Source organism: Paenibacillus naphthalenovorans (assembly GCF_001465255.1).
GTDB classification, from domain to species: Bacteria; Bacillota; Bacilli; order Paenibacillales; family NBRC-103111; genus Paenibacillus_G; species Paenibacillus_G naphthalenovorans.
In genome coordinates, this window is the sequence record NZ_CP013652.1 from 1,611,239 (window position 1) to 1,667,505 (window position 56,267).

The following is a 56,267-nucleotide window of genomic DNA, read 5'->3' on the forward strand; positions in this document are numbered from 1 at the left end:
TTGCAAACGACGCGCTCTATGGCGGTATCCATAACCCGGACATGGTTTGTATCACGCCTGTGTTCCACAACGGCAAGCTGATCGCTTGGACCGGAGCGGCGAGCCATATGACCGAGACCGGAGCGATTGAGCCGGGGGGAATGCCTGTATCCGCAACCTCGAGGTTCGAAGAAGGGCTTGGTCTCCCGCCTGTGAAGATCGGAGAGAATCACGAGCTTCGGGAGGACTGGATTGAAGTGTTCACGGCATACGGCATTCGCGCGCCGCAGATGATGGTGACAGATTTGAAGGCGCGGGCGACGTCTGCGGACCGGGTACGAACGCGCCTGATCGAGCTTGCGGACCGTGAAGGCACTGAATTCGTCGTTGGCCTGCTGCGAAAAATGCTTGAGGTGGCTAGGGAAGGCGCGACAAAACGTTTGGCATCCTGGCCGGACGGCAAATTCCGCTGCGTTACGTTCTCCGACGCGGTAGGGGTAAAGCACGGCTTAATTCGCAATGCGTCGCTGACGCTTGAGAAGAAAGGCGACAAACTGATCTACGATTTCACGGGGACGTCGCCGGAAAACTATTCAAGCTATCATGCTCATGTGCAGGCTGTTGTCGGTCACGTGGCCAACTACATTTATTCCTACGTGTTCTATGATTTGCCGATCTCGAGCGCCACGTTTGAGCCGATCGAGTTTCGCATTCCGAAAGGAACCATTCTGAATCCGGATCCGAAGGCGGCGACCTCCAATGCGGTCATGATCTGTACGGGCGTCATGTCCGCCAGCGCGAATGCGTTCGCCAAGATGATGTTCTGCACGCAGGATGCCGACAAGGTTGTAGCCTCGTCCTCTAATGCCGGCAACGCGATGGTGATCGCCGGCTTGTCACAATGGGGCTTGCCGTTCGCGGACATGATTGCCTACTCGATCAACACGGAGGGCCAGGGCGGTCGCCCCGCGCTCAAAGGGATGAATGCGTTCGGGTTCCCGTGGTGCCCTTTCGGCCGCGCTCCGAACGTAGAGCTCATGGAGAACGAATTCCCGCTGCTCATTCCGCTCTCGCAGCACTGGAAAGATTCTTGCGGCCATGGCAAAAACCGCGGTGGCGTCGGCACCGCTCAGATGTGGGTTGCGCACCAAGTCCCGCAAGTATTCTTTATGGCAATTGCCGACAACTCGAAGGTACAGACGCCGCAAGGTTTGTTCGGCGGGTATGCGCCTTGCACGGTACCGGGCATCGGCATCCGTAATGCGGATGTCGTGCAGAAGATGAAGGAAGGAACGAGTCATCGTCTGGAAGTGAAAGAAACACTGACGGAGCGTTGGATTGAAGGCAGCTGGGAGATTGAGTTCTTCGGCCGATCCGCTCGCCCCTATAACGAAGGCGACGTGATGGCATACGGCTTCTCCGCAGGCGGCGCCGGCTACGGAGATCCGCTTGAAGCCGATCCGGAATCGGTCGGAGAAGACGTCATCAACCAAATTATCACGAATGAAACAGCCGCCGAAATGTATAAGGTCATCTTTGATGAAAGGGCGCATAAGGTCGACGTGGAAGCGACCAACCGTCTCCGGAACGAGGAGAGAGCCGCTCGCCGAGGCCGCGGCAAACCGTACTCTGCATTCATTAAGGAATGGGAAAAGTTAAAGCCTGCGGAAGAAATCTTGCACTCTTTCGGCTCCTGGCCGGAAGGTCAATCGACCGACATGATGATGAGAATGTAAGAAGGAGGCACTTGACTCATGTCCTCTCCTAAAGAATTGTTGAATACCGTATTGACGGGCGGACGGGCGGGGCGGAAGCTCCTCGCCCCGCTCGTCTGCGCTGCGGCCGGCGAAATGGCGGGTCTCTCGCCCAGGGAATTTTTGAGCAATTCGACCAAGATGGCTAATACGCTGCGCGATTTGCAGCGGGCGCTGGGGCTGGACGTGGTCGTTGTGGAATCGGGATCGAACATCGAGTGGGAAGCGTTCGGGGCGCAACTGGATTGGTCGGTATATCCGCCTCGTCCGAACTCCTATCCGTTCAAGGGCGATCCCGCCCTCGCCTCTGGGGGGCGGATGCCTGTGCTGGTAGAGACGGTCAAGCGGTTGAAGCAGATGCTCGGGGACAAAGCGGCGGTGGCCGTGGCACTTCAAGGGCCGCGGCGGATTTCGGACGCCGGGGGTGTCGCGCTGGACAAGGCTGCAGATGCTGTGCTTCGCATGGCTCGCGTGGTGTGCGAAAGCGGCGCAGATTTGATTTGGCTGGTAGAGGCTGGCGAGCACCCTCCGCAGGATACCGACGAATACCTCGCTGTAACGGCGCCGATCTGGGGGACGATTCGATTTTATCAATCCATTCCCGCGCTGCATCTGGCCGGTTCCGCCGATCTTTGGCTCGACACGATGCTTGATGCGGACAGGGGCGTCATCCCTTGCATCGACCCGATCCGTTCTCCGAAGCTCTCGGATGCGCTGAAATCCGTGGGCACGTACGGGGCCATAGTAGGTAACGATCCGTTAACACCGGATAAGGCGGCTGCGCTGCGCGCATTTGCCCTGGAACCTGGTTGTCTGCTCTTTACAAGTGAATCGGATTGGTTCGGGCGAGTAACGGCACGTGAATTTCAAAGCCGCATCGACCAATGGAAAATGCTGATTAATCCATAATCAAGGAGGTGTGATCCGATGGATCGGATCTATTGGGCCCCAGATCTGGAAACAAGCGTACCGGGTTCGCTTCATTCACTGGAGGAGAGCAGATTGCGCCAGCAGCTTTCTTGGGTGTTGAAACATTCGCCGATGTACCAAGAGAAGTTCAAGGGAATCGATGCAGAAACGTTCAAGCTTTCCGATCTTGCTAAGCTTCCCGTTACGACGAAACAAGAGGTTCGAATGAGTCAGGAATTGTATCCTCCGCTTGGCGGTCATGCGTGCGTCGACTGGAAACAAATCGGACGCATTCACGCGAGCTCGGGCACTACAGGGAAGCCTACGCTTGTTGGAGCGTCGGCGCGAGACCGGGAGATGTGGCGGGATCTGGTCGCCCGCTGCATGTGGGCGATGGGCTGCCGGCCCGAGCACCGGGCTTGGGTGCCGTTGACGTTCGGTTGGTGGATCGCAGGCTTAAGCTTTTATGAAGGCTTGCAGCATCTCGGGGCGGCGGTGCTTCCGAGCGGAAACAACGAACCGGCGCGAACGCTGAGCGTGCTGCAAATCACAGGCGCCGACTTCGCGATCTCCACCCCTTCGTTTATTACTTATTTGGCTCGGCTTGCCCAAGATGAGCTCGGCCTGGATCCTCGATCCATAGGGCTCAAGAACATTGGTTTGGGCGGGGAGCCGGGTGCCGGCTTGCCCGACGTCCGACGCCAAATTCAAGAAACGTGGGGCGCGAAAGTATACGACTGCATGGGAACGGCAGACTTTTGTACTGTCATTTGGAGCGAATGTGAATGCCAAGACGGCATGCATTTCTTCGGTCAAGGCTATATCATTCCGGAGCTGCTCGATCCGCTCACTGGAGAGGTGATCGAGGCGAAAAAGGGTGTAGTCGGTGAACTGCTGTATACAGCCATTCATCGTGAGTGTACTCCGTTGATCCGGTTTAAGATTGGAGATCTTGTGGAAGTGGTGGGCGACGGAACGTGTGATTGCGGTAGAACAGGCATACGGATTAGCTGCGTAGGCCGGGCGGACGACATGCTGATTGTACAAGGTGTAAATGTATATCCGTCCGCGGTAGCGGATGTCGTTTCTTCCTTCAGGCCGAGGACCACTGGGGAAATACGGATATTTGCGGACGGAGCAGGCCCGAACGTACAGCCTCCTGTACGAATTCAGGTAGAGTACGAACCCGATGCGGGAGAATTGGAAGCATTAAAACTCGACATAGAGCTCGCGATCCGCCAGAAGCTAGTGTTCCGAGCCCATATCGAATGGGTGGAAAAAGGTGCATTGGCTGCGCAGGGCGGGATGAAACGGAAGCTTGTCGAGCGCCCAAAAGTTTCTTCGCAATAACAGCTTCGCAAGTGATTAAGAAGGTCGCGACACCGAACGATCTCGTTGGTTCGGCCTTCTTCCTCACAAGCGACGATGCAGTTTTTATTACTGGACAAAATTATGCTGTTGATGGCGGAGTGGCGAAATACGCGAAACGCATTCCCTGCGTACTGCAGGGGAAATTCCATATCGGAGGAGGAAAGGCATGGTGAACCGCGAGGTGTATTTGATAGACGGGGCGCGCACCGCCTTCGGGGATTTTGGAGGCTCCTTTAAGGATGTCTCTGCTATAGAACTTGCAGTGGAAAGCGCTAAGAAAGCGATGGAAAGGGCGAATGTGGCTCCTGAAGAGATCGACCAGGTCGTCCTCGGGAACGTCATTCAATCGAGTACGGATGCGATTTATATGGGCCGGCACGCTGGATTAAAATCGGGCGTGCCCAAGCACGTGCCGGGCCTGACAGTCAATCGCCTATGCGGCTCGGGCTTGCAGGCGATCGTGAATGCGGCGCAATCGATCATGCTTGGTGAATCCGACTTGGCATTAGCCGGCGGAGCGGAAAATATGAGTCAGGTGCCGCATGTTGTTCGAGGCGCCCGGTGGGGCATTCCGCTGGGGAAATCAACGATGGAGGATTATCTGTGGGAGGCGCTTTACGATCCTTATGGCGATTGCACGATGGCGATGACAGCAGAAAATCTTGCCGTCAAATATGGATTCACCAGAGAAGAAGTTGACGCCTTTGCCCTCCGCAGTCAGGAGAGAGCGTTAACGGCCATCGAGAAGGGTGTTTTTGCGGAGGAAATTGTACCGGTTATCATAAAATCTCGTAAAGGCGATACGGTGGTGAATCAGGATGAGCATCCACGGAAAACGACCATGGAGGCGCTGGCAAAGCTGCCTGCTCGTTTTACGAAGGACGGGGTCGTCACAGCCGGCAACGCAAGCGGTATCAACGATGGTGCAGCCATGACGGTCATCGCATCGGAGGACGGCATCAAAAGAAGCAACCTGAAACCCATCGCTCGATTAGTTTCATGGGGAATTGTCGGCGTAGAGCCGAAAATCATGGGCATTGGCCCGGTAGAAGCGATTCGGCAAGCACTTAAGCGTGCAGGCATGTCTATACAGTCTCTGGATCTGATCGAAATCAATGAAGCCTTTGCCGCTCAATACTTATCGTGCCAGAAGGAGCTTGACTTCGATCCGGAGCTCGGCAACGTGAACGGAGGGGCCATCGCGATAGGGCATCCGCTTGGGGCAAGCGGTGCGAGAATTACATTGTCACTTGTGTACGAGCTGCGGCGCAGAAACAAGAAATTTGGCGTATCATCCCTTTGTATTGGCGGGGGGCAAGGCATCGCGGCAATTTGGGAGCGAGTATGAGGCGGACCGTGTAGAGGAGGGCACGATAAATCCAGTAGAGAGAAACGTATGTTCTAACAAATCCTTGTCATCCGATGGATCAGCATGAAAGTGAGCTGCTCCTGTTATTATTCTTGCAAATGAATCGTGTTGGCTTGACATGATAAACTCGAAGCGATATTATATGTGAAAAATAAAAGCTGTAATCAAGGGCAAGAATTCTTAACGAGATCCGACCAGAGAGAGAGAGGTCATCGGCTGAAAGCCTCTTCGGTAATCCTAAGGATTTACCACCTTGTAGCTGCGATATGGAAATCAGGGTTAACATCCTTGAGAGTAAACTTCGCCGGGTATTCCCGTTATAGAAACGAATGAGGACTCGCTTCTTTGCGAGTCAAATTAGGGTGGAACCACGAGCGCACTCGTCCCTTTCGGACAAGTGCGCTTTTTTGCGTTCAAAATAAAGATCAAATGGATGACGGAGGGTTTCTAATGGCAATAAAAGTGACACTACCCGATGGAGCGATTCGGGAATACGAACGCGGCACAACTATTGAGCAAGTGGCGGAGTCCATCAGTGCAAGATTGAAGAAAGAAGCCGTGGCAGGAAAAATCAATGGCAAGCTGGTCGATGTAAACCTCCGATTGAAGAGGATGGGAAATCATTACACTTGACAGCAAGGATGGGCTGGAGGTCTATCGTCACAGTACGGCGCATTTTGATGGCGCAAGCCATGAAGCGCATATACGGGGTTAAGGCCGTCTAGCTCGGAATAGGCCCCGTTATCGCTGACGGGTTTTACTACGACATCGACATTGAGAAGCCGCTCACGAACGACGACCTTGATGCGATCGAAAAAGAGAAGGAGAAGATTGTGCAGGAGGACCTGCCGATCACCCGTCGTGTGATTCGTCGCGAAGAAGCCGTAAACATGTTCGAAGCACTTGAAGAGCCGCTAAAGCTGGAGCTTATTCGCGATTTACCCGAGGATGCAGTGATTACCATATATATGCAGGGAGAGTTTTCAGACCTTTGTCGCGGACCGCATCTGCCCTCCACCGGCCGGATCAAAGCATTCAAACTGATGAATGTTGCCGGAGCTTATGGGCGCGGTGACTCAAAGAATAAAATGCTTCAGCGTATTTACGGGACTTCATTCTCGAAAAAGGGGCAGCTCGATGAGCATATGAAACCTCTTGAAGAAGCCAAAAAGCGCGATCACCGGAAGCTGGGCAAAGCGCTCGGATTGTTTATGTTATCCGAAGAAGCGCCGGGTATGCCATTCTACTTGTCAAAAGGGATGGTCATCCGGACGGAGCTTGAAAACTTCCTGCGCAATATGCAGCAAAAACGGGATTATGAAGAAGTACGCACACCGTTTATCATGAAACAAAGGCTGTAGGAGAAGTCAGGCCACTGGGATCATTACCGTGAAAATATGTACTTTACCGAGGTTGACGAAACAAAATTCGCGCTCAAACCGATGAATTGTCCGGGGCACACTGGATTTTCAGATGCCGGAGAAATTTGACCTGTCGTACATCGGCGAAGACAACAGGAAATACCGGCCAGTCGTGATTCATCGTGCCGTATATGGTTCCATTGACCGGTTCATTGGCATTTTAACGGAACACTACAGCGGCGCATTTCCGCTTTGGCTTGCGCCGGTTCAGGTGAAGCTGCTGCCGGTGTCGGCTCCATTCCTCGACTATGCTTTTCAAGTGAAGGCAGCGCTCCGGAACGCTGGTATACGGGTCGAGGTCGACGGGAGTAACGAAAAATTGGGCTACAAAATCCGCGAGGCTCAGTTGGAGAAAATTCCTTATATGCTGATACTCGGTGAAAACGAGGCAACCTCCGGCACAGCAGCCGTCAGAAAACGCGGGGAAGGGGATCTCGGGACAAAAAGCGTGCAAGAAATCGCTGAGCAGATCTGCAAAGAAATTCGTGAAAAAAAGTGACGGCTGGCGTGCTTTTTCACACGAAAATAGGATGAGTAGGGAACAAGGTTATTAAAAATATAAGCGAATGGAAAGAATTGTTGGAAGCCTACATCATTTCTTCACAAGTCAGTGGTAAAGTAATCAAAGAAACGTGTTTGGAGGATGGTCATGAAAACGATTTTGGTGGTGGATGACGAGGAGAAAATTCGCGATGTCATGGTGTCCTATCTTAACAAGGAAGGGTTTAAAACATTAGAAGCGGCAACCGGAAAAGAGGCGTTGTATACTCTGCAAAACCTGCCGGTCGATCTCGTCATACTCGATCTCATGCTGCCGGATATGGAGGGGGAGCTTGTATGCCAAACCATACGTCAAAACCATTCCGTTCCAATTCTCATGCTTACCGCCAAAGTGTCGGAAAACAATCGAATCAAAGGCTTGTCCATTGGCGCCGATGATTATGTGACCAAGCCTTTCGATCCGCGCGAGGTCGTGGCCAGGGTCCGGGCGATCCTGCGCCGAACGGATGACCGTCATTTGCTTGCTGACCGCATAGCCTTCAACAATGGCCATTTGGTGATCGATTCGCTGAAACGAATCGTCCTTCGCAATGGAGAACCAGTGAATTTAACGCCGAACGAATACTCGCTGCTCCTTGCTTTGGCCAAATATCCGCAGCGGCATTTTTCACGTGAGGAATTGGCAGATAAAGTGCTCGGTTATGAATTCGAAGGCGATATTCGGACCATTGACCAGCATGTTAAAAATATACGCCACAAAATCGAGCCGGATCCGAAAAACCCCCGATATATCGTTACAGTTTATGGTTACGGTTATCGCTTTTCAGGTGGTGCCCGATGAATAAGCGCTTGCACACCCGTCTGGCGATGCTGATCATTGCAATAGCGACGGGCATTTTATTGATTTCGACGGTCAGCATTATTTGGGGAACCCATTATCATATTTCCATGTATCAGGCACAGGTTGCAGGCGCGCATCATGATTTTCCGCAGCTGGGTTATCACTTGGAACAGGCGCTCATTCAATCGATCTTGTGGACGTTTGCCGGTTCCATCGTCCTTTCGGTTCTGATCGGTTTTTATACAGCGAAACGTATTTCGGCCCCCCTTGTCGACATGAAACGGGTCGCGGAACGGATGTCGGACGGCCAGCTGGACGCCAGGGTGAAACTCGACGGCAAGGACGAGCTTGCGGAATTGGGCAGTTCGCTAAACAAACTGGCCGAGCAATTGCACAAACAAGAGCAACTTCGGGTCACCATGACCGAAGACATCGCGCATGAACTTCGAACGCCGCTCGCCACTTTAAAAAGCCATATGCGGGCGTTTGAAGACGGCGTTTGGGAACCGACTCCGGAACGCATCCATTCCTGCTACGAGGAGATTGAACGGTTGACGGACATGGTAGCAGAACTGGAAGACCTGACCCATATGGAATCTCAGGCATTTCATTTGGAACGAAAAGAAGAGCCTCTGGTTTCCATGATTGCCAAAGGGGTGGACTTGGTTTCCGCCGCTTATCTTGAAAAAAAGATTAAGCTTTCGTTTAGCTGCAGTCCGGACATCCGGATTGTTGCGGACCGCAAACGCATGATTCAGGTGTTGGTCAATCTGCTTGGCAATGCCCTCAAATACACTCCGGAGAGCGGGGAAGTGCGAATTGAAGCTGTAGAGGAGGAACAACACGTACTTATTGCCGTTCAGGATTCGGGCAGCGGTATTGCGCGGGAGGATTTGCCGTATATTTTCGAGCGGTTTTACCGGGGGGACAAGTCGCGAAACCGGAAAACCGGCGGCAGCGGTTTGGGGTTAACCATCGTAAAGAAGCTGGTTAACGCTCACGGGGGACAGATTTGGGCGGAAAGCAGTCAGGGGACCACGTTTTATATCCGAATTCCTAAAGTAAGCCGTTCTTTTTAACCGGCAAATCATCATTCTTCACAAGATCTTCAAAAGCGGTGGTTATTCTTATTGCAGCGGATTGGTTTGGACATTAGCGGGCACAATCTCGCAAAATGAAAAACCATAAAGACAGGAAGGTGGAGTGTAATGAACAAAACAATGAAAGTCGGAATTGTTTCCGTGGTTACGGCCTTGGCCTTAACGGGATGCTTCCATGCTACGGATTCTTCCCCGCAGCACGAGGGGCATAACATGGGGAATGTGGAGCAGCAGGCCGGTTCCGGACAAAGTCAACCGGTCTTGGCGGTTAACATGCCGTGGGTGGGATCGAAAAACACGACACGCATCAATACGAGTGATCCCGCGGAGGCGGCCGTACTGGTTTCGCAAACGTTGTGGATGGCTACCGGCGACGAGAACAGACCGGGCGGTGTCGTGCTCGCGAATCCGGACGATTGGCAAACGGCGCTTGTCAGTGCGAATCTGATTCATCATCCGAATAACGGCCCAGTGCTTTTCGTGGATAAAGACGGGATTCCCGAAGTCACCTTGAATGAGTTGAAGCGGTTAAAGCCTGCAGGTGTGCCCATGAACAACGGTATCCAGGTCATTCTGGTCGGCGATCTCGATCCAAAGGTAGAAGAACAGGTGAAGGAGCTTGGGCTGAAAACGGACAAGATTGCAGGCGGAAATCATGCGGCGGTGGCCAAAGCGGTTGATGCCTATTATGCGCATGTCACTAAAGAGAATCCTCCTTCAGTGATCGTGGGTTCGATGGATAGCCAGGAATATACCATGCCTGCTGTAAACTGGATCGCCCATATGCCGGAACCGCTGCTTTATGTCACAAAAGACGAAATTCCGCAGGAAACCGTCGATGCTTTAAAGACGCGGGGAGGAAAAGCAAACATCTATATCCTTGGACCGGAATCGGTGGTATCGGCCAGTGTGGAAACCCAATTGGGGCAATTCGGAAGTGTCGTCCGGATCGCCGGGAAAGATCCTTACGAAAATGCCGTTGCCTTCGCGAAATACAAAGATCCCGTTACGGATTTTGGGTGGGGAATAACAACACCGGGACACAACTTCTCTTTCGTGAGCAAGGATTCCCCGGCTTTGGCCCTGGCTGCCGCACCGTTCTCCCATTTGGGCAAACATGCGCCGATGCTTTGGACGGATAAGGACAGCATGCCGGAGGCCGTCATGTCCTATGTCATGTCGATTCAGCCGAAGTATAAGAGGACTCCTGCGGAAGGACCTTACAATCATGCCTGGTTAACAGGGGGCGAAGACGTGCTGAGCGCCGCGGCACAAGGGGAAATAGATGCCATGCTGGAGATCGTCTCCGAATCCGGAGCAGGCCATGGAGGACATGGCAGCGGCAATGCCAATGCGGGAACGCAGCCTGATACGGGTGGAGAAAACGGACACAATATGAGCAGCATGCCTGGAATGAAGCATTGAATAAAAGCAGCTTGAAACGGCGAAAATACGCAATCGATAAGAAAACATAAACGCCTTTTACATGCTATGAATGAAAAAAGCGCCTCCTGTATGCTGGGTCTCGGAATGATGCACATTCACTGCCCTAATTAAAGGAGGACGCTCTACATGAAGTATAAGCAATCCAAAAAGCAGAATCAACGCATTCTACAAATTACCGAATCGACCCTTGTGGTCAGAGCCGACATTGCCAAGAAAACGCATGTCGCCCGAGCTGTCGATTACCGCGGAATCGAGCTCGGAGTCTTAGCGAAATCCAATGCGGAGTTTGTGAACAGAACGAACGTATTGTTGCCGAATTAGGCAAGGAAATCGCAACCCCCGATGAAGCAAGAAAGATTTTGAAATTAACCAAGACACCCCAACTTGGAGAAGTTTTCAAGTGACCAAACCCGAAAACAACCAAGGGAGGAAGTCACTTTGTATATTCTCCAAGTATGTCTGTGTTCCTTCGAAGAACTATTAAAAATACAACCCAAGGAGCGATTGCCCATCTTATTCAGCGTATGCCAAGGAATTGAGGAGCCGTTCACCCCGAGGCGCTGACGGATACTGCAGACAAGGTATTCTACGAGCACTCTTGGCTGCGCCACTTGAAGGAATCGATACCTTTACGGGATTGCATCATCATTTGGATACGGATCACCGGTTTCGTTATCAGTGTGGTCTTCCTCTGGATCGGGAAGCTCCCTCCATATCCACATTAAGCCGAGTTTTCGCAGAACTGACGAAGAAGGGCTTGGCAAAACAGCTTTTTGAGGATTTGGTCACACGCTGTCAACAGGAAGACATCCTGGATGGCAGTAACGTCGCCATTGACAAGCGCCGCTCTCCGTGCTTACGAGAAAAAGCAACCCAAACGCAAAAGCGCGCAAACGGGCAATTGCAAACTGGGGCGCAAAATTTGATTCCTTCGGTAAAATTAGAATAATAAAGGACTGCCCGTTATTCAACTAACGAAAGTCCGCATGTTAAATAAAGGAGTGGAACCCCGAGGCCGATCAGGGTTATTTTTATGCCCGGGAATGGGCGGGAAGGAGTGACTGATCTGGGACTGCGATGTTTATATTAAGTGGATTCGAGGGAAGGCTTCATATTTTTCAGTACCTTGTCGGCGTTCACGACGTCGGCGTATCTCGCATTTAAGTCCAATAGGGTGATGTTCTGGATTGTCTGATTGCGGTCACCTACCGCCTCCTTTGGAATGACCACCTTGTATCCCCTCTGCAGCGCTTCGACAGCCGTCGCCCGGATGCTTCCGCTTGTCGTCGCACCCGCGAGAATCAATGTATCGATTTGACGCCCCTTCAAAAAATCTTCCATCGGAGATACTGCAGGCGGACCACTCTATTTAAAAAGAGATGGAACTGTTTGGGCAAGTGGTCAAAATTTAGGCGGGCAATTAGGAATAGGATCTTATGAAGATAGCAACGTACCTGTTAAGTTAAAGGTCTACATAAAATAATAAAGATCGCGGCACACGGTACAGGTTTCCGCTCTATGGCGCTTCGAGAAGACGGGACTTTATTTTCTTGGGGCAGAGGCTATACGGGAGATGGAACGCAATGGTATAGGACAGAACCAGTTTGGATTAAAAGTAATGAGAATGAAGATTTTGTAGACAACTTAATTAGCGTTAAAATTGATGAAAAGGTACTCGAGTTCGAACAACTACCTATATTGGTTGATGGAACAACCTTGGTTCCGATGCGCAAAATTTTTGAATCTTTGGGTGCCGAAATAGAATGGCATGCCGAAACTTCTACAGTAACTGCACATAAAGGGCAAACCACCATACAATTAACGATAGATAGTGATTCTGCAATCATTAATGGTGAATTAACAAAGTTAGATGCTCCACCAATAATAAAAAATGGCGTGACCCTTGTGCCAGTTCGCTTTATCAGTGAATCACTAGGGACAAAAGTTGAGTGGAAGGAAACTACAAAGACGGTGCAAATTACAAGCAACTAAATCATGGGCTTTTATTTTATCGGAACAAATTCTTGTTACAATTCAACGTCAAGAATCTGTTCCGATTCCTGATTTAGGCCAAGAATGTAGTCCGCTGAAGTTCAGTTAATGGTAAGGGGGATTTAAACTCATTGCTGATTCGGTAGGGGGTAAATGATAAACTTCTTTACAATCTTTTTAAAATATAATCAATTGATTATATAATTGAATTATTATATATTTATTTTATCATTCATTTGATGTTGACTGTGAGGTGGCTATAACGGTTGAAGTCTTAAAAGACCAATAGATTTATAGTGATTTATTGGAGGTTCTCTATGGAACAAATAAATGAAATGTCGGAAAGCTTTAAAATGCTCGGAGACAAAACACGGTTAACGATCATGGCTTTATTGAAAGAGCGGACGCTTTGTGTATGCGACATCGTTGATTTGTTGGAAACGTCTCAACCGAATGCAAGCCAGCATTTGCGCAAACTAAAATCAGCCGGGCTTGTCAACGAAACACGTAAAGGCCAATGGGTTTATTACTCATTAAATATTGATGATAAACCATATATTCAGACAATTTTAGAATATATCCCGTCATTAAAACTAAAGATCGATCAGAAGAAAAACGACTGTTGCGAATAAGTGGGGGACACATGGCGATCATCGCATTTCTCATTTTTTTATTTACCTTGACGTTGGTCATCTGGCAGCCGCGGGGACTGAATATCGGCTGGTCGGCGAGTGCCGGAGCTATTCTCGCTTTATTGTTCGGGGTGGTCAGCTTTACGGACGTGGGCACCGTAACCGGTATCGTATGGAATGCAACATTGGCCTTTGTGGCTATCATTTTAATCTCGCTGATTCTTGATGAAATTGGTTTTTTCGAGTGGGCAGCCTTACATATGGCACGGCTAGCACGCGGAAACGGACTCCTCATGTTTGTTTTTATCATTCTGTTGGGATCGGCGGTCGCTGCCTTGTTTGCCAATGACGGTGCAGCCCTGATTATCACGCCGATTGTGCTTGCAATGGTTCGGGCATTGAAATTTGATGAAAGGATGATTTTGCCGTTTATTATGGCCAGCGGTTTTATTGCCGATACAGCATCTTTGCCGCTTGTCGTCAGTAACTTAGTCAATATCGTATCCGCGGATTATTTCAACATCGGTTTTGCCGAATACGCCAGCCGTATGATCGTTCCGAATTTCTTTTCTATCATCGCAAGCCTCGTTGCGCTCTATCTGTATTTCCATAAAAGCATCCCGGTAAACTATAATCTGACCTCATTGAGAAGACCGGAGAAAGCCATTAAAGATCCGCGGCTATTTAAACTATCTTGGGTCATTTTAGCCGCACTGCTCGTCGCTTATTTCGTCAGCGAATTTTTCTCGCTCCCTGTATCCTTGATTGCAGGCATCGCTGCGATTGCGTTTTTGTTTGCTGCGAGAAAAAGCCCTGCAATCCATACATGGAAACTGGTGAAGAATGCTCCTTGGGCAGTTGTGGTCTTCTCCGTCGGTATGTATGTAGTCGTATATGGCCTTCGAAATGCCGGACTTACCGATGCGCTCGGCAGTGTCATTCAAACGGTCTCAGACCAAGGACTTTTTGCGGCTACCGTAGGTACGGGCTTTATTGCCGCAATCCTGTCCTCCATTATGAACAACATGCCAACAGTCATGATTAACGCGCTGGCGATCCAGGGCACTCAAACCGGCGGATTTATTCGTGAGGCGCTCATCTATGCGAATGTGATCGGTTCGGATTTAGGTCCGAAAATCACACCGATCGGCTCATTGGCTACGCTGCTTTGGCTGCATGTGCTTTCTACGAAAAACGTAAAAATTAGTTGGGGTTATTATTTTAAAATCGGCATTCTGCTAACAGTACCTACATTGTTCATTACGCTTACCGGTCTTTATATATGGCTGTATGTTCTGCAGCATCTGCAGATGAATGCATGAATAGTTCAATTTAAAAGGGAGATTGTTCCATCATGGAGAAAAAACCGTTAGTTTACTTTTTGTGTACCGGCAATTCCTGCAGAAGCCAGATGGCGGATGGCTTTTTAAAAGCATTAGGTGGTGATAAATACGAAGTAAAAAGCGCAGGGCTTGAAGCGCATGGGGTAAATCCTCGGGCAGTACAAGTAATGAAGGAAGCCGGTGTGGATATTAGTCACAATACCTCGGACGTGATCGATCCCGATATTTTGAATCGGGCCGACTATGTCATTACCTTGTGCGGCCACGCCGATGAGCATTGCCCCGTAATCTCCAACAAGAACGTTACAAAATGGCACTGGGGGTTTGATGATCCGGCAAAAGCTGTTGGAACGGAAGATGAAATAATGAGCCAATTCCGTACTGTTCGCGATTCCATTAAAAGCCGGATTGAGCGGTTCGTCAAAGAAGGGGAATGAGCCGAATTCGAATGGAGGATATGGAGGTGGAAGGGGAACTTGATACGATAATCATTGGAGGCGGATAGGCGGCAAAGCTATATTGTTTCCGCCGTTACATAACCTGAGCGGATCGTGCAGGGAATCGGGCGAATGAGGGAATGAAGCCCAACATTTTACGGTAGAGGATAGAGACAAAAGTAAAAGCTGATTTCCGCATAGGAGATCAGCTTTTCTCTTTGCCCATAAGTCTTACTTGGAGAGTATTGAATCAAGATGCTTTCTTATTGCTTCCTGATCCCCGGAAACAAGCTCTTCTCGCTCTTGATCCATTTTCAACTTATCCAAAGCTTTATGGAGAATCGTTGTTTCTATGTCCTTAGGGACAACGACAACCCCGTCCACATCCCCGACAATGATATCACCGGGTTGGATCGAAACTCCGCCGCAAGAGATAGGTACGTTAATTTCCCCTCCTCCCGCTATGCCGCTCGCAGCAACCGTGGTCCCTTTGCAAAAGACCGGATAATTCAGTTCCCTGATCCCATGAATATCGCGGATGACTCCGTCAACAACGAAACCTTTTATTCCTAAGGTTTGTGCCATGCCCACGACAAAGTCGCCGGCCACTGCACGGTACGTATCTCCTTTAGCATCGATGACAAGAATATCATCGGGTTTAGCCTCGGATATTGCCCGAAGTACAGCGTGATTGTCTCCAACAGGCATTTTAACTGTAAAAGCTCTGCCCGCAACTCTATACTGCTCCTTTAAAGGTTTAATGCCGGGATCCAGGTTATTCATTCCTTGCAAAGCATCGGATATACAAGTGGTCGGAATTTCTTGAAACAAGCTCACAATATCCTTCATGTATGTTCCTCCGTTCTTAACATGAGTAGCTGCCTATTAACATTTAATCATAGAAGTATAATGAATTAAAAATACTAATTTTGCATGGTTAGACATAACCAACTTGCATATCTGATTTTCGTTCAGCTATATATAGTATGTTATTTATAGATTGGAAGAGGGGCTAAGACATTGGAGGAACAAGATTGGCTCATATTGCGGGTGCTTTACAAGCATAAAAATATCACAAGAACCGCTGAGGAATTATTCATTTCTCAACCTTCCATCACGAAACGCTAAGGATGCGGAGATCAATAAAGTAGACATCACAGACAAAGAGGGAAACCGCATCATAAGACAAACCTGGATGTTTTACTATAATGAAGCGCTGGAAATGAATACTGTCGAAAGCGTTTGTTCATTTCGTTAAAGAAACCGATTTGCAAGAGTAAAGAAAGAAGTCAAATGAGACAATTGCAGTCTGTCTTGTTTGGTTCTTTTTTTATTTTTAGATATTCCCAATGGGTATCGCCGGTCATAAGGAATTGATATTTTCTTTTAGTTCTGGGTCCGGCCTATAATAATCTCAAGTTCGTTACAACAGGATAGGAGAGGGGGAGACCATGAGAACACCTCAAGATATCTTCAACAAGTTCATTATTACCGGCTTCAAACTTTGGAGGAAGCTGGTATAGGCTAAGTATCCAGACTTCCGTACTCGATTAAAATTTTATTGGAGTCAGTATTGCGTCAGTATGACGGAAAAACGATCACGCAGGAGCACATTGAGAATTTAGCGAAATGGGGCACAAAGGATGCGAAAGAAAATGTAGAAGTACCTTTTAAGCCGGCTCGTATGGTCCTTCAGGATTATACCGTCGTTCCTGTTGTCGTGGACTTGGCTTCTTTACGAACCGCCATGGCGAACATGGGCGGAGACCCGAAGCAGATTAATCCGGAGATTCCGGTTGATTTGGTGATTGACCACGCTGAGCAGGTGGATAAGTTTGGGACGCCAGATGCATTAAAGTATAATGTAACGTTATAAATTCATTAAATTTCTAAGTTTAATTCAAAACCGCGATAGACAACAGGCTTGCTGATTATGCCCGGAGTCGATTGCTCGGAGACATCAAGCCGCGGCAGCTTGTTAAAGTAACGGCAGCGGACGAGGATGGAACGCAAAAAACGTTTGAAGCAGCGGTAAGATTCGATAGTGAAGTCGAGATTGATTACTATCGCCACGGTGGAGTGTTGCAGATGGTGCTGCGAAATAAACTGGCGTTGAGTCAAAAAGAAGAGAGGCAAAGATAAAGGAAATGGAGGTACAACGGTCATGAGTAAATGGGGAAGACAAATCAAAATACCGGCAATATATATGCGTGGCGGAACAAGCAAGGGGGTGTTTTTCGTACCGGATGATTTACCGGCCGATCCAACTGAGCGTGATGGAGTATTATTACGTATTATAGGTAGTCCGGATCCGTATGGTCAGCAGATTGATGGTATGGGCGGGGCTACATCGAGTACGAGCAAGGTCGTCATTATCAGTAAAAGTAATCGGCCGGGATGTGATGTAGATTATTTATTCGGACAGGTTGCCATCGGACAACCGTTGGTGGACTGGAGCGGGAACTGTGGAAATCTTACTGCGGCTGTAGGGCCTTTTGCCATACATAGAGGCCTGGTAGACACTCCGCGGGATGGAGTGGCTGCAATAAATATCTGGCAAGCAAATATCGGCAAGAAGATTATTGCTCATGTCCCGATGAAGGATGGAGAGGTGCAAGAGTTGGGTGATTTCGAGCTGGATGGTGTCACTTTCCCCGCAGCGGAAATTAAATTGGAATTTCTAGATCCGGGTGCGGGCGATGGGGATGAGGAGGGAGGAGCCATGTTCCCTACAGGAAATCCAATAGATGTACTTCCGGTACCAGGTGTGGGAGAGGTGGAGGTCACCTTAATGAATGCCGGAAACCCTGCTATCTTTGTCTCGGCATCATCCTTGGGATTAACGGGAACGGAGCTGCAGCAGGATATCAACGGTAATGCGGAGCTTCTTGCCCGCTTTGAAGCGATTCGGGCTCATGGAGCTGTGGCCATGGGTCTGGCCGATAACGTCGAATATGTCATGACGAAGCGTCAGCACACGCCGAAAATCGCATTTTTCGGAGAACCGGCGAGCTACACGGCGTCCGACGGAAAAGAAGTGCGAGCGGAGGGGATTGATATTTTGGCACGCATTCTTTCCATGGGTAAACTTCATCATGCCATGACCGGTACGGGTGCTGTTGCGATCGCCGCTGCAGCTGCAATTCCGGGAACGATTGTCAGTAAGATTTTAGGTGACACCAAGTCAGCACTTTGTTTTGGTCACCCCTCCGGTACCTTAACGGCAGGTGCTGATGCCGCACAAGAGGAAACAGGCTGGATCGTGAAAAAAGTGGTCATGAGCCGCAGTGCTCGAAGACTCATGGAGGGATCCGTGCTGATCCCTTCTAAATAGTAAAATTGCTGGGACGATGAACGATAAGCGAAGGATACCGAATATTTGCTGGCAGCCTTCGCTTGCTTCCTTGGTTATTTGGAGCCGGTCTTCCTATCGGTTAGCGACAGGAATCCAGCCTGAGAGGATGGCTCCTCCCTCCGGGTGGTTGCTTGCAGCAAGCTCGCCTCCATGCCGGCGGATGATTCGCTGGGATATGGTCAGCCCCAATCCGGCTCCTCCCGTCGCACGATTTCTCGATTGCTCTCCCCGATAAAGAGGCTCAAAGATACGTTTGAGCTCATCCTGCGCAAAGCCCGGCCCTGAATCTTGGATCGTGAACGCTGCCCGATCTCCCTGCTGGCGGCACTGAACGAGAATGCGGCCATGAGCAGGCGTGTGCCGCACGGCATTATCCAATAAATTGCTCAACGCGCGCTCCATTAAGTGCGAATCTGCTCGAATCAAACAATCATCCGGCGCATAATGGGCGACGATCGAGATGTGCTTCTTCTGCGCTTGCGGCTCCAGGCTGTCAATCGATTTCTGAACAATTTCGTTAAAACCTGCTGTGTTCTTGCTTAACTCCGTTTCCAGGTACTCCAACTTCGTAAAGGTGAAAAGATCCTCGACCAACCGGTCCAATTGCGCCGATTTCTCCTTGCAAACATCCACATACTTTGCGATTTGTTCCGGTGTTTGCGCAATGCCTTGCTCAACCCCGTCCAAATAACCGCGCAAGGCAAATAACGGTGTCCGCAAGTCATGTGCGACAGCAGCGATAACGAATCTCCGTTCCTCCTCCAGCTCCGCTTGCTTCCGGTGCGAGCTTAGCAGACCGTTCACCATGACTTCGAATCCCTCTCGAACCTCGGCAATCTCTCTGATGGTCGATGGGGGCAGCTGAACGTCCCAATCGCCTTCGGCAATTTGCCGAGCTGCCTGGCTCATTTTCTCAAGGGGCATAAGAAGGAGCCTTCGCATGCGAATGCCTACAATAAAGAAAGCGAGCAGAAGCCCTGCAAACGCAGCCACAATGGGAACCGCATAGGAATCCGGCCGGCCCGCTCCAATATGCAGCGATTGGGTCGTGATGAAGTGAGCTGCCACAAAGAAAACCCATGGCAGCAGCAGAAGGAGCACCAAACTGAACAAGGCATAGGTACGAATACGAAGCTTCCTCATGTTATACGCCCCTCGAAGCGATAACCAACGCCCCATACGTTGGTTAAATATTGCGGCTGATCCGGATCCAGCTCGATCTTCTCGCGAAGACGACTCAGATGGACGCGAATCGTATGCTTATCGCCGATGCCATCCCAGAATTTCGCGAGCAATTGATCATAGGTAAACACCTGTCTCGGTTGCTCCGCAAACAATCGCAGCAGCTCATATTCCTTCGGCGTGAGCGAGACTCTCCTTCTATCGACGAACACTTCTCTAGTAGACAAATCGAGCTTAAGACGGCCATAATCCAACACCTTGGCCGCACTTGCTTGCTGGTTGCCGGCGCGTCGCAGAACAGCCTTTACGCGGGCAACGATTTCGCCGGGTGAAGCGGTTTTGACGATATAGTCATCGCCGCCAAGTGTCAACCCGCGAATCTTGTCTACATCATCGCTGCGGGCACTCAAGAACAGGATCGGAACAGGGCTTTCCGTCCGAACGCGCCGGCAGAAATCAAATCCGTTTTGTCCCGGCATCATAACGTCCAGGATGATGCAATGAACCGTGTTCTGTTGAAACGCTGTCCATGCTTGCGCCGCGTCATTAGCCATTACGACCTGAAAATGATCATTCTCCAAAAAGTCTCTCAATAGTTCAACGATGCTCCGGTCATCGTCCACGACCAAGATCGTAGGTCTTTCATTCATATCGATCCCGCCTTCATTCCGAGGATTGACCCTTACCGAATATATATATAAGTGTATCATCTCTTCCGCCAAAAAAACGAGTTCCGCGCATATTGTGACGGTTTGTTTATGGTTTTGTTACCTTTTTGGCGCTACGTTTGAGAGATTCTTTTGGTATCCTACCTATCAGTGGAGTGAATAAAAGGAGGTTATATGGATGTTGACTGTACAAATCGTGCTGTTCGATGGCTTCGATCTTCTGGATGCTATTGCACCTTACGAAGTATTTTGCGCGGCCGGAATGGTTGCCGATCATGCGTTGTGTGTGGAATTCGTCACTGCGGAAGGGCCAAGGCTCGTCCCAAGTGGCGTAAACGGGTTAAAAATTGAAGCGGGCGGCAGGCTGAGCCCATACCGAAAGGGCATCATTCTCGTGCCTGGCGCGTCCGGTGAGATAGAAGGAGACAGCCCAAATTCCATTCCTGCCATTTTGGCCCGTGCCGTGAACACGGAACTGACCGGAATACTTAAGCAGGCACTCGGGCATCCGGATATCGTAGTGGCTACCGTATGCGGGGGTTCCTTGGTGCTGGCCATGGGAGGACTGCTGGAAGGAAGGCCGGCGGTAACGAATTACTTGGGAATGGATGTGCTTGGGGCGACCGGTGCCATACCTGTTCCGGCTCGCGTAGTCGATGACGGCAACCTTGTTACCGGGGGCGGTGTAACCTCGGGGCTGGATATCGCGCTCCATCTCGTTGAGCGGGAGCTGGGGCCTCGGATTGCACATGCAGTAGAGCAATTGTTCGAATTTGAACGGAGAGGAACGGTCTGGCGTAACATCGGTATCCCCCCGCGTAAGGGATCGGCGGTCCGTGACCCAAACGCCGCGAGCCTTCAAGGCACATCGGTGAATGACATTATGACCGGTTTCGCCAAAGCCGATGTATTGCCGGCCTCCAAATTAACAGGGAAGCGAATATAAGGGGTAAAAGCATGAACAGACGCCAAACCTTCTACAAGCTGATCGCGTGCGTTAGTATGATTTACATCCTTTATGTCTTGGTCAACAATTTCGTTGTCGATCCAGGTGCCGAGACGTTTTTAAGTCATAAAGCAGGTCTTGAGTATGAGCTTAAACCTCGGATCTGGCTAATGGTCATGTATATTCATGCAGGTTTCGCCTGTATTGCGATGGGCTCGGGTCTCATCAATTGTTCAAGGCGCAGCTATGAGAAGCACCGTGGTTTTCATCGCGTGAACGGCTGCGTCTATGTTTCGTCCGTGCTTATTGCCGTGCTGACATCCGGATACATGGCGCCCTATGCCACGGGAGGAAAAATAAGCAGTATAGGCTTTAATGTTCTCAATATTCTCTGGCTGGTCATAACGGCAACTGCTCTTGTCCACATCTTTAAAAAACGGATTCTTCAGCATCGTCGGTGGATGATTCGAAGCTATGCCTTTTGCTATACGAATATGCTGATCCATCTGCTCACCTTTGTGTTTCACCAGATCATCGGCTTCGCTTACGTGACCAGCTACACGATTGGATTATACGGCTCGATGGTGCTGCTGATGATTGCTCCGGAAGTGCTTTTTCGAGTGAAAAAACCTAAGTGCGCATAGGCCTGCTCGATTCAAAAATTCAAAAATGAAAATGGGGGCGGTCAGCCTGTGGATTTTGGTTATATCGAAACGGTTGCCGCTTTATATGTGTTCAACGGACTTGCCGCCATGCTGATCGTAGGCGGTCAAAACATTATCCATTCGCTCAAGACAGAGGTTTTCCCTACCCGAATGCGTTCGACCTTCGTCGGTTGGGGGCTTGGCGTCGGCCGCATCGGTTCTATTCTCGGACCGCAATAGGCGGTTATTTATTGGCTTTGAACTTTGAATTCAAAACCTACTTCATTTTGTTCAGTATCCCATTGATTTTAGTTTTCCTGATCATACTTACGTTTCCCAAGCACGTGGAGGAATCAGAAGGGGACAAGCAGGAATATCTCCCCAATACAGCGGAACAAATTCATTCAAGCATCTAAGAGTCATGCCGTCAAAAAGGCAGCCTAACCCAATTTTGAGAACGTGTCTTTTTAAAATTGGCAGGTGCAGGTTGAGAGGAATGATCTGCTTAAGCTGGTCCCGCTTGTCCTTTTGACTCACGTACCAGGCCTCCATGTGTTGGCAGATCATAATGCCATAATCTTTACATAATAATTATTATGTAAAGATTGAATGCGAATGTACCACAACATCGTAGAGCGATGTCGATCGGATTCCAACATTAGACTAAGAGAATAAATATTAGACTGGCAAAGTGTATTAGGCTAACGGGCAGAAGAGCTCAATAGTAAATGGGTATAATTTGGAGTATACTATACAGTGGAAAAGTATATCTACCGGCGGACTTGAAAGGAACATTTCAGCATGGAACTATACGAAGAATCAAGAAAATTCATTATCACTTGCTATGAGGAACTCGGAAAGGGGATAGACGAAACTCACGAAAGAATATCGGAAATATGGAACATGATCAAACAGGATGGAACCTATGAGCATTCATTTGAGGAATTGGAACACGGGGCTAGAATGGCTTGGAGAAATAGCAATCGATGTATAGGACGATTATTTTGGCAGTCACTCAAAGTGTTTGACGAAAGAAGTCGACAAACCGCTGAGGAAGTTGTGACTGCTCTTTATCGCCATATTGAATATGCAACGAACGTAGGAAAAATCAGGCCAACCATCACAGTGTTCGACCCTAAGATTCGGATCTGGAATCACCAACTCATTCGCTACGCCGGTTATGAAACAGATCAAGGTATCGTGGGCGATCCACATTCAGTGCGTTTTACACGTATTTGTGAGGAGTTAGGATGGCGAGGTAAACGAACGGCATTTGATGTGTTACCATTAGTTATTCAAGTAAATGGGGAAAAGCCTGTATGGTTCCCTATTCCTGACGACTTAGTAATGGAAGTCGATATTCGTCATCCGGATTTACCTCAATTCATTGAATTAGGACTCAAGTGGTACGCTGTTCCAATGATTTCAGACATGGCATTAGAAATAGGCGGCATTACCTATTCAGCAGCACCGTTCAATGGTTGGTATATGGAAACAGAGATCGGTGCACGTAATTTCGCCGATACTCAGCGGTACAACATGTTACCCAAGGTGGCTCATTTAATGGGGCTTAATACCAAAACGGACACATCCTTGTGGAAGGACAGGGCACTGATCGAGTTAAACATCGCTGTGTTGCACTCTTTCAATGAACAAGGTGTCACCATTGTCGATCACCACACTGCAGCGAAACAATTTCAACTTTTTGAGCAGATCGAATCTGACGAAGGACGAAATCTTACTGGGGATTGGTCATGGCTAATACCTCCGGTTTCACCGGCAACGACACACATTTTCCACAGTCATTACGATGATACAATCACTAAACCCAATTTCTTTCGGCAATCCACCCTTTTTTGACAAGCAATTAGACATTCATCCTTTATTATCAGACAATTTATTTTATAGACAAAATCTACTAATTATAGATAATGGGTGAAGGATACTATTGAGCACACTAAAAGGATCAATATTCAGATCGAACATAGATTGGTTGGATTTGTCTCAGGCATTCCATTCAATATTCCATTTTTTGTAGAATTAGAATTATATATAAAACTAAGGAAAGAAGTCATTGTCATTATCTTGTTAATGCCAAGTGCAGTAAGAAATAATAGAGGGGGTGGTATAAATTAGGGAGAGCAGAAGAAAGTCAGTTCGAGTTCCGGTAAATATGTGAAGAACATGAAAATATCTTACCCAAAAAAAGCTGGCCAAATTGGTCGGCTTTTTTTGTTTAAATATAGTGGATCGGATCATCGAAACTTATTTTTTAATGTACGAAAAATCACATCAAATTGTGTAACAAGATATATGAAAGCATGCCATACAAGGGGGCCTAATCGATTTATAGACATATGTACAAAATACGAGTTTTGTGAAAATGTATAACTGACAATATCGACATTCCAAATAATATCTCTGATCAATTGTCAAGTACAACTAAATACGAACTTCCATAACATTTTCCTCATACTGACTCGATTAATGTCTTAAAGGACATCATTTTTCTTCTGTAATAAATGACATGTCTGACAATCCTGACCGGCTCTCCAGCGAACCGGAACACTGGCAATATTAGATCGAATATTAGATTCTTGCTCTTCCTTTTCATCCGATGCTTTAATCAAGAAAATGGAAAATAGATTTCGCTTGTATTTGCTTGGCAATTCATATCTCATTTATAGCGGTTTCTTTTTTGTTTTAGAAAATGATTTGATTTGGTAAGTCGGAATAAAGCAAATTTGAAGGCAGCCCAATAAAAGCAAGATATGCCGGGGGCTATCCGCTGATAGAGCGAATAACCCCAGCACGCTTTTGAACCGCCGGCATGCGGATTTTATTGTAAGTGAAATTACGGCGCATCGGCTTCCTACCTGGTTTTGAACAAGCGTTGAAAAAATCCGGGCTTGCCCCGGCCGGTTCGTTTTGGTGCCTCAACGGCAACCGCCACTTCAAACTGGGAACGAAGATGTTCCGTGAGATGCCGGTCGCGCATTTTTAAGGAGTCCTCAATATACCGCTGCTGCTGTTCCATCACTTTCGATTGCTCGTCCAGCTTTTGAATCAGCATCTGAAGCAGCCCGTTTTGGTCCGTAACCTTTTCCGCAAGGTCCTCAACTTGTTTTTCGAAATTCGATTTGGCCTCCGGTGTTTTATCCATGTTTACGCTGCCCTCAAGCCATTCACGCACCTGGTTGTAGGTCCAGCCTTCGGTTTGAATTTTTTCTTTAATCGCCAGCAAATCGGAAATGTTCTTTTGCGTAAAACGACGGTGTCCGCGAGAGGTACGCTCCACTTGCAAATTAAATTCTTTTTGGTAAACACGGATTAGATCGTCCGACAGCTCCGTCATTTCAGCAACTTGTTTGGTACTGTAGAAGGCTTCAACAGAAATTTCGTTTTCAGATTCCAGCATCGATTGCACAATACTCCCTCCCTATTAAAAACTCGCAACACCTAATCCAGATTTCAACTCTACTTCTTTCATTGTAGATTCAAAGAGATGAATTTACAGTCGAAATCAGGGTGTCGGATATTCAAAAATAGTGAGGAAAAGCATTTTTGTTTTGTATTATATCCGTTGAATTTTGACGATTGTTGTTGGAGCGTTACCGATACGGTTTATACTGCCGTCCATCCTCCGTCGACCATGACCGTATGGCCTGTGACCAAATCAGATGCAGAACTGGCGAGATAAATGACCGTGCCCAGAAGATCCTCCGGTTTTCCGATCCTTTGAATAGGTTGACGCCGAAGGTAATCCTCTTTAAATGTCTCTTGTGCAAATAAAGACTCAGTTAACGGCGTTAATAAATATGTTGGACCGATAGCATTGACATTAATGCCGAATTCAGCCCATTCGGCTGCCAGGGTACGGGTCAAATTGATCACCCCTGCTTTGCTTGCGGTGTACGAGGACCGTTCGGCGGAACCGATCATCCCGTTAATGGATGCGATGTTGATGATCTTCCCGCTTCCTTGCCGGATCATGACTTTGCCCGCGGCTTGACAGCAAAAGAAAACGCCCTTCAGGTTGACGTCCATTACTCTGTCCCATTCTTCTTCTGTCACCTCTACAGCCTTTTTCCTGATGATCACTCCGGCATTATTCACAAGTACATCGATTCTCCCAAAATAATCACAGGCTTGCTCGATCATCTTCCCGATCCCGCCCACGTCCGTTACATCCAGTTCAACGACCAGGGCTCGCCTGCCCGCGCTGCGGATTTGCCTGGCAGTCTCATTGGCGGTTTCCAATCTCTCCGGAAGTTCAGTAATGACCAGATCAGCTCCGGCCTGGGCAAGTCCCAGAGCTATACTTCTGCCAATGCCGGAACCGCTTCCAGTAACGATGACCACTTTGTTGTCAAGGTTAAACATGGGAATGTCCTCCTGTCCAGCTAATGAATTTAGCAGTCTGAATATGGAACAAACAACAGGTGAAATATCTATATTGTCTACTAAAACCGCTTTCATGTCTAACAAAAAAAGCTGTCCTGAGAAAATAAAGTATTAGACATCCATGCCGCTGACGCGGCACCCGGTGGTTGTTGCACCAGCCCTTCAATCTAACATGCCGTAAGGAGTTTCTTGAATGGACGTCGTTTACAGCCATGTGTGCGGGCTTGACGTTCACAAAAAGAACATCGTCGCCTGCATCATCACACCGGAAGGCAAAGAAATCCGAACGTTTGAAACCATGACCGACGACCTGATCCTACTCGTCGATTGGGTCAGGATGACAAAAGCTTGATTGATTTATCCTCAGCCGGTCTTTATGGTCAATCGATTAAACTTAACATAAATAATATTATGTAAACAATGAGGCGGCCATCCTTGGCAAGCTGCTGTTCAAGCGGCTGTTAATTTATTTCCAGATGACTTTGGTATTCTTGCCAATGTATAATGAAATCGTTGTACTCATTCCCAACTTTATCACGCTCTTCCACCCGGTTTTCGCAGATTGAATGATGAAGGAGGCCTTTCTAATGAATAAAAGCTTCAAAATTTTGGCGTGTTCGACAATGGCTTTTGCCATGCTGACTTCCGCAGCCCTGGCCAATCCGGTAGAAAATAAGTCGGCCGTTGCCGTTGCTAACGCAAAAGTCTCTTATGCTTTCAATGATTTATCCAATATTGATCCGGTTTTGAAAGCAAAGATAGATTCGCTGCTGTCTAAAGGGATATTTGAAGGAGTTTCGGATGATACCTTCGGGATTCATCTAAACATGACTCGTGCCCAGTTTGCGAAAGTGGCTGCACTGGTCTTCGATTTGGATGTTGATTACAGCATCACTACCTCCAGCTTTGCGGATGTGAAAGCCGACGATCCGCAACATGGCTGGGCGATCCCGTACATAGAAGCCGCTAAGAAGGCCGGGCTGATCGATGGGATGACGGATACGGAATTTGCTCCGGGAAATGATGTGACGATAGGCCAGCTGGATAAGGTTTTCGTCACCGGTTTGGGTAAGCCGGTGAACGTGACAGGCAGTCCCTGGTATGAGGATGCTGTAAGGCAAGCTCAGGCTTTGGGCATTCACCCGCCCGGCAAAGACGGCCGTGCTGCGGCTTCCCGTGCCGATCTGGTTACAGCCGCTTATGCCGGTTATGAAGCGTTCCATAAGCAAGAGGATAACGCAACTCCGGCAGCGATTGTTTCTGTCAAATCGGTTGACAATAAGACCGTGCAAGTGATACTGAACCAGCCGGTGGATCCTTCCAAGGTCGCCTTTTCCCTTACCAAGGATACCCAGCAATTCTCTACAACAACCAAGTGGTCCAACGACCATAAATCAGCGGATTTAACCGTTAACGATGCTGAGCTAACCGCCGGCGAGTACACGATTAGAGTAACCGGTCTGGACAAACCGCTCACAGCGACGTTAACCGTTTCCGGAACGATAAGCACCAATGATCCCCATGTATCTATCACTAATCCCGGCACTATCGCCAACGTGATCGATAGCGGATTAACGAGTGCGGCTACCGGGCTCAACGGCTTTGTCACAAGGACGGTAGCCGAAGACCCGACCCTCAGCAAATTTGCCAAGGAAATCAAATTTAATGTGACCAATGCGGCTGGAGACGCCGTAGCGATTCCAGGCATCATCGAGACGATCACCTCGTCCGATCCCAATGTGGTCAAAGTCGGTCGCTCGAATGACAACCGCGGCTATGTTCTGGGCAATAAAGCGGGAACGGCGACCGTGAATATCGTTTACAAGACCAATAAAGGCGAAAGCAAAGTCGCATCGGTAACCGTAAACGTAAAAGACGAGGTCGTGGCCGCAAGTCAGGTTGAAGCCGATGCGAGAGCCTATCAAAGAATGACGGTATCGGATAACGTATATTCCGCCGAATTTAACGCGTTTACTGCGATGAACCTTAAAGTATACGACAACTACGGCATCAAGTACCAGAAAGATGAAGTGCAGAAGTATAATTTTGCCCTCGCTGTAGTGCTTATCGCGGATCATATTGTTGGAGATCTGGACAAAGGCGATACAGGCACGGTGACGGTAGATCCGGATGGGAGGGTTCATGTCGTCGGAAACGTCACGCAATTTGATATAACCGCGCATTTACCGAACAACAAGAGTGCAACTACAGAAATTCGACTTCTCCCATAATAACAGCCAAAAGACGCAGCATAGCAAGTGTACAAAAAGGCCCGAATGGCTCATCCGAATGAGCTTTCGGGCCTTTCCTGTTATGGTTTTTCCGATCTGTCGTTCATCATCGAACGCAGCGCGGCGCGAAAATCGTCATCTTTCATTGCCGTATGATCCGAATCCTTTTTGAGCTTTCGCGTTGGTCCCGCTTCCGAAATTTTTGAAGCGCCTGCCGGTAATCCCGATCGGCCATTTTCCCGTCATCCGGAGCGCGCCGCGTTTGCCCGGAATCCGTGCTTTCAAGTACCGAAGAATCGTCAGTGACGGATATTCCTTCTGATTGGGGCTCCATGCTTTCCATTTTGGCCAACGGCCGGGCATGCTTTGGTGCTGCCGCGGATGCGCTCGCGTCATCTGACGATTCGGGTTTCGCCAAATCTTCTTCAGCACGGACTATGGGATATTGCCGCTCGCTTCTTTTAGGGGTCGAAGAGAGCGAACGAAGATTATAAACAATGAGAATCACGATAAGGATCAGGCCGACGGCAATGCTCAATATGGGAACAATCACCGCCTCTCCCCCTTTCCACACTGATGTCCCTCACTACACATGAATGAATTTTTTGGTCACCTGAGCGACGCGTTCTCCCAATGCTCTTCCGAGCGCTTTTCCCTGCTCGCTTATGAGCTCATCCTTATCGATCGGACAAGTGATGCCGACGCCATAATAAGAACCGTACAGGGCATTCTCGGGAATATTGCCGGGAAGACCTACGATAATCATCCCATGATGCAGCATGGGAGTCATTAAACTGACCATGGTGGACTCCAACCCGCCATGCTGAGTTGCCGTCGTACAGAATACCGCCCCGATTTTATTGATCAGCTTGCCGTTCGCCCAGAGATGCCCGAGCTTATCGATCCAGGCTTTTAACCCCGAACTAATCGTTCCGAAATGCCCGGGACACCCCCAAATGATGGCGTCCATATCGGCGAGATCGTAGACACTGGCCGAATGAACATGGTGGATATGCACCTCCGCCTGAGCCTCTCTCGAGGCCCCTTCAGCGATGGATCGGGCCAAAGCTTCCGTATGTCCGCCTTCACTATCGTATACAATGTAAATTTTCATTTAACCGCCTCCGCTTCACGAGACTTTCAAGAATTAACCATACGTTAACCTTGCCGGGTTTGACCAGGAGCCGGAAGCATAATGACCTCCGTACTTGCTGCCTCTTCCCTTTCCGCAGTCTTTTTATCTTTTCGCACATCCTTCAGAAATACACACAGCAGCAGGGCGGCGGCCGAAATGATGGAGGTCCAGAAAAAAGCATCGTTGATCCCCATAACCGTGGAATGCATCTGGGCTTGTCCAGCAAGCTGGGAAATGGCTTGGACTTGTGCCTGTTCCAGCGGCAGGTGCGACGAATCGGCTATCTTGTGAACCAGCGAATTAAACGAATCCATAAAGGCTGGATTGGTTGTATCCATCCGGTTCGTATACGAAGCAAAATGGAAAGTCGACCGGTTGGTGAAAATCGTCGTAATCCAGCTTGTGCCAATCGAGCCGCTAATTTGACGCAGCGTATTGGACATGGCTGTACCGTGGTTGTTCAGTTCCTTCGGCAGCTGGTTCATCCCTGCGGTCATAATCGGCATCATCAACAACGACATCCCAAAGAAACGAAGCATATACAGAATCATAATAAAGTTATACGTCGATTCCATTGTCAGCTTAGTAAATTCAAATGTGGTGACGGTCGTAATGATCATGCCGATGATCGCAAGCGGCCGCGGGCCGACTTTATCGAATAAAGCTCCCGACACCGGCGACATGACCATCATGACCAGCGCACCCGGAAGCATAAGAAGTCCGGACTCCATAGGCGTAAAGCCTCTTAAGTTTTGCAAGTATATGGGAAGCAGAATCATCCCTGCGAACATGCTGGCTGTCAGAAGCACACTGATGACGGTGGATAACGAAAACATGCTGTATTTAAACACGCGCATATCCAGCATAGGCGTATCGGACTGCATTTGCTGCAGTACAAAGATGAAGATCAAAGCCAAACCGATAACAAGATAAGCCAGGACTGCGATATCCGTCCAGCCTTTCGTTCCCGCTTCCGTCAAGCCGTACAAAAGCAATCCAACTCCGGTTAAAGAGGTAAAGGTGCCGAAATAATCCAGCTTTATTTTTTTCGGTTCTTCGATATTGTTTAGCGTAAAAAAGGCAATGATAAGAACCAGCACCCCTAGAGGTATCATCCCCGAAAAAAGTAGATGCCAGTCATAATTTTGCACCACCCAACCGGATAATGTCGGGCCGACCGCCGGAGCGAACATCATAGCCAGCCCGAAAAGCCCCATGCCCTTGCCTCGCATCTCCGGAGGGAAGATATACAGAATCACACTCATGACAAGAGGGGAAAGCACTCCCCCGCCAACGGCCTGAATCAGACGACCGGCCAGCATAAGCGGAAAATTCGGGGCCAGACTGCATATCAGAGCTCCGAGCGTAAAACAGAACATGGCGATCAAAAACAACAAACGAACTCCGAACCTTTCGATTAAGAATGCGGATAAAGGGATTAAAATCCCGTTTACCAGCATATAGCCGGTTAAAAGCCACTGAATCGTATTCGTCGTTACACCGAAATCCGCTGTCATATGTGGAAGAGCAACGTTTAATAACGTCTGGTTCAAAATCGCCAGGAACAAACCCAGCATCAACACGGTCAACAGCGGGATGTGCCGGGAAATACCGTCGCCGCTGCTCTTCACGGCTGAGTTTTGAGCAGCCATATCGCTCCTCCTTTCCAAATCATTACATTATTTTTTGGTAATCTTCACTTCAGCATTCATCCCGGGAAGTACATTGTCCGAGTAGTTGCTGATCGATATCTTAATCTGCACTTTTTGCGTTACTTTCGTGTAGTTGCCGCTTGTATTGCTCACGGGAAGCAGCGAAAATACGGAATTCGTTGCCCGTCCGATCTCCTCTACCTTGCCTTTTAACGTATTGCTCGAATCACCGTCAACCGTTACCTCGACGTCTGAACCGATTTGAATATCTTTCACGTCGGTTTCGTCAATATTGGCTACGATATACAGCTTCTTCATATCGATGAGCTGGGCTAAGGTTTGGCCGGGTTGAACCATTTGGCCTTCTTTGGCCTGGTTTTTCACAATAGTGCCTTCGAGCGCCGGACTTACATTGACCGTCTTGGTTCCGTCACTCACTTGGCCCACAACTTTGGCTTTTGCGACCACGTCCCCTTCTTTCCCGTCCCAGTTAGTCAGGGTTCCTGCAGCCGGTGCGGACAGGTTTATGATATCCCCTGCGACGCGCGCATCCTCTGTCTTAATATATTGTGAGCTTTGAAGATAGTAATAGAAACCTCCCATAATCAAAGCAACGATGACGATAATGCCAATCAGATTGGCTGCAAACAAACGACCTTTCATAGGTTTTCTCCCTCCATGGTTTAATATATAAATTACTTTGTAACAAAGTATTTTAGAACAAAATAAATTTATCATAATAAAAAAAAGAATACAAATAGTAAAGTAATCCTGTATACTTAACTTATGTCATTTCATCGGGAAAGAAATTGGGGATGAACAAGGAAAATGGGAATGCGAGATGGAAAAAAAGATATGACCGCGCAAATCGAAGCCATGGATCATTTTAATGAAACATTCTTGAGATATAAAATGAAATTGCTGGATGCCCATCATAAAGACCCGCAGCTTCGTATGAATGGCACCAAATATCATATACTGATAACGATATACCAGCGCCAAAGCTGCATGGTAACGGATATTTCGCGGCATTTGCATTTGTCTTCGGGAGCTACTACGATTTCGCTGAATCAGTTGGAAAAGGACAATCTGATTGAGCGGCTGCGGAGCAATGAGGACCGGCGCACAGTCATGGTTACCCTCACTCCCAATGGAAAAAGGTTTATTGAAACGGTGCTGGACGTCCGAAACCGGCTGCTGGCCGAGATGATTGAGCCGCTTTCTTCGGAAGAACAAGATCAATTATTTCATATTATCGCTAAGATATCCCGACAGCTGGCCAAGAAGATCGCTTCCCATGAGCTGTAAAAGATATCCTAAACGCTTGGCCCGGGAACCAAAGTTGAAGGTGATACCATCATGCTGCAGCTTATTGCTATGACCACGATGCTGATTGACCATGTCGGGTACATTTTTTTTCCTCATACGGATCTGTTCCGCATTATCGGACGCATTGCCTTTCCGCTCTACTGCTGGTTTCTGGTCCAAGGCTATCTTCACACGAGCAGCCTGAAAAACTATATGCGGAGGCTGTTCTGGCTGGCCTGCTTGTCGCAGATTCCGTATTCCCTGGCATTCGATGATTGGGAATTAAATGTGATCTTTACTCTTTTGCTGTCGATCGTTGGCTTATATGCAGCGGATCGCATCAAGGATGAGAAATATAAAGCCCTGCTGATGGCCGGAGTACTGCTTGCTGCCCTGCTGATACCTATGGATTACGGGCTTTATGGGGTGCTGCTTGTTTTTCTTTACCGGTATTTTACCGGGTGGAAATTGATCGTTTATCATACGGCCCTGAACATGATGTTTATCGCCGTATATGGAACGGGCGCCTGGATTCAATTATTTAGCCTGCTGGGGACTTTTCTGTTTGCTTATCCTATCCCTAATTACCAGATATCCATTAAAAAATGGTTGTACCGCAGCTTCTATCCGGCGCATTTGTTCCTCCTGTTTATCCTCTATCTCTGGATGGAGCAATCCTAGACTCTCTCCTGCCTAAAGCAAAAACGGGTCGAAGAGCAGCAGCTCTTTAACCCGTTTTTGTTCATCTATTCATTGCTCTTCCTTATCTTTGGATTCGTTGACCAACCGGTCATATTTGGCATATCGATCATCCACTTCCGAGGCCATTTGCCGAAACCTTCTGGTCTCTTCAAGCACCGGATCAATCTGTGCCTGAATGCGGATCTCGGTTTTGATCGGCAGCCGTTTGCGTGCGGCCTCCTTCGTATCCTCCTGCTCCATTTGGCCTTCCGTCAGTTTTTGCGCCAATTCTTCCTCCAGCTTTCTGGAATTCATGGTTCTTCATCCCCTTTCGCCTTGTGTCAGATTCATCAAAGTCTTTTTATATCCTGTCCATACGAAAGAGCTGCTATAAGGCGGAGCCTGTTGAGCGGTTCAGCAGGAACGGGTCGGACTGTTTTTCCAGCCGGTGAAGCAGGACATATACCGTTGCCTGCTCCAATGGCGCCGCGATGGCGGCAGCCAGACCGGTCAGTCCTCCGTTCAGATGAGGAATCGTAAAAACGAACAAAATCAATAAAGCGACGGAGAACAGCACAGATACCATTTTGCTCGCCATAATCGGTTTGGTTTTCCCCAGCAGCATGCATTTCCCGGCTAAAAAATCGATCCAGGGAAACAGCAAACTCTGTATGGACAATAATTTCAACAGCATCTGAACTTCCTGCAGCAACGGCCCGTGCACGCCAAGAACACCTTCCAACAGCCATCTTCCCCCTGCATCCGATGAGATCGTCAGGAGAAAAGCGGGCGATAATATGGATAAGCAGGCAACGACAATCAAAACATTGCGGCGATCCGACGAATAAAATTGGATAACAATTTGATGGATGGAAGCACAAATAAAAAGGAAGCAAATGCCGCGCCAGCTCAATGCTTTGATGGTCCCTTCGCTCCGGAAGGCGTTTTTTGAGGGCGGATCCTTCCCAGACGGAGACCATGCATTCGATGATCACGCCGACCATAAAAATGACAGCCCCGTATCTTCCGTCATCGGTCCAGCCGTTCCGCGCCCAATGGAACATAAAACAAAACGATCCGAAGCACGTGTTCCCATCTCCATCCCCAATTATCATTGATCAATCAAGCTGTGGGCTGTCGTGCTCTCCTTCAGACCGGATCGATTTGAACGGCAGCTTGCTTACCGCTGATCTGAATCGCCGTTTTTTACGGCCTGCCGTGCTGAGATCCCGCAGTATATCCTCTAAAAGCGCTTTTCCCCTCCCCTCTTCTTTCCCTTGCGCCCGGACAACGAACATCACCGAATCGCCGGATTTCAGGATTTTCTGTGCCTGCTGCAATTTGGTCTCGTAGTCTTGCTCTTCAATCCCGGGTGTAAGACGAATCTCCTTCAGCTTGGGCACGCGATCCTGCTTCCGGGCTGCTGCGCCTCCTGCCTGGCCGCTCCTGCACCGATCAGCCTGCATGGCGGAGGACTGCTCATGAATGAGGTGCATACCAAATCAACCTTGAGTTTTTGGGCCATGGCCAGAGCTTTTTTCGTCGGGACGATGCCCAGGTCTTCCCCGTTTGGTCCTGTGAGGTGAAACTCGGAGGCTTTATTTTTTTCGTTCATGATCATTGTCAGCGCACCTGAACTTTCTCTATAATGAACCCATATTACCGTGTAAAAGGAGATTTTTCAATGAGTCAAAACGAACTTGAGCAACAAATCATTCGCAACTACCAGCGCGACGAGCAAATGATGATTCTTGTGTTTGCCCAGTGGTGCGTTAATCATGATCTCGATCCGGCCGCATTGTACCGCCGTGCCTATCCGCAGCAAGACGCTAATCCTTCGCTGCAGCAGGCGATCGCATTGACCGTGCCTAAAGAAGAGGCCGGCGAAATTGCCGATGAAACGCTGCTGGGCGTCTTGTCGCTTTTCGGTAATGATGAACTCGCCATGGTCGTCACTGAGGAAATTCAAAAGCGTCCGCGCGTCGCCAAAAAATAAGACCCAACCGATCGTCGGCAGAGCTTAAACGCGCCGCCCAATTCCATTTGTTCTCCTATCCGGGCTTGTCATTTCCGCATGCAAATAGCGCAAACCAAAAGTCTGCCAGGCCCGGTACCGGAACAGATTTTTGGTTTGCAAAGTGGTAAATGAAATCCATCAGATTTTCATGGCTTGTTTCTTGATCCGAATTTGAACACTCGTTCCTTCTCCCGCTTCTCCGGATGAACGAATGATCATCCGATAGGAGCAGCCATATAGCATTTTGAGGCGGGAATCCACGTTTTTCATCCCGTATCCGGAAGAGGAAATAATCTCCTCCTCCAGAACGTCGCCATTCAACAATTCCCGTTGTTTATTCAACTGCTCCACCGTCATCCCCACTCCGTTATCGGAGACATCGACGACGACCTCATCTTCTTCGAGATAACCCGTGATCAGGAGCAGACCCTTCTTTCTCAAACGCCGCATCCCATGGACAATCGCATTTTCGACAAGGGGCTGCATCACCAATTTACCGATCGTATATTGGGCTGCTTCATCAGCCAAATGAAGGGTAAAATCGAAGCGTTCTTCAAACCTGATTTTTTGAATTTGCAGATAGACGCGCACCATTTCAAACTCTTCGGCCAAGGTTATGGTTTCCCGGCCCTGGCTTAAAATCATGCGGAACAGCTTGGACAAGCCGCTGACCATCTCGCTGATTTTGGGCTGTTCATTCTCCTGAGCGAGCCAATGAATCGAATCCAGTGTGTTGTATAAAAAATGAGGATTGATCTGATATTCGAGAACTCTGAGCTCAAACAGCCTTTTTAAGCGCTGCTGCTCTTTCAAATTCGTCATCAATTCCTCGATTTCGGACGCCATCAGATTGAATTGATCTCCGATGATGCGGATCTCGTCGTTTCCCTTGAGCGAGATTCGCGTTCCCCACATGTTTTGACCGAATTTACGCATGGCCTTAATCAGCTGCCTGAGCCGTTGAGACAGTATTTTCGTCGCCCACAAGGATACAATCAATGCAAGAAATAGAAAAATCACATAACCGTAAATCAGTTTATTCCGAATTTCTTTCGTTTCTTTATGGATAAATTCCTTGTCAAGCCCGACAAAAAGATAGTCCTGCTGGTCCATCCGCATGAGAACGGTTCTCCATATGCGGCCGTTTAGGCGAACTTCCGTCAGCTTGGATGCGATATCCCCCGCTGCTTGATCGATCAGAGGGCCGGTGCCGCCCTGGATTTTCTTATTGTCGTATACCATCCACCCGTTTTCCGATGCATGGATCATGCCGAAAATCATTTGGCCGTAATAATTGTAGGTCTCATAGGAGCTGCGAACGGCGTCCAAAGAAAGATTCACAATAACGTAACCGATCATCTCGGTCGGCTGCGTTACGCCATAGATTTTACGCGCGATGGTGATCATATCCTTGTTTTTGATTAATGCATCGCTGACGCTCCATGCCAAACCGGACTGCTCCGCCGAGATCACCGTCTTAAACAGCTCGGAACGCTCCAAATCTTCAGGATAGATCCGGTAATTTTCGGACGTATTCAAATATACTTCTCCGTTCATATCGATGATGGCGATGGAAAAAATATTGTTCCAAACCAACCGGGATCTGGACAGCAGGTTCCTCATGGTGTGCTCGTTGGCGTATCTCTCCTGTAGACGCACATTTTCATCAAGCGGGCGGCCGGCATCTCCCTCCTCCATGGTTTTCTTGGCCGAGGCTAATATCCTCTGCACGTCGGGGTCAATCAGAATCTGGTTCGTCAAAGTGGTCACATCGTTAAAAATAGCCCGTATTTCTCTGCTTGCCGCATGCTCCAGCACATACAGCGTATTGTTCATTTCCGCCTCTTTTTGTTCGATCTGATCGGACATCAATTGGGCGATGACAGCAATCAACAGCAGATTCGGAACCGAAATGATGAGGATGAGCTTAATGAAAATTTTACTGTTGAGTGTGGTGTACCATCGAGAGAGATGTCTGAACAGCGGTTTAAGCATAGGAACCGGATTCCTCTTTGTAGTCTGATGGATTTTTACCGACCCATTTCTTGAAGTAGCTGCTGAAATAAAGGGGGTTCTCGTAGCCGACCTTCTCCGCAATTTCGGATATTTTCAGATCGGTGTTGTTTAACAGCTGCTTGGCTTTTTCCATACGCGTCTTTGCCAGGTACTGCATGCAGGAAAAACCGGTTTGTTTGCGGAACGTTTGCGTCAAATAATTGGGATGAAGCGAAACGACATCGGCAAGAGATTGAAGAGTAAGCGAATAATCGTGGTAATGCTGTTCTATGTACGCGGCTACCTTGTCAACAACATCCGAGGCTGCGCCGGTTTTCGTCACCGTACCGCGGCTGATCACGCAAGCTTCCAGCCACCGCTGCATTCGTTTGGCCGCTACAGCCATGGAGTGCCGGTGCAACTGTGGCAATGCGGGGCACTGCAGTCCCAGTTCCTGAAACAGTTTTTCCACGGAGACCGCAAGCTTATAAAAGCCTTGCAGCGCATGAGCGTCCCCCGCATTGCCCGCCATGAGCATCCGAAGAAATTGCCGCGCTGATAAAAGCGCCTCTTCCGTTCTGCCCGTGCCAAGCGCCATGCGGAATTTTTGCTCCTCCTCCAACGGATAGGAAGGTTCCCCCAAGGAATGGGCTTCCAATAGATCATAGGCTTGACTTACGGATTGCGGAATCCGGACAATGCCGCGAACAACCGTTCCCACGGCTGTGGCCACAGGAATGCCAAGCACCTTGTCGGCCAGAAGAGCAAAATTCTGAATGCTGTCGCATGAATTTGAGTCCGCAGGCTGAATGCCGAACACCAGCGTTCGTTCATCCTTAATCAAGACAAAGCCTTTGACGTCTCCGAGGACGGTTTCGCCAAACAGATGCTTGGTTCCGGTGCAGTACAGCAGCAAATCCCGCTGCGACAGCTCCGGCTCGCTTTTCTTCAGCCGGACGACGCCGCCGAAATACTCCCCATCGAGTGGAAAGTTAAAGCAGTCGGCATTCTCCTTTAGTTCCGCCATGGAAAGGAGCTTGCCTTCCAGCAAATCCGATAGAAGCTTCTCCCGCACATAGCTCTCTGTGTTGGCTCGTGACGGTTTGCCCGCGTGCTGTTGAGAGGCAAAGCGCAAACGCGCCTTCATGATGTCCTCTCGGATCGCGCATAAGATGCCATGCAGCTCTGCCGGCTGCACAGGCTTAGTAATATACCGGCATACCTTTAAATCTATGGCTTTTTGCGCCAGTCTGAAATCTTCATGACCGGACAATATCGCGCAGGGAATACCCGGATAACGTCTGTTCACCTGTTCGATCAATTCGATGCCGTCCATAAACTGCATATAAATATCCGTGATGATCAAATCGGGCAAAACCTTGGCTGTCTCGAGCCATTGCAAGGCCGTTTCCCCATCGTCTGCCGTACTCAATACGCGGAATCCATCGTTCAGCTGGGCAATGGCCCTCTCTATCCCTTTTCTGATTGCCTGTTCGTCTTCGACCACTAGAATGTTCATTTCAGACATACTCCCCTCCATTGTCAAAGACGGCGCAGCAATGGGCCAATCCCTTTCTCATTGCTGCGCCGTCCGTATGTCTGCCTGTACAGCAAACCAGGATCCTGCTTGTTTATTATCGGACATAATCTATACTATACAGGAAACGGGCAATAATAAATCATTAATTTGCCCAATACATTTCTCCAGTTGTCTCCGTAATCAGCACTTCTTCAAGAAAGCGGACCGCTTTGATAAAGCCTTCTTGTACGGACATGAGCCCGTCTTCGTGTTCGATGCTGATCGCTCCGGTATAGCCCACCAGCCGCAGGGTGCTGATGATCGCTTTCCAAGTGTCGGCTCCGTGCCCGTAGCCTACCGTCCGGAAGGCCCACGAACGGGCGGATATATCCTTATATGACTTCGTATCCAGCACGCCATTGAGTGCGGTACGATTAGGGAAGATTGCCGTATCCTTGGCATGAAAATGATAGATCCGGTCCTGGAGCGCCAAGATGGACGATACCGGATCCATGCCCTGCCAGAACAGATGGCTGGGGTCAAAGTTCACGCCGACCTGCTCTCCCCCGATATCGCAAAGCCGTAATGCGGTTTCCGTGTTGTACACCGCAAATCCGGGATGAGGCTCAACGGCAACCTTGACGCCGTGCTCACGGATAAACGAGCTCATCTCTTTCCAATACGGGGTCACCTTTTCCCGCCACTGCCACTCTACGATTTCCGCAAAATCGGTAGGCCAAGGGCACGTAATCCAAACGGGGCGCTGCGAGGTTTCCGATTCGCCCGGGCATCCGGAGAAGTTGACGACCGTATGGACACCGAGCCGCTGGGCCAACCTAATCGTGTTTTGAAAATCGCGATGATGCTCCTCGGCAACGATTTTGTTGGGATGAAGGGGATTTCCGTGGCAGCTCAGCGAGCTGATTTCCAGCTTGTATCGGTCAAGCAATTGGCGGAAGCGCTCAATTTCTCCCGGGTTATTCAGCAATTCCTCCGGCTTGCAGTGATGGTTGCCCACATAGCCGCCGGTTGCGATTTCCACGGTTTGAACTCCGCATTCGGCTGCATAAGCGAGAGCCTCTTCCAATGTTTTTCGTCTAAACAAGGTAAGGAAAACGCCTAATTTCATCGTATACTCTCCCTTCGGACACTACCGTTTTAATTGATGCTGTCGATGCGAACCCAGCTTTTCTTCGTCGAGGAGGTTTCAACGGCCTCCAGAACGATTTGATTTTTAAACCCGTCTTCAAAATTGGGAGCGGGCTGATAGCCTTTGGCGATCCCGTTCATCAGCTCATGCACCAGGTTGATAAACGTATGCTCATATCCGATAATATGCGCTGCAGGCCAATAAGCTCCGGCATAGGGGTGATGCTCTTCCGTGCAGTTGATCAGCCTGTACCCCTGTAATCCCGGCTCGTCGTCGGCAAAATACACTTCAAGATTGTTCATATTCTCCAAATCCCAGCGGATGGATGCTTTCTCCCCGTTGATCTCAAAGCGCTTGCCGTTTTTATTTCCGCCTGCGAATCGGGTCACTTCGAATGTCCCGAGCGCTCCGTTCTCGAACCGGGCGATAAAGACCGAGGCATCATCGACGTCCACCTTCCCTTTGGTGCCGCTTTTCCCATAAATTTGTAGCCGATGATCGTACTAATCCTTCATGGACCCGCTGGTCAAACCGCTGACAATAGATTGCTGCAGGGTGATAAAAATCAGGATGATCGGCAGCGCGGCGATGGTCGCTGCGGCCATGAGGTTATTCCACTCGGTTCCGTATTCCCCGATGAATTTATATAATCCCATGGTCAGCGGACGAATGGTTTCATTGGTCGTCAGCGTCAGGGCAAAAATAAAGTCTCCCCACCCCCACAGAAAGCAGAATGCGCCAACCGTCAGCAATCCAGGCTTTACAAGCGGCAGAATGATCCGCCAAAAGGCGCTGAATTTGTCGCTGCCGTCAATCAATGCGGCTTCTTCAAGCCCCGAGGGAAGCGCCAGAAAATAAGGCCGCAGCACGAGGATCGCAAAAGGCAGCGAATGCGTCGTGTTGGCCACGATCAAAGCGGGGAAGCTGTTGATCAGCTGCATTTTGGAAAAAGCGATAAACAAAGGCATCGCGAGCATAATGGTCGGCAGCATTTGGGTCGCCAGGAGCAGAATCAGGATCGCGGCCTTTCCCCACATGCGTAGGCGGGCCAAACCGTAGGCCGCCGGGGCGGCCAGGATCAGCGTGAGCAGCATCGTGCCCGATGCAATGATAAAGCTGTTGCCGATATACCCCAGCATGGAACGGTTGGATACAAAATTATCGGTATAGGCGGCAAAAGTGAGCTCATGAGGGAACATATGAGGCGGGTTGGCAAACAATTCCCCCATCGGCTTAAGCGACGTAATGATCATCCAGTACACCGGAAACAAAAACAGCAGGGTGACCGCAGCTCCGATGACCGTAAGCGCGTATTCTTGTTTGCGGTATTTGGCATGCGCGCTCAATGATGTTCCTCCTTTCGCATCATCCGCAGATACACAGCCGACAAAGCCATCAGCACAAAAAACATGATGCTGGATACCGCGGCGCCCAAACTAAATTCAAAGTTGATGAAGGCCAACCGGTACGCATAAAGAGGAAATACGGTAGATGCGTTAACGGGACCTCCTCCGGTCATAATGAAGATCAGGTCAAATACTTTGAAGGTGTAAATCAGCCCGAGCATGAGCAGCACCAGAATCGTAGGCCTCATGAGCGGCAAGGTAATGTCGCGGAACTGACGCCAGCGCCCCGCGCCGTCGATCCTGGCTGCTTCGTAGAGATGATCCGGCAGGGATTGCAGCCCGGCGAGCAGAATGATCATATTAAACGGTACGCCGATCCAGATATTCGCGAGAATCGTGCCATATAATGCGGTTTTTTCCTCCGTGAGCCAGAATCGGTGACTGTCGATCATGCCGAACAGCTGCATTAGATAATTCATCACGCCGTGGTCGCCGGCCAGCATCCATTTGAATAAGGTCGCTGTAATGACAATCGGCATCATCCAGGCTAACAGCATCAGCGAACGCATCATACCGCGTCCCGGAAACCGGAGATTGAAAAATAAGGCCAATGCAAAACCGATCCCGAATTGGAAAACGATGCTCAGCACCGTGAAAATGGCTGAATTTTTAAATGAAACGGCAAACACTTCATCCTGAAAAATCGTTTTGTAATTTAGCAGCCCGACAAAATCGTGTTCGCCTCTCAAATTCATCAAGGTGACATTCTGAAAGCTGATCAGCAAATTGTACAAAATCGGAAACACAAGAAAGATGACCATAAACAATACGCCGGGCAGTACAAATACATAATTGGCCAGGCGGTTCCATAAGCTGCGCAAGCTTCTTCGGGAAGCATCCGGCACACGTTCGGTTGAAGCAGGTGACAATTCTCTCTCCATGATCTCCCCCATTCCCTGTGCAAGAATGAAGCCGTCCGGCTCCACCCCTTACCTGTTATTGAAGAAGCGGTTTGATTTTGGCATCCGTTTCCTTCACCGCGTCTTCCGGCGACTTCACTCCCGTTAACACCTGCTGAATCATCTCCTGTATCGCATCTGAGATTTTCGGATAGTTCGGTCCGTACGCCCGTGCCTTAGCGACATTCATGCCGTCGGCGAATATTTTGAAATACCTGTCGCCTTGCCAATAAGGATCCTGTATGAAATCCCTGCGGCTTGGTAGTCTGCCCGCCGCCTTCAGGAAATTTTTCAAATATTCTCCCTGGTTGGCGAACTTCACAATATCCCAAGCGATATCCTTATGCTTCGACGTCGAGGTAATCGCCCAGTTTTCCCCGCCGAGAATCGTGCCACCTTGTTTGTTCACAGGAAGCGGGACGATATCCCATTGAAATTTGGCCTCCTTTTTCAAAACCGGAATTTGCCATGTCCCATTGACCATCATGGCCGTATTTCCTGCAGCAAACTGCAGCATTGAGGCCTGCTGATCTTGTCCAAGAATTTCCTTCGACATGGCGCCGCTGTCAAGCAGCTCTTTCCAAAGCTTAATCGCCTCCACCGTTCCCGGACTGTTGAAATGGGTCACATCCGAACCGGATTGCCACACAAAAGGCAGGAACTGAAACGTTCCCTGTTCGGTCCGCACAGCGGAAACGCTCATGCCGTAAACGCCTTGCTTCGTCAGCTTCTTGGCGGCATCCAGCAGTTCATTCCAATCGGCCGGAGGCTTCACGCCCGCCTGTTCCAGCATGTCGACGTTGTAATAGAGCGCAAGGTTATTGCTGCTGTTCGGAACGCCGTAATTTTTATCCTTGTAGACCGTCGAGGACCACGGGCCGTCAAAGTACTGGTCGGCTTGCCCCCACTCCTTGACTTCCGCCGTGATATCGGCCAGGACTCCCGCTGCGGCGAACGCCTGATGATCCGGGTTGTCAATCCATACGATGTCAGGAAGCTGTCCTGCGGCGGAGCCTAACAGCAGCTTATTTTTCAAATCGCCGAACGGAACGTAAGTACGTTCGATTTTCACATGAGGATTCGCTTTCTGGTAATCGTCGATGACCTTGGTTAATGCTTCGACCATCTCATCGGAACTCATATAATCCCACCAGGTAATCTTCACCGTCTCGCCGTGTTTGTTAGTTTGTCCGTTAGGCGCTGTTGTCCCTGAAAGGGCAGTCGATCCATCCCCGGTTGAGCCGGGATTGCATGCGGTGGTGAGTCCCAAAACCGATACGATGGCCGCCAGCCTGATTTTTTTCCACATGGATAACGATCCCTCCCATACCTGTTATCGTTTTAAGTCCCGCAAAAGACTGAAATCGGCCAGACGAACCGGCATTCCGCTTTTCGCCGACTGAATCGCCGCACAGGTCATCTCGAAGCTGCGAATATTATCCTGAATAGGCGTTGCCGGAATACGGGATTGCCGAACCGCCGTTACAAAATCATCGAGAGACGACGCTCTGTCTCCCAGCTTTGCAGGGATTTGATCAATGACACGGCATACGGCGTTCTCGGGAGCCTCCCCTGTCCAAAGCGTGATTTCATCATTGATCATCTCGATCGCCCCGTGATCTCCGACAATGCGAATGTCCCCGTTCCAGCTCGTTTCCTTTCCCCGGGAAACCCAGCTTCCAAAATAGTGCACCTGAATTCCCCTTTCCAGCTGCATGACCACACTGGCGGACGGATTGCCGCTGAACCAGCTCCATGAAGGCCGGAAGCTATGCGCCAGGATCTCTTCCGCTTCCGCCTCGAGCAAAAACCGGATGATATCAAAATGATGAATGGCCATATCCTCCAATAAAATTTCGGAATAGTTATCCCGCCACCCGCCGAATTTCATGGCCTTTCGGAATTCATATTCCACATAACCGACAGATCCGATCACTCCCTCGTTCAGAAGCTGTTTTACGGTTTGAACAGGGGCTCTCCACCGGTAATTTTGGCTTACCGCAATCTGTTTGTTGTACCTTCGGCTGATTTCAAGCAGTTCTATCGCTTCCTCGTACGTATGGGTCATCGGTTTTTCCATCAATACATGAAGCCCCGCCTCCAACGCTTGAGCGGCTAGAGCTTTGTGTGTCTGCGGCGGGGTAACGATTAATGCGATATCCGCTTTGATCTCCCGGAAGCCGTCTTCCGGCTGATGGAACAATCGCTCTTGCGGCAAACCGGTGATTTGAGCCGCTTGGGCCAGATTGTCCGGCATGATGTCAACCACCGCAGCTAACTCCGCCGCCCGGCAGTCCTTCACAATTTGGAGCCACGATTGTCCGAATCCTCCGGCTCCGATTTGAATCATCCGCATGATGCCCACGCAGGAGACCTCCTTTTTTCATTCGAGATAAGCGCTTACATGAAAACTATATCGAATCATCGGGAATCCATGAATCCAAAATATTAAGGCAGCATATATAAATATTTAATATCTTAGCACTTAGCAGCGAAGGAACGGCTCATCGGCACTAAGTCGGATTGCTTTGAACCCCTCTCCCCTTGATGTTATGATAATAGGACAAGTAAGAACATGAATTTTGTTTACATAATAATCATTATGTAAACCATAATAACCCGCTGCCAGAGGTGAGACGCTTCATGAATATCATTAAAATCAAAGACCGCAACGAGCTGGACAAAAAGGTACCCTTGATGCCGTGGTATGTGGAAAAATTTATTAACTATAAATTACCTGACCTTTCACCATCCTCGCTGCTGGAATATGTACGGGACTATGAGACGTTTTTTTCCTGGCTGATGGCGGAGGGACTTACTTCTGCTTCATCTATTCGGGAGATTCCGATTGAAGATTTGGAAAGGCTCCATATGGACAGTATCGATAATTTCAAAATGTTTCTGTCCTCCCGTAAAGAGAATGCCAACGGAAAAACAACCATTTCCCGCAAGCTTTCTTCTCTCCGTTCGCTTTTTCATTATTTGAGTCAAATTGCGGAGGATGAGAATTTCTATCCTTTATTGAAACGGAATGTCATGGCGAAGGTGGAAATCAAGCGGACGCACAAGCCGAAGGATTCCGCGGCTAAACTCGAAGGCAAGCTGCTTCAGGAGGCGGAAATCGCGGAATTTATCAGGTATGTCCAGCAAGGATACGGACAGGATGTCGCCAAAAACAAGCAGGCTCTCTATTTTTACGAATTGAACAAAATCCGCGATGCGTGCATCATCAGTTTAATTCTGAATTCCGGACTGCGGGTATCCGAAGTGGTCAATCTGAATGTGGACGACATCGACCTGAAAAAAAAGCTGACCTATGTTTACCGCAAAGGGAAAAATGACGATACGTTCAAAACGCCGGTTTATTTCCGTCAGGAAGCGATCGACGATCTCACAAAGTATATGGAACTGCGCCAGACGCAGTACAAAGCGCCGAAACGCGAAAAAGCCCTCTTCCTTGCCGTGGCGAACGGCAAAAAAGAAGGCGAACGAATGACGAAGCGCGCCATTCAGGAAATGGTGATTAAATATGCCAAACGTTTCGGGAAACCGTATTTGTCCGTGCACAAGCTGCGCCATTCCTTTGCGACGGATTACTATTTGCGCAATGATTTATACAAGACACAGGAGCAGCTCGGCCATGCATCCCCCGAAACGACTCAAATTTATGCGCATTTGACCGACAAAACAATGGCCGAAGCCATCGATAAAAGGCCCGACGGCGCTTAATCTCCGGCGCTGTATGAGTGGATTAAACCGTTAATTGCCTCTGCTGACCCAAAAGGTGATGCGCTCCCCTTTATTCACTTTGCGACCGGGCTCCAAGTCCTGCTTAAACACCGTTTCGGCAGGACTCTCATTCGGCTCTATGAAGAATTGGTATCGAAGACCTGAAGCCAGAGCCTGCTTCTCCGCTTGTTGTTTAGTAAGACCGATAAGGTTAGGCACAAATACAGGCCCGTCGGAGGAAGGCGGCTCTTGCGCTGCCTCGGGAGGTTCCGCCGACGTTTCCTGCTCATCCTCTGTCTGCGTTGACTTTTCCCGCTCATGCTCTGGCTCAGGTTCAGATTCGGTAGGAGCCGGAGACGTATTTAATGCAGCATCCCTTTGATTCGATTGACCCGCAATCGTAGGATCCTGTTTATCCGGTCCGCCCAGGCCGAATAGAAAAATGAGGAACAGTATGGAGAATCCTGCCACTGCGGCTCCAATCATCAGCTTGGCGCTTGCGCGCCACAAAAAACCTCTTTGGCGCGGCTCTTGTTCTTCGTCTTCCTCCATGTCGTCGGGTTCTTCATATTCATTCGGGAACGACTCTTCCATCGGCTGCGTTTCTTTAGTCCAAGGCTCCTGCGCTGCATTCTGCAAGCTAAGAATAAAGGAAGACAGCGTATTTTGACCGTTCCATGCTCTTCTCCAGGTCATCATGAACATTTCACGGTAGCTCTCCGGCATGTCTTTGAGCGCGGAGCGCAGCGAATGCTCGGCAGCTTGCAGCGAATCCGGCAGCGTTTCGGAACGGGTCATCAGCTGATAGAGCAGCCCGGCCAAGCCCTGAACCCCCCGCTCCGCAGGCTCCCCTTTTTCCCAATAGTTGATCATTTGCAGCTGTCCGTCGTCGCCGATCCATACATTGCTCGAAAGGACGGAGAAACCGGAAATCCCGTGCTCCATCGCATCCTGTAATCCTTTACCAAGCTCAAATACCATAGCGATGATCTCGCGGGTGGAAAAGGAATGATGCTTCAAACCTTGGATCAGCGGTTTGCCGGCAAACGTTTTTAGCGCTGCAAAAATACGCTGGTTCTCAATGCCTACGTCGAGAATATGAAGAAACCGGCTGTCGTTGAACATGGCCACTTGTTGGAGCAGCTGAAGATATGCCTGTTTATGCTTTTCCCCCCGGCTTTCCACGACAAAAATGATGATTTCTCTATTTAAGGACAAGTCATTTCCGCTGTATAAGATACCGCTCCGCATCGGAACGATCGGCTTCAGAAGCTCGTAACGTCGGTTGATGCGTTTCTCCATGAAAACCTCCTGCAAAAAAATAATATTTCAGTTAAAAACACGAATGGTTCTTCATCGAACGGGTTTCGATCAATCAAAAACTGTTCTTATAATCATTCGGATAAAATGCCGATTTTCAGAGGTATGCTCATGATTATCACTTATTAATTAATGTCATAAATGATTTATATGGTTTATTTTTAGATTAATTAATGATTGAAACTATAAATTTTCGACAATGTCGCCGGCAATTAACGACGCCGAATGACAGCGTCTTTGCACCGCACGATCTCCCGCAGCTCCATGCAAGTAAACACCCAGAGCCGAGGCCTGGGCAGCTGTATATCCTTGCGCCAGCAAGCCGCTGATCAGCCCTGCAAGCACGTCGCCAGAGCCGCCTGTGGCCATACCCGCATTGCCGGTAGGGTTTACGTAGACTGTGCCGTCCGGCGTCGCTACGACGGTCCGGGCTCCTTTAAGCACGAGAGTAACATGGTACTGAACCGCATAGTTTCTCGCGCAAGAAATACGGTCCTGCTGGACTTCCGGGACGGATCGTCCGCATAGCCTTGCCATTTCTCCGGGATGCGGCGTAAGCACAACCGGGGATTTCCTCCGGCTCCACGAATCAAAATCGGCCGCCGCCGCGATCATATTCAATCCATCCGCATCAATCACGAGCGGGCATGCCGTTTCCTCCCAAATCCTGCGCACAAACCGGTCATCCTGCGCAAACCGTCCTGTGCCCGGACCGAACAGCATCGCGTTCTTTTTTTGTGCCATCGCAATAAGCTCCTTGGGATCGGCGGCCCTCCAATCCCCATGCTGTTCATCCGCAACCCCCTGAAGCATGACTTCAGGGAGATGGCCGAGCAACGGCTCCACCATACTCATCGGAAGCGCCCACGAAACAAGTCCTGCGCCGCTGCGCAGCGCCGCTTTGGCGGACAGCAGTCCTGCGCCGGCCATTGCCCGGCTGCCTGCGGCTACCAGCACATGACCGAAAGTTCCTTTATGTGTATCGGACTGCCGGTGCCGATACTCGTTTAAAGCGAGTTTTGCCGATAGAAGCGGCTCCTGTATAAGATAGGTATTAACGTTCATCCGATCCGCTATTCCCTGCGGAATTCCGATGGATCGTACAATCACGGTGCCCGCCTGGCGGACGCCGGGATACTGCTCTAACCCGCGTTTGGTAAACGCCAGAGCGACCGTACGATCGGCACGTATGCATGGCGTGTGGATTTGCCCCGTATCTGCGTCAAGACCGCTTGGAATATCGATCGAGATCACCGGGCGTCCGGATCGGTTGACTTCCTCTATCAGCTTGGCGTAAACGCCGCGGGGTGCTCCCCTGCTTCCTGTTCCGAGAAGGGCGTCGACCACCGCGTCATATAATTCCCAGTTTATTCGTTCTTGCTCGCTATATATATAATGGGGCAGCCCCCATTTGTGTGCAATTTGACTTTGAAGCGCCGCTTCTCCTTGAAACCGGTCCGGAGATTCGGCATAGATGAGATGCACCTGATAACCTGCTTCGCTCAAATGGCGGCCTGCGACGATCCCGTCCCCGCCGTTGTTGCCCTTACCTGTAAGGATGGCGATGCGTCCGGGACGTCCTTCCAAAAAGGAAATGACCTCTTCCGACACCGCCCGGCCCGCGTTTTCCATAAGAACCATGGCAGGCATTCCGATGTGATCGATGGCATAACGGTCAATCCGTCTCATTTCTTCCGAGGTAACGATATGCATGGGGTGAATCGCTCCTTATCGCAGCTTATCTCTGCAATTATAACACACCGTGGAAACCGCCGCATTCGGCCCTTATAGAGTTTACATAATAAATAATATGTAAACTAATTGATTCCTTCTTCCATCCGTTCACTCCATCTGCTACCATGGTGCTTGTAAAACATGATGAACCAAGGTGGGACATGCGATGAGAACAGAAGATCAAATCAGGAGAAAGCTGAATGAGTTTGTTATGCAAAGGAAGTCCCTTCAAAGCCGTCTCCAGGCTGCAGCGGATGACGCCAAGCCGGCGCTCCAATCCGAGCTGAATCATCTTGAGGATCAAATCATGCTGCTCGAATGGGTATTGAACAAGCCGGTCGGAAGCTATCACATGTGAATCACCGGATTTACCGTCCTACTTACCCGAAAGTAACTTATACACACCTATTTCACTACTTATCATCTTCATTTCGTTCGTATATAATGGCATTGTTATAAAAAATATGCGGTCAGGAGGTACGAAGAATGAAGTATCGGAAATTGGGTAGAAGCGGATTGAAAGTGAGCGAAATCAGTTTGGGCAGCTGGATGACGTACGGAGGATACGTGGAAAATGAAAAAGCGGTCCGTTCCATCGAGCAAGCCTACGATTTGGGCATAAACTTCTTCGATACGGCCAATGTATATGAACGCGGCGAAGCAGAGAAAGTAGTGGGACGAGTCCTCAAAGCGTACCCCCGGGAATCGTATGTGCTGGCCACCAAAGTGTTCTGGCCCATGGGTGAAGGACCGAATGACCGCGGCTTGTCGCGCAAACATGTGATAGAACAGTGCCATGCCAGCTTGAAGCGCCTCGGTGTCGATTATGTTGACCTTTACTACTGCCACCGGTACGACCCGGAAACGCCGCTGGAAGAAACGCTGCGAGCGCTGGACGATCTGGTGACCCAAGGAAAAGTGCTCTATGTGGGCGTCAGTGAATGGACTGCGGCGCAAATGATCGAAGCGCTCGGTATAGCAGATAAATATTTACTTGACCGAATCATCGTCAATCAACCGGTATACAACATGTTTAACCGTTATATCGAAAAAGAAATCATCCCTACAGGCCTGGAAAAAGGGATCAGTCAAGTGGTCTTCTCCCCTCTTGCACAAGGACTGCTCACAGGTAAATATCGTCGGGGCCAGGCGATCCCCGCAGACAGCCGTGCAGCAAGCAAAGGCTGGGAGGAAGGCCGCATTCAAGAAAATCAGCTGCTGAAAGTGGAGCAGCTGGAATCTGTTGCCGCCGAGCTTGGCATCAAGGTTTCACAGCTGGCTTTGGCCTGGATCCTCAGGCAGGACAACGTGGCGAGCGCTCTGGTCGGAGCGAGCCGTCCGGAGCAAGTCGTGGAGAATTGCGGCGCTTCCGATGTCGTGCTTACGCAGGATGTGCTTGATCGGATAGAAACCATTTTGCAGGATTAGGAATGTCCGTCAGGAAACCAGCCTTACTGAACCGGTTAGCATATTCCGGCCGATAAGGCTGGTTTTTATAAGTCCGCATGTTATTTCTTGATCATCATGGCGTATTTGGCCGGAGGCTCTTCAAGCAACTCCTCCGCCCCTTCATCGCCCGGAAGGCTTCGAGTCGGTTCAAGGTAAGCCTGCATGTCATCGGGTGCATAAGGCTTGAGCAGACTTTGCAGATAGTCCGGCTCTCCGTTCATAGCGGGATCAAGCCATGCATCGATATCACGCTCATTTAAAATGGCGGGCATCCGTTCGTCGTATTCATAAACGAGCCGGTTCGATACCGAAGTGATGACCGTGCACGTACGATACTCGCCTCCCCGGGCGTCTTTCCAAACTTCATACAATCCGGCCATGCCGAACGCACGTTTGTCGTTCATTTCAATCCGGACCGGCTGCCTGGCTTTCCCTTTCCGCTTCCATACATAAAAACCGTTGCCTGGAATGACGCAGCGCTGGTTGGAAAACATTTTGCGGTAGGCCGGCTTCTCGTGAATCACGGCACTGTCGGCGTTAACGGCATCCTTGGCCCAGAACGGGACGAGTCCCCAGCGGTGCTCCTCCAGCTTCCGCCCCTCCCGCTCGGCGATAATGACGGAAACAGGTTGAGTCGGTACGTTGCGGAAGCGCGGTTGATAGGGAAACATCACTTGACCGATTTGAAAACGATGCGACAGCTCCGAAAGGTCTGTAGTTAATAGGAAACGATGGCACATGAAGAACACCTCTTATGGGTTTTAGTTCCAGTATCTTCATGTATAAGAAAATTATGCGGCGCGGCCGCAACAGGTTGGCGAGTTCAACGCTTCAATCCGAGTTGAGCCCCGATCATGACAGAATAAATGGATGAATTTGGGCAAATTAAATAAAGGGTAAAATACACTGCGTCATTTGAGAGGAGGAACAGCGATGTCTGTATACGAAATCCGTACCTATACGGATACTTACCCCATCTATGAATTAATCGAAACGAACACCCGTTCGTGGTTCAAGATCGCCCCTGAGCGGGGCGGGATCGTAATCAGCTACGGAACCAACGGCGAAGAGCTTCTGTATTTGGACAAAGCGACCTTCGACGACCCGAACGCCAATATTCGCGGCGGGATTCCGGTGCTGTTTCCCATTTCCGGACAGCTTACGGACGGTGCTTATGAATGGAATGGAAAGCGGTATACGATGAAAAATCACGGGGTGGCGCGCACCCATCCCTGGCAGATCGAGCAGACGAGCACGCAAGACGGCGCCGCTATCACTTTGACGTTAAAAAGCAGCGAAAGCACGCGGGATTCGTATCCTTTTGATTTTGAGCTGAGGTTCACGTACCGGTTAAAAAACGGAAAATTAACGATTGAGCAAGAATATCGTAACGAATCGGACGAAGCTATGCCGATGTATCCCGGCTTTCATCCGTACTTTGCGGCCACCCGCAAAGCCATTGCTTACGAAACCGACGCGAGCCGTTACTATGATTATAATGACGGAACGGAGAAGCCCTATGAGGGAAAAGCGATCGATTTGGACCGGCTGCCGGAATCTGTCGTATTCTTGAATCCCCAAAAGCGGGAAATTACGTTCAGCCCGACGGAGGATCGCCGCATCCGCATGACCTATGGAGACGACTTTAAGTATGTGGTCTTGTGGTCCGTGGCTGGCAAAGATTTCGTCTGCGTTGAGCCCTGGATGGCCAAGACGGATGAGCTGAATCGGAAGCAGGAGCTGGTTCTCGTTCCTCCGAGGGGAACCCACAAAACCTTCCTGACCATTGAACGCAATCAGTGATTAACCAGGGGCAGGTTGGGGTGGTCATCCGCATGAGCATGCCAGCTTAGGCAGGCTCCCGCCTGCCCTCTGCCGCCCGTTTAGTCAAGGATTAGATAGGATTCGAGGTTAACTAACGCGGTTTTGTCGAAAATATCAGATAATTTGAAATTATTTATCGACTCGTGCGCTTGCCCGGGAAATGAATCCTTGTTTATTTCCCGGCCTCCGGGGAAATTTCCTGCCGGTGCTTCTCAATGGCCTGCAGCAGCAATTTGTAATAAGCTTCCGGGTGCGGTACGAAATCTTTCCGGTTAACCGTTCGTTCCACGGATTGCATCCGGCCCCTCTTCCGCGGGTCAGGCGACACGCCTTGAACGGTTGCCTCAAAGTCCGGTTCCGATGCCAGCTGGCGTACGTCGGCAAGACGAATACGATACAAGCCCGTGACTTCCTCCTCCTGCAGGCGGTAGTCCGTCAAAGGCCGGCTGCACGGGTAAAGAAATACATGACAAAACTCACGGTCTATGAGCTTTTCGGAAATGCGGTCTTCCTCCGGGAAAATACCGCACGAAAACAGCTTTTCAAACGGTACGCTTAAACCGAGCTCCTCTTCGAGCTCACGGACACCATCCTCCACCCTTTCTCCGGCGAGCAAATGTCCCGCGCATGAAATATCGAGCAAGCCCGGAAACGTCTCTTTATCCGGATGCCGTTCTTGAAACAACAATGCCCCCTCCCCTTCCGCATCGTCCCATATCCAGCACTGGAAGGTTTGATGCCATAAGCCTTTGGCGTGTGCTTCCGCACGTGTTGCCGTTCCAATAAGATTCATCGTTTCATCAAAAATATCCAAACGTTCACCGGACTTGTTTGCGTTCATATCGGTTCGTTCCCTTTCCGTCTGATGCGGCGCCTGGACGAGGATTGCCATGACGCTTTATCCTATAGTAAGATGAAAACGATTATAACGTAATGATAGAAGGAGCTGCAATGATCAATGAACGTCCATGAAGCCATTACCAACCATACCCGGAAGCAGCATGCCCACCTTGAGCGGTTTATCGAGCTGGAGAATGAGCGGGAACGCGCCATTGAACAAGCGGTTGCGCAGTGTGCCGCAGGTCTGCCTTTCAGCGTAGAGCCGATCAACGCGGTAACGGCCCTTATTAACAGCCATGCTCAAAAAGGGATCTCCCCTACCCGGATCTTCGTGACCGAAGAAATGGTACGTGAATTCGTGAAGCGCAAAGGCTAAAATATACCGGAAACATAACGCCGGGGGCGAGTACGTAATTGGGTATCCGCGTTTAGCGATATGTTGATGATCAGGGCCATCCGCCCCGTTCATACATTTCATTCATATCCATCGCGAATTGAAGCAAATGTTCAAGAAGAGCCCCCATGTCGTCCATGTGACTCTCGTCAATTTTGCTTGCTGAGGTGAGCTTGATCCGATAGCTGCCATGAAGGACCTTGCTGTCGGATTCAAGAGATGGCGGAAACAGCTCTTCCAGCCGCTCATATCGAATGAGCCATCCCTGCCCCCACAAGCTCGATACATATTCATGGATGTCCCGCAAGTGCTCCGAGAGCTCGGCCGGCATATCCAGTTGAAGCTCCAGCCCGGCTCCCGGGCGCTCCCCCGCTGCATGAAGTCCGCGCAGCTCCCCGGCAAAATCCGTTAATCCGCTATGTAGTGCAATGGTTGTCATAAAGCCGTCTCTGCCGCACTGCAGTACAAATTTCATCCGAAATGTTCGCCCCATCTTCGCCAAATCGACCAAATCTTCTCTTCCGACGACCCTGATCTTTCCTTCGGCGTCCAGATCGTATAAATGGCCTTCCAATACAACCTTCAAATTATCGTATATGGTTGGATCAAACAAAACCGTAAGCACCTCTCTTTTTTTCCGGCTTTTATGGAATAAATAGCTGCATTCTGTTGAAACTAGAATCGTTCCTATCCTGTCCTCAAAGGAGAGATTTTGCTTGAAACGCATAGCATCCCTGTTCATTACCGCATGCATCCTGCTCATTTGGCCTGCCTTTCCGTCTGCCGCGCAACCGGATTTGAGCAAGCTGCGGTTGCCCCACAAAAAGGTCGGTTCATACCAGGAGCTGATCCGTTCCGCAGACGTGATCGTATTCGGCCGCTTCGGCACCCGTACGGCTTCCTATCCTACCGGTGTCCCGATAGGATCGGGCCAGCTGGTCAATTATGTCCAGCCGCTGCGCGTGCTGCAAACCCTCAAAGGCCCGGCACAGCCTTCGGTCTCCGTGCTGACAGACGGCGTTGAGCCGCTGCCGAAGCCATCGGATCCATTGAATCTTACTTACACCGGACCGTTGGCTGAAGGGGAATACCTATGTTTTCTGCATAAGGTGCCCGGTACGAACCTATATTCGCTTATCGGCCCATGGCAGGGCCTGTACCCGGTACGGGACGGTAAACTGATTTCCTTACAGGAAGGCGGATTTCAACACTTCATGGGATTAACGGTCCCGAATGTGAAGAAGGTGGTGGATGATGTCGCAGCACAGCGCACCGGCGTGAATTAACGCGCCGGACCGGAATAATTGCGGACATCAATCACGTCCCCCTGGCCAAAGCCTCCTTTATCCAGTATGGATATAATCCGCTCGGCAGCTTCATCCGGCAAATATAATTTCCCGGATGCTTTCAACCCGATGAAACGGCCCACTTCCGGAAAACGTTGGGGGGCAGTCTTGCGAATTTGTTCCTGCATTCTGGTATCGACAACGCCCGGCGCTATGGAAACCAGCTTTACCGCACCTGGGACGTCCCCTTGCTCTTGTCCCGCGCACCGCGTCATCATATCGATCCCCGCTTTGGCCGTACAATAGGCACTCCAGCCGGAATACGGTTTTTTCCCCGCGCCGGAAGAGATGTTTACCACGGTTTTGGAAACGGTAACCGGCCAGGAGCCTGTCGCCCGGATAAACGCCGAAGTCAGCAGCATTGGAGCCAGCAGATTGATATGCAGATGGTCCGTCAGCTCCTCTGATCCGGCTTGTTCCAGCGGCATGATCGGATTCAGTACCCCTGCATTGTTTACCAAGGTGACGCTGGAAAGCTGCGATACATCGATCATGCCCATGATCCGTTCCATGAACGGCACAAGGTTTGGCGTCTCCCTTAAATCACAAAGATACTCTGTCAGAATAGCCCCCTTTTCTTTGGCATATTCGGTCAATGACTCATTAAGCGTCCGGGAGACCGATATCACCGAACGACCGGAGGCCAACAAACGTTTAGCCAGCGCTTCCCCAAGTCCGGAAGTGGTGCCGGTAATGATATACAATTGCATGGCGGCTTGATCTTTCCTTTCCTTAAGTATAGAAACACAAAAAATCCCCTTTTCGGGGATGCTGGCAATAACCGTTACGGCTTCATCCAATCGTCCGCCGTAATCCCGTCTTCCACTGCGAATTCGAAGTCGTACACATCGTAAACCTGTACCGGAATTTCGGCTTGAATGATTTTTTCCATCAGCTCAATTTGATCCGTCAGCACGGGTGCCTTTTCACGCAAAGAAGTAAGAACAATCTCCGTTTCGATCGGATCCAGGGCCTCGCCGTACTGCGCATTCTCAATCGAGTGAACGACGATAAAGGTCACCCGCTCGTTCACCGGAATCGGCGGACTGCTGCGCCAAGGCGCCTGAAGCGCGCGTTCGAGCTTTTTCTTATTAAACGGATCGTCAAAAAAGGCAATCAGCTCTCCGATTTTCTCTTTCACATGCGCATCGTCATCCGCCTCCGGCATCACCGGCTCCTTGCTGTCTTTCATTTCATATAGCTCCAATATACTTGAGTATGGGATTAAATATTCCACCGGCCGAGACGGTACCATTAACTCGCCGTAAATGGCTACCAGGACCGCTTCGATGACAAAGCGTCGGGACATGCTGCATTCCCCCTTTCTGTATGCATCCGTACGTT

Annotated in this window: 58 protein-coding genes, 6 pseudogenes and 1 other annotated feature (1 of these 65 cut by a window edge); of the genes and pseudogenes, 34 read left to right on the forward strand and 30 right to left on the reverse strand. The window is 49.5% G+C overall.

Annotated elements, in window-relative coordinates; all coding sequences use genetic code 11:
* The 11 genes and pseudogenes from IJ22_RS07725 to IJ22_RS07770 form a co-directional block, all read left to right on the forward strand.
* Positions 1 to 1,715, forward strand: partial view of a hydantoinase B/oxoprolinase family protein gene (locus IJ22_RS07725; RefSeq protein ID WP_062408325.1) — the 3' portion only. The gene continues 343 nt to the left of window position 1, outside the view; only the last 1,715 of its 2,058 coding nucleotides appear in the window; its start codon lies off the left edge, out of view; the stop codon is at positions 1,713 to 1,715.
* An 18-nt stretch (positions 1,716 to 1,733) separates the two neighbouring features.
* Positions 1,734 to 2,642, forward strand: coding sequence for a uroporphyrinogen decarboxylase/cobalamine-independent methonine synthase family protein (locus IJ22_RS07730; protein ID WP_062408326.1), 909 nt, complete (start codon positions 1,734 to 1,736; stop codon positions 2,640 to 2,642).
* 18 nt (positions 2,643 to 2,660) lie between these two features.
* The gene (locus IJ22_RS07735; RefSeq protein ID WP_062408327.1) at positions 2,661 to 3,992 is read left to right on the forward strand and encodes a phenylacetate--CoA ligase family protein; all 1,332 of its coding nucleotides are present in this window, start codon (positions 2,661 to 2,663) and stop codon (positions 3,990 to 3,992) included.
* Positions 3,911 to 4,186 carry an SDR family oxidoreductase gene (locus IJ22_RS27155; RefSeq protein ID WP_082660734.1) on the forward strand — a complete coding sequence of 92 codons (276 nt, stop codon included), beginning with the start codon at positions 3,911 to 3,913 and terminating at the stop codon, positions 4,184 to 4,186. The genes IJ22_RS07735 and IJ22_RS27155 overlap by 82 nt, the downstream gene beginning before the upstream one ends.
* Positions 4,180 to 5,361 (forward strand): acetyl-CoA C-acetyltransferase, encoded by a 1,182-nt coding sequence (locus tag IJ22_RS07740; RefSeq protein WP_201023604.1) that lies wholly within the window; start codon positions 4,180 to 4,182, stop codon positions 5,359 to 5,361. Before IJ22_RS27155 ends, IJ22_RS07740 begins: the two co-directional genes overlap by 7 nt.
* A gap of 172 nt (positions 5,362 to 5,533) precedes the next feature.
* Positions 5,534 to 5,773 (forward strand) — a binding site (T-box leader).
* Between the two features lie 59 nt (positions 5,774 to 5,832).
* Positions 5,833 to 7,302 (forward strand): annotated as a pseudogene (locus IJ22_RS07745) (threonine--tRNA ligase).
* Positions 7,303 to 7,452: 150 nt separating this feature from the next.
* Entirely contained in the window at positions 7,453 to 8,145 is a 693-nt protein-coding gene (locus tag IJ22_RS07750) for a response regulator transcription factor (RefSeq protein WP_062408328.1), read from the forward strand.
* Positions 8,142 to 9,224, forward strand: a complete 1,083-nt coding sequence (locus tag IJ22_RS07755) for a sensor histidine kinase (protein ID WP_062408329.1) — start codon at positions 8,142 to 8,144, stop codon at positions 9,222 to 9,224. The genes IJ22_RS07750 and IJ22_RS07755 overlap by 4 nt, the downstream gene beginning before the upstream one ends.
* A 129-nt stretch (positions 9,225 to 9,353) precedes the next feature.
* The gene (locus IJ22_RS07760) at positions 9,354 to 10,670 is read left to right on the forward strand and encodes a cell wall-binding repeat-containing protein (RefSeq protein ID WP_082660735.1); all 1,317 of its coding nucleotides are present in this window, start codon (positions 9,354 to 9,356) and stop codon (positions 10,668 to 10,670) included.
* A gap of 147 nt (positions 10,671 to 10,817) precedes the next feature.
* Positions 10,818 to 10,988: pseudogene (locus IJ22_RS26520) on the forward strand (IS110 family RNA-guided transposase); the annotation flags it as partial.
* Between the two features lie 141 nt (positions 10,989 to 11,129).
* Positions 11,130 to 11,627: pseudogene (locus IJ22_RS07770) on the forward strand (transposase); the annotation flags it as partial.
* Positions 11,628 to 11,777: 150 nt separating this feature from the next.
* On the opposite strand, the gene IJ22_RS07775 reads toward IJ22_RS07770, so the two are convergent.
* On the reverse strand, positions 11,778 to 12,032 hold the full coding sequence (locus IJ22_RS07775; protein ID WP_062408331.1) for an isochorismatase family protein: 255 nt from the start codon (positions 12,030 to 12,032) through the stop codon (positions 11,778 to 11,780).
* Here IJ22_RS07775 and IJ22_RS27160 point away from each other — a divergent pair.
* The 5 genes from IJ22_RS27160 to arsC all read left to right on the forward strand — a co-directional run bounded on the left by IJ22_RS27160 (position 12,031) and on the right by arsC (position 15,095).
* On the forward strand, positions 12,031 to 12,174 hold the full coding sequence (locus IJ22_RS27160; RefSeq protein ID WP_145862576.1) for an RCC1 domain-containing protein: 144 nt from the start codon (positions 12,031 to 12,033) through the stop codon (positions 12,172 to 12,174). The genes IJ22_RS07775 and IJ22_RS27160 overlap by 2 nt on opposite strands.
* Positions 12,175 to 12,209: 35 nt before the next feature.
* Entirely contained in the window at positions 12,210 to 12,683 is a 474-nt protein-coding gene (locus IJ22_RS07780) for a copper amine oxidase N-terminal domain-containing protein (RefSeq protein WP_082660736.1), read from the forward strand.
* A 317-nt stretch (positions 12,684 to 13,000) separates the two neighbouring features.
* Positions 13,001 to 13,315: an ArsR/SmtB family transcription factor gene (locus tag IJ22_RS07785; RefSeq protein WP_062408332.1), complete on the forward strand. Its 315-nt coding sequence runs from the start codon at positions 13,001 to 13,003 to the stop codon at positions 13,313 to 13,315.
* 11 nt (positions 13,316 to 13,326) lie between these two features.
* Entirely contained in the window at positions 13,327 to 14,637 is a 1,311-nt protein-coding gene (locus tag IJ22_RS07790) for an arsenic transporter (protein WP_062408333.1), read from the forward strand.
* A 32-nt stretch (positions 14,638 to 14,669) separates the two neighbouring features.
* Entirely contained in the window at positions 14,670 to 15,095 is a 426-nt protein-coding gene (arsC, locus tag IJ22_RS07795) for an arsenate reductase (thioredoxin) (RefSeq protein ID WP_062408334.1), read from the forward strand.
* 231 nt (positions 15,096 to 15,326) lie between these two features.
* On the opposite strand, the gene IJ22_RS07800 is transcribed toward arsC, so the two are convergent.
* Positions 15,327 to 15,944: an RraA family protein gene (locus IJ22_RS07800; protein ID WP_062408335.1), complete on the reverse strand. Its 618-nt coding sequence runs from the start codon at positions 15,942 to 15,944 to the stop codon at positions 15,327 to 15,329.
* 625 nt (positions 15,945 to 16,569) lie between these two features.
* Between IJ22_RS07800 and IJ22_RS07805 the strand changes: the two are divergent.
* The 3 genes and pseudogenes from IJ22_RS07805 to prpF all read left to right on the forward strand — a co-directional run.
* Positions 16,570 to 16,968 (forward strand): annotated as a pseudogene (locus IJ22_RS07805) (aconitase family protein); the annotation flags it as partial.
* A gap of 74 nt (positions 16,969 to 17,042) precedes the next feature.
* Positions 17,043 to 17,237: a hypothetical protein gene (locus tag IJ22_RS07810; protein ID WP_054818582.1), complete on the forward strand. Its 195-nt coding sequence runs from the start codon at positions 17,043 to 17,045 to the stop codon at positions 17,235 to 17,237.
* Positions 17,238 to 17,259: 22 nt separating this feature from the next.
* On the forward strand, positions 17,260 to 18,429 hold the full coding sequence (prpF, locus tag IJ22_RS07815; RefSeq protein ID WP_062408336.1) for a 2-methylaconitate cis-trans isomerase PrpF: 1,170 nt from the start codon (positions 17,260 to 17,262) through the stop codon (positions 18,427 to 18,429).
* A gap of 93 nt (positions 18,430 to 18,522) precedes the next feature.
* On the opposite strand, the gene IJ22_RS07820 is transcribed toward prpF, so the two are convergent.
* Complete coding sequence (locus IJ22_RS07820) at positions 18,523 to 19,593, reverse strand: sensor histidine kinase (protein ID WP_054818583.1); 1,071 nt, start codon at positions 19,591 to 19,593, stop codon at positions 18,523 to 18,525.
* Entirely contained in the window at positions 19,590 to 20,282 is a 693-nt protein-coding gene (locus IJ22_RS07825; RefSeq protein WP_062408337.1) for a response regulator transcription factor, read from the reverse strand. Before IJ22_RS07825 ends, IJ22_RS07820 begins: the two co-directional genes overlap by 4 nt.
* Before the next feature lie 196 nt (positions 20,283 to 20,478).
* Here IJ22_RS07825 and IJ22_RS07830 point away from each other — a divergent pair.
* The 3 genes and pseudogenes from IJ22_RS07830 to IJ22_RS07840 all read left to right on the forward strand — a co-directional run.
* Positions 20,479 to 21,177, forward strand: a pseudogene (locus IJ22_RS07830) (DJ-1/PfpI family protein); the annotation flags it as partial.
* 80 nt (positions 21,178 to 21,257) lie between these two features.
* Complete coding sequence (locus tag IJ22_RS07835; protein ID WP_062408339.1) at positions 21,258 to 21,890, forward strand: DUF2306 domain-containing protein; 633 nt, start codon at positions 21,258 to 21,260, stop codon at positions 21,888 to 21,890.
* A 48-nt stretch (positions 21,891 to 21,938) separates the two neighbouring features.
* The gene (locus tag IJ22_RS07840; protein WP_062408340.1) at positions 21,939 to 22,130 is read left to right on the forward strand and encodes a hypothetical protein; all 192 of its coding nucleotides are present in this window, start codon (positions 21,939 to 21,941) and stop codon (positions 22,128 to 22,130) included.
* Positions 22,131 to 22,217: 87 nt separating this feature from the next.
* On the opposite strand, the gene IJ22_RS26010 is transcribed toward IJ22_RS07840, so the two are convergent.
* Positions 22,218 to 22,427 (reverse strand): hypothetical protein, encoded by a 210-nt coding sequence (locus IJ22_RS26010; protein ID WP_145862507.1) that lies wholly within the window; start codon positions 22,425 to 22,427, stop codon positions 22,218 to 22,220.
* A 264-nt stretch (positions 22,428 to 22,691) separates the two neighbouring features.
* On the opposite strand from IJ22_RS26010, the gene IJ22_RS07845 reads away from it, so the two are divergent.
* The gene (locus IJ22_RS07845) at positions 22,692 to 23,750 is read left to right on the forward strand and encodes a nitric oxide synthase oxygenase (RefSeq protein ID WP_062408341.1); all 1,059 of its coding nucleotides are present in this window, start codon (positions 22,692 to 22,694) and stop codon (positions 23,748 to 23,750) included.
* Positions 23,751 to 24,762: 1,012 nt separating this feature from the next.
* Here IJ22_RS07845 and IJ22_RS07850 read toward each other — a convergent pair.
* Both IJ22_RS07850 and IJ22_RS07855 read right to left on the reverse strand, forming a co-directional pair.
* The gene (locus IJ22_RS07850; protein ID WP_235594336.1) at positions 24,763 to 25,308 is read right to left on the reverse strand and encodes a MerR family transcriptional regulator; all 546 of its coding nucleotides are present in this window, start codon (positions 25,306 to 25,308) and stop codon (positions 24,763 to 24,765) included.
* A gap of 206 nt (positions 25,309 to 25,514) precedes the next feature.
* A complete protein-coding gene (locus tag IJ22_RS07855) occupies positions 25,515 to 26,273 on the reverse strand; it encodes an SDR family NAD(P)-dependent oxidoreductase (protein ID WP_062408343.1) in 759 nt (252 codons plus the stop codon).
* A 214-nt stretch (positions 26,274 to 26,487) separates the two neighbouring features.
* Here IJ22_RS07855 and IJ22_RS26015 point away from each other — a divergent pair.
* Both IJ22_RS26015 and IJ22_RS07860 read left to right on the forward strand, forming a co-directional pair.
* A pseudogene (locus IJ22_RS26015) lies at positions 26,488 to 26,631 on the forward strand (IS110 family transposase); the annotation flags it as partial.
* A gap of 250 nt (positions 26,632 to 26,881) precedes the next feature.
* Positions 26,882 to 28,525 (forward strand): S-layer homology domain-containing protein, encoded by a 1,644-nt coding sequence (locus tag IJ22_RS07860; RefSeq protein WP_062408344.1) that lies wholly within the window; start codon positions 26,882 to 26,884, stop codon positions 28,523 to 28,525.
* A 142-nt stretch (positions 28,526 to 28,667) separates the two neighbouring features.
* Here the strand turns inward: IJ22_RS07860 and IJ22_RS07865 are convergent, their stop codons facing one another.
* Genes IJ22_RS07865 through IJ22_RS07880 form a run of 4 tightly spaced genes read right to left on the reverse strand, consistent with a single transcriptional unit; the run spans position 28,668 to position 31,975 of the window.
* Positions 28,668 to 29,078 (reverse strand): hypothetical protein, encoded by a 411-nt coding sequence (locus IJ22_RS07865; protein ID WP_062408345.1) that lies wholly within the window; start codon positions 29,076 to 29,078, stop codon positions 28,668 to 28,670.
* A 33-nt stretch (positions 29,079 to 29,111) separates the two neighbouring features.
* Positions 29,112 to 29,639 (reverse strand): NAD(P)H-dependent oxidoreductase, encoded by a 528-nt coding sequence (locus IJ22_RS07870; protein ID WP_062408346.1) that lies wholly within the window; start codon positions 29,637 to 29,639, stop codon positions 29,112 to 29,114.
* Positions 29,640 to 29,683: 44 nt separating this feature from the next.
* Complete coding sequence (locus IJ22_RS07875) at positions 29,684 to 31,312, reverse strand: DHA2 family efflux MFS transporter permease subunit (protein ID WP_062408347.1); 1,629 nt, start codon at positions 31,310 to 31,312, stop codon at positions 29,684 to 29,686.
* 27 nt (positions 31,313 to 31,339) lie between these two features.
* Positions 31,340 to 31,975: an HlyD family secretion protein gene (locus tag IJ22_RS07880; RefSeq protein ID WP_062408348.1), complete on the reverse strand. Its 636-nt coding sequence runs from the start codon at positions 31,973 to 31,975 to the stop codon at positions 31,340 to 31,342.
* A 171-nt stretch (positions 31,976 to 32,146) separates the two neighbouring features.
* Between IJ22_RS07880 and IJ22_RS07885 the strand changes: the two genes are divergently transcribed.
* Together IJ22_RS07885 and IJ22_RS07890 are read left to right on the forward strand one after the other, a co-directional pair.
* Complete coding sequence (locus IJ22_RS07885) at positions 32,147 to 32,620, forward strand: MarR family transcriptional regulator (protein WP_062410910.1); 474 nt, start codon at positions 32,147 to 32,149, stop codon at positions 32,618 to 32,620.
* A gap of 51 nt (positions 32,621 to 32,671) precedes the next feature.
* Entirely contained in the window at positions 32,672 to 33,301 is a 630-nt protein-coding gene (locus IJ22_RS07890; protein WP_062408349.1) for a TraX family protein, read from the forward strand.
* A 69-nt stretch (positions 33,302 to 33,370) separates the two neighbouring features.
* On the opposite strand, the gene IJ22_RS07895 is transcribed toward IJ22_RS07890, so the two are convergent.
* The 4 genes from IJ22_RS07895 to IJ22_RS27170 form a co-directional block, all read right to left on the reverse strand.
* Entirely contained in the window at positions 33,371 to 33,616 is a 246-nt protein-coding gene (locus tag IJ22_RS07895; RefSeq protein ID WP_062408350.1) for a hypothetical protein, read from the reverse strand.
* Between the two features lie 73 nt (positions 33,617 to 33,689).
* On the reverse strand, positions 33,690 to 34,043 hold the full coding sequence (locus tag IJ22_RS07900; RefSeq protein ID WP_145862508.1) for a hypothetical protein: 354 nt from the start codon (positions 34,041 to 34,043) through the stop codon (positions 33,690 to 33,692).
* A gap of 376 nt (positions 34,044 to 34,419) precedes the next feature.
* Complete coding sequence (locus tag IJ22_RS27165; RefSeq protein WP_418007098.1) at positions 34,420 to 34,797, reverse strand: translation initiation factor; 378 nt, start codon at positions 34,795 to 34,797, stop codon at positions 34,420 to 34,422.
* Positions 34,692 to 34,922 carry a hypothetical protein gene (locus IJ22_RS27170; protein WP_418007099.1) on the reverse strand — a complete coding sequence of 77 codons (231 nt, stop codon included), beginning with the start codon at positions 34,920 to 34,922 and terminating at the stop codon, positions 34,692 to 34,694. Before IJ22_RS27170 ends, IJ22_RS27165 begins: the two co-directional genes overlap by 106 nt.
* A gap of 63 nt (positions 34,923 to 34,985) precedes the next feature.
* Between IJ22_RS27170 and IJ22_RS07915 the strand changes: the two genes are divergently transcribed.
* Entirely contained in the window at positions 34,986 to 35,297 is a 312-nt protein-coding gene (locus tag IJ22_RS07915) for a hypothetical protein (RefSeq protein ID WP_054818597.1), read from the forward strand.
* Positions 35,298 to 35,456: 159 nt separating this feature from the next.
* Here IJ22_RS07915 and IJ22_RS07920 read toward each other — a convergent pair whose 3' ends face one another.
* The 8 genes from IJ22_RS07920 to IJ22_RS07955 form a co-directional block, all read right to left on the reverse strand.
* Positions 35,457 to 37,313, reverse strand: a complete 1,857-nt coding sequence (locus IJ22_RS07920; RefSeq protein WP_062408353.1) for a sensor histidine kinase — start codon at positions 37,311 to 37,313, stop codon at positions 35,457 to 35,459.
* Entirely contained in the window at positions 37,306 to 38,832 is a 1,527-nt protein-coding gene (locus IJ22_RS07925) for a response regulator (RefSeq protein ID WP_160327354.1), read from the reverse strand. The genes IJ22_RS07920 and IJ22_RS07925 overlap by 8 nt, the downstream gene beginning before the upstream one ends.
* Positions 38,833 to 38,995: 163 nt before the next feature.
* Positions 38,996 to 39,961, reverse strand: a complete 966-nt coding sequence (locus IJ22_RS07930) for a sugar phosphate isomerase/epimerase family protein (protein ID WP_062408355.1) — start codon at positions 39,959 to 39,961, stop codon at positions 38,996 to 38,998.
* Positions 39,962 to 39,990: 29 nt separating this feature from the next.
* Positions 39,991 to 40,467, reverse strand: a complete 477-nt coding sequence (locus tag IJ22_RS07935; RefSeq protein WP_437438534.1) for a Gfo/Idh/MocA family oxidoreductase — start codon at positions 40,465 to 40,467, stop codon at positions 39,991 to 39,993.
* A gap of 18 nt (positions 40,468 to 40,485) precedes the next feature.
* The gene (locus tag IJ22_RS07940) at positions 40,486 to 41,328 is read right to left on the reverse strand and encodes a carbohydrate ABC transporter permease (RefSeq protein WP_062408356.1); all 843 of its coding nucleotides are present in this window, start codon (positions 41,326 to 41,328) and stop codon (positions 40,486 to 40,488) included.
* Positions 41,325 to 42,269: a carbohydrate ABC transporter permease gene (locus tag IJ22_RS07945; RefSeq protein WP_062410911.1), complete on the reverse strand. Its 945-nt coding sequence runs from the start codon at positions 42,267 to 42,269 to the stop codon at positions 41,325 to 41,327. The genes IJ22_RS07940 and IJ22_RS07945 overlap by 4 nt, the downstream gene beginning before the upstream one ends.
* Positions 42,270 to 42,324: 55 nt before the next feature.
* Positions 42,325 to 43,596 carry an ABC transporter substrate-binding protein gene (locus tag IJ22_RS07950; protein ID WP_062408357.1) on the reverse strand — a complete coding sequence of 424 codons (1,272 nt, stop codon included), beginning with the start codon at positions 43,594 to 43,596 and terminating at the stop codon, positions 42,325 to 42,327.
* A gap of 24 nt (positions 43,597 to 43,620) precedes the next feature.
* Positions 43,621 to 44,643 carry a Gfo/Idh/MocA family protein gene (locus IJ22_RS07955; protein WP_235594337.1) on the reverse strand — a complete coding sequence of 341 codons (1,023 nt, stop codon included), beginning with the start codon at positions 44,641 to 44,643 and terminating at the stop codon, positions 43,621 to 43,623.
* A 287-nt stretch (positions 44,644 to 44,930) separates the two neighbouring features.
* Between IJ22_RS07955 and xerS the strand changes: the two genes are divergently transcribed.
* On the forward strand, positions 44,931 to 46,016 hold the full coding sequence (gene xerS, locus IJ22_RS07960; protein WP_054819846.1) for a tyrosine recombinase XerS: 1,086 nt from the start codon (positions 44,931 to 44,933) through the stop codon (positions 46,014 to 46,016).
* A 30-nt stretch (positions 46,017 to 46,046) separates the two neighbouring features.
* Here the strand turns inward: xerS and IJ22_RS07965 are convergent, their stop codons facing one another.
* Complete coding sequence (locus tag IJ22_RS07965; RefSeq protein WP_062408359.1) at positions 46,047 to 47,318, reverse strand: Stk1 family PASTA domain-containing Ser/Thr kinase; 1,272 nt, start codon at positions 47,316 to 47,318, stop codon at positions 46,047 to 46,049.
* 201 nt (positions 47,319 to 47,519) lie between these two features.
* On the reverse strand, positions 47,520 to 49,049 hold the full coding sequence (locus IJ22_RS07970; protein ID WP_062408360.1) for a bifunctional ADP-dependent NAD(P)H-hydrate dehydratase/NAD(P)H-hydrate epimerase: 1,530 nt from the start codon (positions 49,047 to 49,049) through the stop codon (positions 47,520 to 47,522).
* A gap of 187 nt (positions 49,050 to 49,236) precedes the next feature.
* On the opposite strand from IJ22_RS07970, the gene IJ22_RS07975 reads away from it, so the two are divergent.
* Together IJ22_RS07975 and IJ22_RS07980 are read left to right on the forward strand one after the other, a co-directional pair.
* On the forward strand, positions 49,237 to 49,428 hold the full coding sequence (locus IJ22_RS07975; RefSeq protein WP_054819842.1) for a hypothetical protein: 192 nt from the start codon (positions 49,237 to 49,239) through the stop codon (positions 49,426 to 49,428).
* Between the two features lie 128 nt (positions 49,429 to 49,556).
* Positions 49,557 to 50,498: an aldo/keto reductase family protein gene (locus tag IJ22_RS07980; protein WP_062408361.1), complete on the forward strand. Its 942-nt coding sequence runs from the start codon at positions 49,557 to 49,559 to the stop codon at positions 50,496 to 50,498.
* Positions 50,499 to 50,578: 80 nt separating this feature from the next.
* Here the strand turns inward: IJ22_RS07980 and IJ22_RS07985 are convergent, their stop codons facing one another.
* Positions 50,579 to 51,259 (reverse strand): SOS response-associated peptidase, encoded by a 681-nt coding sequence (locus IJ22_RS07985; protein WP_062408362.1) that lies wholly within the window; start codon positions 51,257 to 51,259, stop codon positions 50,579 to 50,581.
* A gap of 193 nt (positions 51,260 to 51,452) precedes the next feature.
* On the opposite strand from IJ22_RS07985, the gene IJ22_RS07990 reads away from it, so the two are divergent.
* Positions 51,453 to 52,322 carry an aldose epimerase family protein gene (locus tag IJ22_RS07990; RefSeq protein ID WP_062408363.1) on the forward strand — a complete coding sequence of 290 codons (870 nt, stop codon included), beginning with the start codon at positions 51,453 to 51,455 and terminating at the stop codon, positions 52,320 to 52,322.
* Positions 52,323 to 52,515: 193 nt separating this feature from the next.
* Here the strand turns inward: IJ22_RS07990 and IJ22_RS07995 are convergent, their stop codons facing one another.
* Entirely contained in the window at positions 52,516 to 53,235 is a 720-nt protein-coding gene (locus tag IJ22_RS07995) for an NUDIX hydrolase (protein WP_235594286.1), read from the reverse strand.
* Positions 53,236 to 53,301: 66 nt separating this feature from the next.
* Here IJ22_RS07995 and IJ22_RS08000 point away from each other — a divergent pair, with 66 nt between their 5' ends.
* Positions 53,302 to 53,559, forward strand: a complete 258-nt coding sequence (locus IJ22_RS08000; protein WP_054819838.1) for a DUF2533 family protein — start codon at positions 53,302 to 53,304, stop codon at positions 53,557 to 53,559.
* Positions 53,560 to 53,629: 70 nt separating this feature from the next.
* Here IJ22_RS08000 and IJ22_RS08005 read toward each other — a convergent pair whose 3' ends face one another.
* Entirely contained in the window at positions 53,630 to 54,190 is a 561-nt protein-coding gene (locus tag IJ22_RS08005; protein ID WP_062408364.1) for a hypothetical protein, read from the reverse strand.
* Between the two features lie 103 nt (positions 54,191 to 54,293).
* On the opposite strand from IJ22_RS08005, the gene IJ22_RS08010 reads away from it, so the two are divergent.
* The gene (locus tag IJ22_RS08010; RefSeq protein ID WP_062408365.1) at positions 54,294 to 54,863 is read left to right on the forward strand and encodes a hypothetical protein; all 570 of its coding nucleotides are present in this window, start codon (positions 54,294 to 54,296) and stop codon (positions 54,861 to 54,863) included.
* Here the strand turns inward: IJ22_RS08010 and IJ22_RS08015 are convergent.
* Positions 54,860 to 55,633, reverse strand: coding sequence for a (S)-benzoin forming benzil reductase (locus IJ22_RS08015; protein WP_062410913.1), 774 nt, complete (start codon positions 55,631 to 55,633; stop codon positions 54,860 to 54,862). The genes IJ22_RS08010 and IJ22_RS08015 overlap by 4 nt on opposite strands.
* A 74-nt stretch (positions 55,634 to 55,707) precedes the next feature.
* A complete protein-coding gene (locus IJ22_RS08020; RefSeq protein WP_062408366.1) occupies positions 55,708 to 56,232 on the reverse strand; it encodes a hypothetical protein in 525 nt (174 codons plus the stop codon).
* Positions 56,233 to 56,267 lie beyond the last annotated feature (35 nt).

Bases quoted from the DNA above. Each gene is read 5' to 3' on its own strand.
- IJ22_RS07730 (WP_062408326.1), top strand. From the start codon at position 1,734: ATGTCCTCTCCTAAAGAATTGTTGAATACCGTATTGACGGGCGGACGG.
- IJ22_RS07735 (WP_062408327.1), top strand. From the start codon at position 2,661: ATGGATCGGATCTATTGGGCCCCAGATCTGGAAACAAGCGTACCGGGT.
- IJ22_RS27155 (WP_082660734.1), top strand. From the start codon at position 3,911: ATGGGTGGAAAAAGGTGCATTGGCTGCGCAGGGCGGGATGAAACGGAA.
- IJ22_RS07740 (WP_201023604.1), top strand. From the start codon at position 4,180: ATGGTGAACCGCGAGGTGTATTTGATAGACGGGGCGCGCACCGCCTTC.
- IJ22_RS07750 (WP_062408328.1), top strand. From the start codon at position 7,453: ATGAAAACGATTTTGGTGGTGGATGACGAGGAGAAAATTCGCGATGTC.
- IJ22_RS07755 (WP_062408329.1), top strand. From the start codon at position 8,142: ATGAATAAGCGCTTGCACACCCGTCTGGCGATGCTGATCATTGCAATA.
- IJ22_RS07760 (WP_082660735.1), top strand. From the start codon at position 9,354: ATGAACAAAACAATGAAAGTCGGAATTGTTTCCGTGGTTACGGCCTTG.
- IJ22_RS07775 (WP_062408331.1), bottom strand. From the start codon at position 12,032: ATGGAAGATTTTTTGAAGGGGCGTCAAATCGATACATTGATTCTCGCG.
- IJ22_RS07780 (WP_082660736.1), top strand. From the start codon at position 12,210: ATGGCGCTTCGAGAAGACGGGACTTTATTTTCTTGGGGCAGAGGCTAT.
- IJ22_RS07785 (WP_062408332.1), top strand. From the start codon at position 13,001: ATGGAACAAATAAATGAAATGTCGGAAAGCTTTAAAATGCTCGGAGAC.
- IJ22_RS07790 (WP_062408333.1), top strand. From the start codon at position 13,327: ATGGCGATCATCGCATTTCTCATTTTTTTATTTACCTTGACGTTGGTC.
- arsC (WP_062408334.1), top strand. From the start codon at position 14,670: ATGGAGAAAAAACCGTTAGTTTACTTTTTGTGTACCGGCAATTCCTGC.
- IJ22_RS07800 (WP_062408335.1), bottom strand. From the start codon at position 15,944: ATGAAGGATATTGTGAGCTTGTTTCAAGAAATTCCGACCACTTGTATA.
- prpF (WP_062408336.1), top strand. From the start codon at position 17,260: ATGAGTAAATGGGGAAGACAAATCAAAATACCGGCAATATATATGCGT.
- IJ22_RS07820 (WP_054818583.1), bottom strand. From the start codon at position 19,593: ATGAGGAAGCTTCGTATTCGTACCTATGCCTTGTTCAGTTTGGTGCTC.
- IJ22_RS07825 (WP_062408337.1), bottom strand. From the start codon at position 20,282: ATGAATGAAAGACCTACGATCTTGGTCGTGGACGATGACCGGAGCATC.
- IJ22_RS07835 (WP_062408339.1), top strand. From the start codon at position 21,258: ATGAACAGACGCCAAACCTTCTACAAGCTGATCGCGTGCGTTAGTATG.
- IJ22_RS07845 (WP_062408341.1), top strand. From the start codon at position 22,692: ATGGAACTATACGAAGAATCAAGAAAATTCATTATCACTTGCTATGAG.
- IJ22_RS07850 (WP_235594336.1), bottom strand. From the start codon at position 25,308: ATGCTGGAATCTGAAAACGAAATTTCTGTTGAAGCCTTCTACAGTACC.
- IJ22_RS07855 (WP_062408343.1), bottom strand. From the start codon at position 26,273: ATGTTTAACCTTGACAACAAAGTGGTCATCGTTACTGGAAGCGGTTCC.
- IJ22_RS07860 (WP_062408344.1), top strand. From the start codon at position 26,882: ATGAATAAAAGCTTCAAAATTTTGGCGTGTTCGACAATGGCTTTTGCC.
- IJ22_RS07870 (WP_062408346.1), bottom strand. From the start codon at position 29,639: ATGAAAATTTACATTGTATACGATAGTGAAGGCGGACATACGGAAGCT.
- IJ22_RS07875 (WP_062408347.1), bottom strand. From the start codon at position 31,312: ATGGCTGCTCAAAACTCAGCCGTGAAGAGCAGCGGCGACGGTATTTCC.
- IJ22_RS07880 (WP_062408348.1), bottom strand. From the start codon at position 31,975: ATGAAAGGTCGTTTGTTTGCAGCCAATCTGATTGGCATTATCGTCATC.
- IJ22_RS07885 (WP_062410910.1), top strand. From the start codon at position 32,147: ATGCGAGATGGAAAAAAAGATATGACCGCGCAAATCGAAGCCATGGAT.
- IJ22_RS07890 (WP_062408349.1), top strand. From the start codon at position 32,672: ATGCTGCAGCTTATTGCTATGACCACGATGCTGATTGACCATGTCGGG.
- IJ22_RS07895 (WP_062408350.1), bottom strand. From the start codon at position 33,616: ATGAATTCCAGAAAGCTGGAGGAAGAATTGGCGCAAAAACTGACGGAA.
- IJ22_RS27165 (WP_418007098.1), bottom strand. From the start codon at position 34,797: ATGCACCTCATTCATGAGCAGTCCTCCGCCATGCAGGCTGATCGGTGC.
- IJ22_RS27170 (WP_418007099.1), bottom strand. From the start codon at position 34,922: ATGATCATGAACGAAAAAAATAAAGCCTCCGAGTTTCACCTCACAGGA.
- IJ22_RS07915 (WP_054818597.1), top strand. From the start codon at position 34,986: ATGAGTCAAAACGAACTTGAGCAACAAATCATTCGCAACTACCAGCGC.
- IJ22_RS07920 (WP_062408353.1), bottom strand. From the start codon at position 37,313: ATGCTTAAACCGCTGTTCAGACATCTCTCTCGATGGTACACCACACTC.
- IJ22_RS07925 (WP_160327354.1), bottom strand. From the start codon at position 38,832: ATGAACATTCTAGTGGTCGAAGACGAACAGGCAATCAGAAAAGGGATA.
- IJ22_RS07930 (WP_062408355.1), bottom strand. From the start codon at position 39,961: ATGAAATTAGGCGTTTTCCTTACCTTGTTTAGACGAAAAACATTGGAA.
- IJ22_RS07945 (WP_062410911.1), bottom strand. From the start codon at position 42,269: ATGGAGAGAGAATTGTCACCTGCTTCAACCGAACGTGTGCCGGATGCT.
- IJ22_RS07950 (WP_062408357.1), bottom strand. From the start codon at position 43,596: ATGTGGAAAAAAATCAGGCTGGCGGCCATCGTATCGGTTTTGGGACTC.
- IJ22_RS07955 (WP_235594337.1), bottom strand. From the start codon at position 44,643: ATGCGGATGATTCAAATCGGAGCCGGAGGATTCGGACAATCGTGGCTC.
- xerS (WP_054819846.1), top strand. From the start codon at position 44,931: ATGAATATCATTAAAATCAAAGACCGCAACGAGCTGGACAAAAAGGTA.
- IJ22_RS07965 (WP_062408359.1), bottom strand. From the start codon at position 47,318: ATGGAGAAACGCATCAACCGACGTTACGAGCTTCTGAAGCCGATCGTT.
- IJ22_RS07970 (WP_062408360.1), bottom strand. From the start codon at position 49,049: ATGCATATCGTTACCTCGGAAGAAATGAGACGGATTGACCGTTATGCC.
- IJ22_RS07975 (WP_054819842.1), top strand. From the start codon at position 49,237: ATGAGAACAGAAGATCAAATCAGGAGAAAGCTGAATGAGTTTGTTATG.
- IJ22_RS07980 (WP_062408361.1), top strand. From the start codon at position 49,557: ATGAAGTATCGGAAATTGGGTAGAAGCGGATTGAAAGTGAGCGAAATC.
- IJ22_RS07985 (WP_062408362.1), bottom strand. From the start codon at position 51,259: ATGTGCCATCGTTTCCTATTAACTACAGACCTTTCGGAGCTGTCGCAT.
- IJ22_RS07990 (WP_062408363.1), top strand. From the start codon at position 51,453: ATGTCTGTATACGAAATCCGTACCTATACGGATACTTACCCCATCTAT.
- IJ22_RS07995 (WP_235594286.1), bottom strand. From the start codon at position 53,235: ATGGCAATCCTCGTCCAGGCGCCGCATCAGACGGAAAGGGAACGAACC.
- IJ22_RS08000 (WP_054819838.1), top strand. From the start codon at position 53,302: ATGAACGTCCATGAAGCCATTACCAACCATACCCGGAAGCAGCATGCC.
- IJ22_RS08015 (WP_062410913.1), bottom strand. From the start codon at position 55,633: ATGCAATTGTATATCATTACCGGCACCACTTCCGGACTTGGGGAAGCG.
- IJ22_RS08020 (WP_062408366.1), bottom strand. From the start codon at position 56,232: ATGTCCCGACGCTTTGTCATCGAAGCGGTCCTGGTAGCCATTTACGGC.